The following is a 57671-nucleotide window of genomic DNA, read 5'->3' as shown; positions in this document are numbered from 1 at the left end:
GCCGTATTGATAGACCGGTTCCCGCGCCAGGAGCTGTTCGAACAACTGGCGCCGGCTCCGGAACCGTCCGGCGCCGAGCTCTTTCGGCGGCCGCACCGCGGACGCCGCGTCCTGCGGGTCCACGATCAGGAAGGGACCGTAGTCGGTGCCAAGGAAGCCGGCGGTATGGAAGGCCTTGAGCGTCGCGATCTCGCCGCTGCCCTCGACCGTCTGGCCGATGGCGACGAACGGCGGCATGTCCGGGGCCTTGGGTCCGAGCGTCCTCCCGATGACCGCGCCGATGTGCGGCACGGCCATCGGCTGCGGCGGCACGTAGCCGGTGTGCCAGTGGTACTGGTGCCTCGCGTGCAGGATGAAGCCGAGATCGGCGGCGACGAACGACCGGATCACCGATCCCTTGTCGATGACGCGCGCGAGGTTCTCGAGCCCTTGCGAGAACTTGATGTGATCGACGGCGGTGTCGATCGACGGAAACGTGCTCAGCACGTCCTTGATCGGCACGCCGGGCGAGTACGGCGTGTAGCGCTTGGGATCGAACGTTTCGGTGCTGGCCATGCCGCCCGCCATCCACAGCACGATCACGGCGTCGGCTGTCGCGCGCCGCTTCGGCGTGTCCTGCCGCGGTGCGGCGTCGAGGCGCTCCGCTTCGCCACCGACGAGCGAGGCGAGCGTGGCCGCCGCGGTGACGCCGATGAAACCGCGGCGCGTCAGACACGAATGGATGTGGCGCTCGTCGCTGGTCATCTGGCCCTCAGAAGATCAACTGGAACTCGGGTGTCATCAGCACGGCCCAGAGCAAATCCGCGACGGCATCGGCTGACGGCACCGCGGGGCGCGTCGGATCGGCGATGGCGGCTTCGGCGGCGCCGCGCTCCTGCGGCGACGGCGCCCGGCCGAGCGCGGCGTGGAAGATCCGATCGACGACCGCCCGGATCGTCGTCACGGGCGGCGGCGCGGGCAGCGGCGTGCCCGATGCGGGCGGCAGCAGCCGCTGCATGTTCGGCTCGGCGTCGAAGACGAAGAAGCGCACCGATGGATTGAGCGTCGATCCGATCTCGGCGCGGTCGTTCTCGAGGCCGAAGTTGCCGCGGAACCGCGTCAAGCCGCGGCCGGCGATGTTGTAAATCAGACGCGAGCCGTTCTTCACGGCGACGCGGCCGGACCGCACCGGGCCGCCGGCGCGCAGCCCGGAGCCGTCCACCGGCGTCAACGCCGCCAACGGTACCGTCGTGCCGTCGGACCCGACGAACTCCGCGTCGACGAATTCCGGCAGCACGCGCTCGGGGGCGTTCGATCCTGTGTCGGCGACGACCAGCCAGAGCGTCGCGGCACCCGAGACGTCGGCATCGAAGGCCCGGGCGCTCGCATAGCGGCCGCCGGTGGTGCCGGTGAACCGGCTGCGCGGCTCGGGCGGCAGCTGGCCGGTCATCCGGCGCGCGCCGCGCATCAGCCAGCGCGTCAGTAGTTCTCCGTTCACCAGTTCCAGTGCCTGCAGCGTCGTGAAATCGGTGGCGCGGACGGAGGTCACCTGGTCACGAATCGGACGCCCGAGCGCGCGCGTCAACTGCGTCGAAGAGGCGCGGTACTCGCGGACGTAGGTACCCGAGGTCGGCGAGTCGGACGCCGTGCCTTTTCCGTCGCCGCCGCCGCCAGCGAGCAGGCTCCACTCGCCGGTGATTTCGCCGATCGCGTCGGCGAACTGCTCCGCGCTCAGTCGCCGCAGTTCCGGCCCCGTGAAGACGAAGCCGACGGCCGGCGCGTCCACGGGACGCGACACCGCCGGCAGTTGATACGGGCGCGAGCCGAGAATCGTGGCAATCAGGTGCTTCACGTCGTAGCCGTGGTCGACGAAGTCGGCCGCCAGCCAATCGAGCAGCTCTGGACTCCACGGACGGCCGTCCATCTCGTCGACGTTGAGAACGAGGCCGCGGCCGAGGAGACGCTGCCACAGGCGGTTGACGAGGGTGCGCGCCAGCCGGCCGTTGCGCGGATCGGTAAAGGTCGCGGCGGCCGCGGCACGGCGATCGGCGAGCGAGGCGGACGCCGGCGCGCGCGCGAGCTGCGGATACAGGAACGCCGGTTCGGCGAACTGGTTCTGCGCCACGTCGCAGCGATAGAGCTGCAGGCTGGGAGTAGGGGAGAAGTAGGCCGCCAGCCCGTAGGCGTCCTTCAGCTTCCACTGGCTGATGAAACTGTTGTGGCACGAATTGCACTTCAGGTTGATGCCGAGGAAGACTTGCGCGGTGTTCTGCGACGCCTGCATCCACGGCGTCACCGCGGCGCTGGTCTCGCCGCGCCAGTTGACGCCGATCAGGAACCCTTCCGGTCCGCCATCCGCCGGCGGGTCGAGCAGATCGCGGACGAAGCGGTCGTAGGGCAGGTTCGACCGCAGCGCGCCCCGCAGCCACGTCGTGATGCTCTTGCGCCCGTTCTGCTCCGAGAAGTAGCTGTAGCCGTCCTCGTTGCGCAACAGATCGTTCCAAAATGACATCCAGTGATCGGCGTACAGATCGTTGTCGGCGAGCAGCCGCGCGACGAGCGCCTCGCGCTTGGCGGGTGAGGTGTCGGCGACGAACGCCGCCAGCGCGTCGGGCGGCGGCAGCAGCCCCCAGACGTCGAGATAGACGCGCCGCGCGAACTGCGCGTCGCTGACCGGCGGCGGGGCCACCACGCCGTGATCCTGGAAGTAGGCGGCAGCCAGTCGATCGATCGGCGAGGTCCAACCCGGCGGCGACACGGCGGGAACCGCCGGCGGCGCGAGCTCGAGGGGTGCCTCCCACGGGGGCGGAGCCGGCGCCGCGCTGGGTGTCAGCCGCGCCCCTTCGTCGATCCAGCGCTGCACGACCGCGATCTGCGCCGCCGCCAGCGGATCCGCATCTTTCGGCATCTGCTCGTCGACCTGGCCGAGGAGCCGCCGAATCAGCAGACTGCCGGCACCGTTGCCCGGGCGCACGATCGACCCATCCTTGCCGCCGTCGAGCAGGTCGCCGTAACTGGCGAGCGAGAGGCCGCCTTTGCGCTTCTGCTGATCGTGGCACTCGAGGCAGTTCTTGGCGAGGATCGGACGTACCGCGGTCTCGAAATCGATGCGTCCCGCCGGACTGGCCTGCGGCATGCCCGCGCGCGGCGACGAGGCAAGCATGGCCGCTCCCCAGAGCACCACGGCACTCCCCGTCGACGCCAGCCGCATGAGTTTGGACACGAGGATCACCCGGTGCGCCGCAGTGTAACGCAGGCGATGGCGCGGTAGACTGCCGCGCATGAAGTTCGGCATCAACACGCTGCTGTGGAGCGGCAGCGTCGGAGCGGCGGAGCTCGATCGGTTCGCCGGTCTGAAGGACGCGGGCTTCGACGGCGTCGAAGTCCCGATCTTCGATCCGGCGTCGTTCCCCGCCGTCGAAGTACGGCGCGCCGTCGAGCGCCTCGGCCTGGCCTGCACGGCGGTTTCGATCGTGCCGGCACGCGGCGGACTCGGCGACGAGGATCGGGCCATTCGCGACCAAAGCGAGGCGCACGTGCGTGCGGTGATCGATCGCGCGGCGGAGGCGGGCATCGGGCTCCTGTCGGGGCCGCTGTATTCGGCAGTCGGCTATCTCCCCGGCCGCCGTCGCAGCGACGACGAGTGGAGGCGGGCCGTCGACGGCTGGCAGCGTCTCGCCCCTCACGCCGCCGCGGCCGGGGTGACGATCGGTCTCGAGCCGCTGAACCGGTTCGAAACGTACTTCCTGAACACCGCCGAAGACGGTGCGGCGTTCTGCGACGCGGTCGGTCACCCGTCGGTCGGACTGCTGATCGATACATTTCACGCCAACATCGAAGAGAAGAGCCTCGGCGGCGCGCTGCGCGCCGCGGGCCGCCACCTCAAGCATGTCCACACGTGCGAAAACGATCGCGGCATCCCTGGCTCCGGCCACGTGGCGTGGCGCGAATGCTTCGATACGCTCGCCGCAATCGGCTACGACGGCTGGCTGACGATCGAGAGCTTTGGCTCCGCGCTGGGAGAGATCTCGGCAGCCGCCGCCATCTGGCGCGATCTTGCGCCGACGCCCGACGCGATCGCCATCGACGGGCTGGCTTTCCTGCGCCGGCAGGCGGTGTAATCTGAAGAGACGATGACACGTCTCGTGCTGATCGGCTGCGTGGCGATCGGAGTCGCCGCGTCGCTCCGGCAGGCCGCGCCGTCTCAGGGGCGCGCCTTTACGCCCGAAGAGCTGGCGGTCTATCGGGCGGCTCTTCCCGACGGGGCCGCGCGAGACACCGTGATCCGCGTATGCGGACAGTGCCACGAGCCGAACCGCGCCGCGTCGCTGCGGTTGACGCGCGACGGGTGGGAGGGCGTCATCGAGAAGATGAAAGGTCTCGGCGCGAGCGCCTTCGCGACCGAGGCGGAGATGGCGCAGGTCACCGACTACCTGTCCGAGAACTTCAAGGGAGAGGCACCCAAGCCGATCAACCTGAATACCGCCAGCGCGATCGATCTCGAGGCGGTCGGCGGGCTCCTGCGCAAGGAGGCGGCGATCTGGATCGAATACCGGAAGAAGACGCCGTGCAAGGCCCTCGACGATTTGAAAAAGGTCGACGGCCTGCCGTTCAAAAAAATTGACGACAAGCGCGATCGGCTCGTCTGCTTCTAGTTTCATCCGAGGGGCGTCGCCCTCGGACTCCCCTACACCCGCTCTCGCGCGCCGCGTCGCCGGCGCGCTCCGTTCGCGTGGCTCGCTCGCCGGCGATTGCAATCGGTATTTGTGAGGTACGCTCTGCCCCGGCGGGTCGCAGGAATCACGTTTGCGACTCAGCAGCGCCGCGAAAGAGTCACCGTCGCTCGTCGAGGAATCCGAAGGCGTAGAGCGTGCCGTCGGCGGCGCCGACGTAGACCTGCCCGAACGAGCTCCAGAAACTGCCCGGCGCGGCGGCCGACGTCATCGACGTGCCGCTCGTCCAGAGGGATTTGCCCGACGCCGCGTCGAACGCATGCAGGACGGCCGGCGCACCGCTGCCGCTGGCCGCGCGTCCGCTGGCGAGCGCGAACGCGACGCCATTGACGATGACCGGCGTGGCGGGGGAGGCCAGGGCGTCCGCACTCCAGCCTCGTTCGAGCACGAGCGTGCCGGCGCGCTCGCCCACTCTGAAGGCAGCGACGGCGTTGGCGAGCGGCGCCAGGATCCAGCGCGTGCCGTAAGTGACGATAGGCGGTGCCGCGGGCCCTGGGGGGACTGTGTCCGTGGCGGGCGCGATCCTCATCTCGCGCCAGTTTGCCAGCGACTCACCCGGCGCGATCGAGCCGCCGACCGCGGACGAGGCGAGCGGGGTGGCGTGGTCGGCGCCGCCGAGCGATGCCGCGTCGAGGACCACGAGCCTGCCGTCCTTGGTGGCCGCGGCGACGAGTTCGCGTTCTCCGTCGCTGCCGCGCACGATGGTCGGGCCGGTCGCGAATTCAGTCGACGGGACGCTGAACCAGTCCTTGACCTGCAGAGTCTTCGGGTCGAGCGCGACGATCGCGTTGGGCTTGCCGTCGGCGCCGGCGCCGGGTCCGACCGCGGCGATGACGGTGCCGCCGGTCGTAAAGGCGAGCGTCCCGACGATGGATCCGCCGCTCTTCCACGAGACGACCGGCTTGCCCTCGCTCTGGAGGTCGATAGCCCAGACGGCGTTCGGCGTATTGCCGCACCCCGCGAGCGTCGCGGTGTAGAGCGTGGTGTCCACGGCGATCGCGTCGGACCAGCGCGCGTTGGCCGGCACGAACTCGGCCGGCTTCTGGATGTCCTTGCCGGACGGCAGCCCCATGACGTGCAGCACGCCGTCGCTCGCGATGGTGTAGACAACCCCGGACGCGCGGCCCAGACCGCCGCGGCCCCCGCCCAGTTCCTCAGGCTTCGCGCCAGGAATGGCCGCCAGCGGCGGCGTCGGATTATTGGCGCGTTGCGGCGGCGCAGCCGGTGGCGCGCCCGCCGCCGGTGCCCCCGCCGCCGGTGCCCCCGCCGCCGGCGCCCCCGCCGCCGGCGCCCCCGCCGCCGGCGCAACGGGCGCCCCCCGGGCACCACGCGCACCAGCCCCCGCTCCGCCGCGGACCTCGACCGGCGCCCCTTCGCCAGGCTGGCCGATCACGCTCCGATACGACTGCGCGGCGCGGCCGCCGCCAGGCGGTGGCGCGATCGGCGGCGGCGTCAGACCGACGACACGCGTCGGTGCCGAGGTCATTCCGCCGGCACACGCCGCAGTCGGCGCCGGGATCGGGACGTCGAAGTGGCGCTGCCAGACGACGTAGCCGGTGTCGTTGTCGAGTGCGTAAACGTTGTTGGAGCTGCCGGCCACGACCGTCATCGGGATGAACAGCGTGACGCCGTTGGCGCTCACGCCCTGACCGATTCCCTGCGCCCTCCGCGCCGCGTTGTCGAGGCGGGCCTTCCACTGCAGCTCGAAGCCCGGCTTCGACATCGTGTCGAGCGAGATCTTCGCGTCGGTGCGAATCCACGAGGTGCGCTGCGCATCGCCGCCGGCGGTGAGCCATTCCGATCCGCCGCGTCCGACCTGCGCGCGTGTCGCACCGAACAGCGCAGCGAATCCGAACACTGTTGCCCCCGCGATTGCTCGATTCATTTTCAGCATTTGGTTGCTCGCTGCCAGCTTCCGTCTCCCGTCTACCGTTTCACCCCGAAGCAGTAGAGGGTGCCGTCGTACGTCCCGACATAGGCGCGTCCGTTCGCGACGGTCAGACCGCTGAAGTGGTTCCACGACTCGATCTGCGCGCCGCTCGACCAGAGCTCCTTGCCGGTCTGTCCATCGAGCGCGTAGAGCACGGCGTGCCGGCCGCCGGGCACGCGCCGTTGCGGGCCGGAGTTGAGGCCGCCGCCGTACTTGGCCCCGCCGGGCTCGTTCCAGGCCACGTCAGGAACGACCTGGGTTGCGTCCTCGCCGGCAGCGTAGGCGAAGACGACGCCGTTGGCGATGACCGCCTCCTCGGCGAGGTCCATGTCGCGCGACAGCCAGGCCGGTGCGAGCTTCCACGTGCTGCCGTTCTGCTGCACCTTGAACGCCGCCACGCCGCCGCCTTTCGGTCGGCCGTACTCGATTGGCGCCTTGAACGCCGCGCTCACCGGCCCCCAGAACGGCGCCAGCACCCACTGCGTGCCTGCGGTGTCGCGCCAGGCGCTCAGCGCGCCCCAGATGCCGCGGCCGTCGAAGGCTTGCGCGTCGTTGCAGATGAGCGGCGTCGTGTCGAGTGTGGTCCGGTGGTCCTCACCGCCGAAGCTGTCGCGATCCAGCAGCCAGAGCTGGCAGGCCTTGCTCGTGCCGACGAGGAACTTGCGGTTCTTGTAGTCGAAGAGCACCGGCGTGGTGTTGACGTCGAGGTCGCGGCGCCAGAGCCAGTTGGCGTTGGGCGCGCCGAAGAAGTCCGCAAGCTGCAGCTGCTTGGCGTCGTCGAGCTTCACGGCAACGATGGCGTTGCCGAGACGGCGGGTGCCCGGATCGAACTGCCCGTCGCCCGTGCCGAGGTAGACGGTGCCGTCACTGGCGATCGACGCGCCCCGCCGTCCCCACAGACCGCCGCCGGCGGGAATGAACGCGGAAGCGCGGCGCGTGGCGAGATCGAAGGCGTAGAACGCGTTCGTCAACCCACCGCATCCCTGCGCGGTGGCGGTGTAGACGACCCCCTTGTAGAGATTCAGCGCGTAGGGCTTGCCGCCCCCCGGAACGAATTTGTCGGGCGGCGCCACGTCCTTGCCGTCGGCGGCGTTGATCTGCCGCAGCCGCCCATCCCATGAGACCGCGTAGATGGTGTAGTCGCCGGGCGCGCGCACAGCCATGGTCGGCACGGCCGTCTGACCGGCCGGGCAGAGGGCGTCGAACGACGGGGGCGGCGGATTCGGGCCGCCGTCGAAGTGGACGTGCCACAGTTGCTGGCCGCTGACCACGTCGATGCCGAACAGATCGTCGCTGACTCCCGCGACGACGCCGATCTCCTTCGGGCCCTGCGGCGTCGTGACCTTTTCGGCGATCAGCGGCGCGAACAGGTTGTGCATCGCACGCGGCGTGCTGTCGAGTTTCAGCTTCCAGAGCAGCGTCGAGCTGCCGACGTTCGCGGGGGTGAACACCTTCTCGTTCTGCACCCACCCGGTTCGCGCATTGTCGACGCCTTCCGAGAGAAAATCCGCCGCCGCCGCGGTCATCCCCGCGCAGACGACCAGTACCGTGACGAGCCGCTTGGTCATGACGCCGCACACGATACAGGAAACGCGGCGCCGGTGGAAAGGGCCGGCGCGTTACGCCGGGACTTCCTCCGACTCGGCACTCTGCGTCCAGGAGGCGAGCAGCGTGTAGGTCACGCCGAGGACGACCGGTCCGATGAACAGACCGACGATGCCGAAGGCGAGCAGGCCGCCGATGACGCCGGCAAAGATGATGACGAGCGGCAGATTCGCGCCGCGGCGGATCAGCATCGGCCGCAGGACGTTGTCGATCGTGCCCGCCACGATCGAGAACACGAGCAGCGTCGTCCCCGCGCCCGACTGGCCGGACCAGTACAGCCAGGCGACCACCGGCACGAGGAGCGGAATCGGGCCGAGCTGCGCGAGGCACATGAACAGCATGACGGCCGCAAGCAGTCCCGCGGCGGGAATGCCGGCGATCAGCAGGCCGGCGCCGCCGATGGCGGTCTGGATCAGGGCGGTGCCGACTACGCCGAGCACGACGCCCCGGATCGCGCGCGCGGCAAGCTCCGCCGCGGCCTGCCCCTGCTGCCCGGCCAGCCGCCGCGCGAACCGCAGAATGCCGTCGCGCACGGTCTCGCCGTTGGCGAGCACCAGCCCGGAGATGATCGCCGTCAGCAGCAGCTGCAGGAGCATCGCGCCGATGCTGCCGGCCGTGGCGGCGAACCACTGCAGCGCCCGCTGCACATAGGGGCCTAAGACCGCCGTCCGATCGGCTGGCGCCAGCGCCGCGAAACGCCGCCACTCGTCGGCGAGCCTCCCGCCCACGATAGGCACGGTGGCAACCCAGGACGGTGGCGAAGGCACCGGGAGCGTCTGGAACGAGCCGATGTCCCCGGTGATCCGCTGGGCGTGGCGCACGATGGTGATGAGCGCCAGGGTGACGGGGATGAACACGGCGAGCAGGATCACCGCCGTGACGATCGCGACGGCGAGCTTGCGCCGCCGCCCGAGCGCCGCTTCCAGCCGCAGCAGCGCCGGCCAGACCGCCACGCTGACGATCGTCGCCCAGAGGAATGCCGTGAGGAACGGCCGCAGGACCAGGTAACTGCCCATGAGAAGCAGGACCAGGAACAGCACCGAGAGCGTCGTGTGGGTGATGTCGGAGGTGGCGCGGGGGCGCTCGAGCATCCGTGCAGGTACAGCATCAACTGTGCCCTCGCTATGTCGTTGTCAGCGTCGGAGATGCGCTCCGGGTGCAGCGCCAGACCGTCCGGAATGACGGGGGAGTTACGAAATCCCGGAGCGGACATCCATGACCCGGTCGCGCGGCCAATGCGGCGGAAGCTGCTATTCGAAGACGCGGATCCGGCGGAACGTCAGGTCAACGAACCAGAGGACGAGCGCGAGCGCGACCAGGGCGGGCCAGAGTGGACGGCGCTCGCTACTGCGTTCGCCGGGCTTCGCCGCGAGCGACGCCGGGTCGGGGCGCCAGGTGCCGCCGGTCGCGGTGGCGATGGCGCGCAGCAGGTGCTCGTCGGGAGCCGAGAAGCGGTACTCTGCCGCGGGGTCCGGCGCGAGCGTGCGCGACGGCTTGACCGCGTCGGTCGTGCCGGCGTCGGTCACGGTGGCCACGAGCGGACGGCTGGCGTCGGTCACGATGGTCGCTTCGTAGCGGCCCGGTGCGACCTGGCGCGCCGTGACGTTGCGCGAACCGGCGTCGTTCGACACGCGCAGCACGGGCCGCAGCAGATTCCGGTACTCGCCGGCCGCGTCGCGGGCCTCAACCGTCAGCGTCACTGCCCGCGCGCCGCCGCGGATCGGGCCGGCCTCGAGGCCGAGGGCGAGCGGCGCCGGCCGCTGCCGTTCGATCGCGTGCACGAGGGCCGAGAAGAATGGGCCGTAGCCCTTCCACTTCACCCAGTCGGCCCCCCACCTGTCCTTGACGTCCGATGCGAATACCGCGGCGCGGCCGAGGCCGACCGGCCAGAAGGCGAGGATCGGGTCGTCTTCGGGAGTCGCGATCACCTCGGTCGCGGCTTCCTTCATCACCGTCGACGTCAGGCCGCGCAGCGGCGGCAGGTGTGCCGTGTCCACGTCCTGCAGGAAGGAGGGGCGTTTCACGATCGCCTTGATCGTCTTCTCCTCGAAAGACGGCGTCGCGGCGTTCTTCGCTTCCTTCACGAAGATCTGCGGCAGTTCGTGGGCGTCGGCGACCGTATACATGTTCCCCTTGCCCCACCTGGCGATGTCGCCGAGCAGCTCGCCGTCGGCCGACGGCCCGACCGCGATCGACGACACCGTGATGCGGGCGTCCGTCATCTTCTTGACCAGCCCTTCGTAGTCGTCGGGATAGGTGCGGCCGTCGGAGAGCAGCACGACGTGCTTGGCGCGCGCCTTGACGTTCTTGAGCGCCAGGTACGCCTGCTCTATGGCGGGATAGATGAGGGTGCGACCGGCCGGTTCGATCGCCGCGATCTTCTGCCGCATGAGATCACGATTCTTGCCGACGTTGCGGAGCGTGAACTCCCAGTCGAACTTGTCGTTGAATGTGAGGACGCCGAGCGACTGCTCGCTGGTCATCACGTCGAGCGCAGCGATCGCCGCCGCCTTGCACAGATCGATCGACGTCCCCGCCATGCTCCACGAGCGATCGAGCACGAGAATCAGCGCGACCGACGGCTCGTCCTTGCGCTCGAAGGTCACCGGCGTGACGCGCTCGAGCGTCGTGTTGCGATAGCCGTTCTCGCCGAACACCGCGTCGCCGCCGGCGACGAGCAGGCCGCCGCCCCGCTCGGTCCAGTCGGCGAGCCCGGTCATCGCGTCGTTGGAGATCGCCGAGCGGCTGACGTCGCTGAGCACGACGACGTCGTAGGGATCGAGGTCCGCGGCCGACGCCGGAACCCGCGAGGGCGGGTGCACGGTGACGTCGAAGCCCGAGGCCGCGAGGGCAGTCGACAGGTATCGCGCGCTGTCAGGTTTCCCTTCGACATAGAGCACCCGCACCCGCGAATCGAGCCACACCGGCCGTGCCAACAGGTTGTTGTCGACCAGCGGATCGCCCGGCGCGACGACGCGCGCCGTGAAGGTCGCCGGGCCGGGCTCGTCGATGGTGGCGTCGATCGTGACCCGCGTCAGGCCGCGCGTGAGATGCGTGGTCTTCTGACCGACGCGCTTGTCTGCCGCGCGCAGCTCGATCGTGGCGTCGGTGTCGCGCTGGCTGCCGACCGCGACGGCGACCGGGATGGTCGCGCCGGCGGTGAGCCGCGCCGGCAGGTCGATCCCGTCGATCCAGGTGTCGCCGAGCTCGCGAACCGCCGCCGGTTCGACCGACACCGGCACGTGCGCCGCGGCGAGGCGGGCGACCGCTTCGTCGAGGTCGCCGGCGGTCGCGCGGGCGTCGCTGAAGAGCACGATGCGCGGCACGTAGCCCGCCGCCAGCTCGCTGCGCGCCGCGTCGAGCGCCGCCTCGAGGTCAGTGCCGGATCGGTCGACCGGACTGCCGGCCGCCGCCAGGTCGGCGCGCGCCAGCGTGCGCAGCGCCGCGGTGTTGTCGAGGGCGCGCGCCGTTGCGCCGAAAGCCACGATCCGTGAGTGATCGGGGTGGACGGCGCGGTCGATCTCGTCGATCCGCTTCGCCGCCTCGTCGATCGCGGGCGTCCCGATGCTGTGCGAAACGTCGACCGCATAGACGATCGATTCACGCGACGAGCGGCTCGACACGATCGGACGGGCCAGCGCCACGGCGAGCACCGCCAGCAGCGCCGAGCGCAGCGCCGCCTGCAGCCGCCGCTGGCGCGCGTTGAAGTTCGTCCGCGCCCGCGCGTGCGCCGCCCAGACGAGAGGGACTGCCAACAGCAGCCACAGCGCGGTCGGGGCCGTCCAGGTCATTCCGCCCATCAGACCGTGATCCGCCGCAGCCACGTCCACCACTCGACGAGCGCGGCGGCAAAGGCCAGCACCACGAAGTACATCCACCAGGGCCGCGCCGTCACCCCGGAGGCGACGGCGATCGCGCCGCCGCCGTCCCCGCCGAGCGCGCTGCGGGACAGGTTCGAGACGTCGGGATCGACAACGTTGACCGCGAACTTCGCGGCAGCGCCGCCGCTCGCCTCGGCGCTGTAGATCCCGGGGACGGTCAACCGCGCCGCCGGTTCGCCGTGCAGGTTGAGCAGCGGGATGCTGTCGCCGTTCGGCGCCCTGACGCGGACGATCGAGGCGTTGAACGAGGTGCGGCCGGTGCGGCGGGCGCCGCCGGCGTTGGCGCGCGCCAGCCAGTCGATGGCGTTGCCCATCAGCACCGGGAAGGCTGCCGCTTCCACGAGGTTCGAGTCGTGCGGTCCGAACGACAGCACGACCACCCGCGGCCGATCCTCCGCCGTGCCGACCGAGACGAGCGGCGTGCCGGTGGCCGACTGCGCGATGGCGCGCAGCTGCGGCGACGTCGCCGTCCGCGCCCGCTCGATCGAAAAGGTCAGCGGATCGACGCCGTCGAGCAGCGGATGCGCCTCGGCCGACGTCCACACCGGCTTGACCTCCATCCGGGTGCCAGCCAGGCCCAGGGCCGGCGCGTCGGGCGCGATGTAGAGCGCCGGCTTGGCCGGCGGCGACGCGGGCGCGTAGCGATCGAAGATCACCGCGTCTTCGCGTCCAGGGACATAGCTCTCTGGTGCCGCGAACGTACCGATCACTTCGGAATTGGCGCGGAACCACGGCGCCAGCCAGCCGGTCTGCGCGCCAACCACCACCACGTGAAGCGGGCGCGCATCGGCCATCCACGCGAACGCCTCGTTGTCGAGGGCCAGCGCGTCGTGTGGCGCGTCGATGCGCGCGCGCACGTCGGCGGCGCCGCCGCGCGGCAGCCGGATGACCTGATGGAGCGTCTGGTTCGCCCCCATGTCGACGCGCCGATCGAGAATCGTCGCGGACCCGCGGGTCAGCGTGACGTGGACCTCCTGCGGCGTCGCGAAGTTCGACACCTCGAGGAACGCCTGGTCGTCGCTCGTGCCGTCGAGGGGCGGACGGACGTCGAACGCCGTGATGCCGGCGTTGTCGGCCGCCTCGTACACGGAGTGGACGACGACGCCGGCCGGCACGGGACGCGGCGTGGCGCCGTCGGTGATGAGATGGACGGTGGCGCCGGGAAGCCGCGGCCAGCCGGCGCCCGACCCCGACGGCGACAGACGATCGATCGCCGCGTCGAGCACCGCGAGATCCGAGGTCGGCGCCTCGATCAGCCCGTCGCCGGTCGTCGCGATCGCCACTTCGGCGCCGGGCGCCGCGGTCGCGGCCAAACGGCGCGCCTCGGAGAGCGCCCGCTCCCAGCGCGTCTCGCCGCTGCGCGTCCGCGCCAGCATCGACCACGAGGAATCGAGCGCGACCAGCGTACGGGTTGCGGGACCGCCGCCGCTGGCCGGCGCCGCCGCCCGCGCAGGGCGCAGAAATGCGAGCGCCAGCGCCGCCGCGATCGCCACCGTGACGGCCAGCGACACCGCCCGGCGGATGCGCTCCCAGAGCGTTTGCTCGCGGCGGTCGTCGAGCACCTGCCTCCAGAAGAGCAGCGACGGCACCCGCACGCGCGGCGGACGCACCTTGACCAGGAAGAGCGCCGCCGCGACGCCGCAGACGGCGAGCAGGAGGAGCAACCCCAGCCACGTCGCCATCGCACCCAGGATCATGCGAGGAACCGTCCCTGCCGGAACGCCTTGAGCACGATCTCCTCGAACGGACGATCGACGTCGGCGCGCAGGTAGCCGATGCCGTAGCGGCCGCAGAAACGCTGCAGCTCGAGCGCGTGGCGGTCCCAGGCACGGCCGTAGGCGTCGGCGAGCTTCGGCGTCACTTCGAGCTCCCGCATCTCTCCCGTCTCGGTGTCGACGAACCGCACGTCACCGAGCGCGCCCGGGTCCCGATCCGCCTTCGACGCCACGTGAATGGCAAACACGTCGTGTCCGAGCGTGCGCAGGATTTTCAAGCCGACGTCCGCCCCCGCCGGCTCGAGGAAGTCGGAGAGGATGACCGCGAGCCCAATCTGCCGCGAGCGCGAGGCGAACGCCTTGCACGAGGCGCGCAAATCGGTTTCGCCGCCGGCCTCCAGGGTCTCGAGCTGGCCGAACACACGGAAGATGCGGCCCTTGCCGCGCCCCGGTGAGGTCTCCTGGACGATGCCGCGGGCGAAGGTCAGGATCGACATCCGATCGAGGTGCGCGAGCCCGATGTAGCAGAGCGCCGCGGTGAGCCGCCGCGCCATGTCGAACTTGGCGGGCTCGGCCATCGATCCGCTGACGTCGAGGATCAGGTAGATCGGCAGATCCTGCTCTTCGTCGAACAGCCGCAGCAGCAGCCGGTTCAGGCGCTTGTAGGCCTTCCAGTCGATGTGCCGGAAGTCATCGCCCGGGGCATAGGCGCGATGGTCGGCGAACTCGATGCCGCGGCCGCGCTTCGGGGTGCGCCGATCGGCGCGGTTCTGCCCGGCGAACTCCCGCCGCGAGACGACGTGCAGGTATTCGAGCTTGCGAAGAAAATCGTCCTGGAACCGCAGCGGCATGTTCACCCGAGGGGCGTCGTCCCTCGGACTCCCCGACACGCTCCCTGGCGCGCCGTTCGCGTGGCTCGCTCGCTGCACTCGCTCGCTGTCGCCGTTGCTGGCATTTCAGGCGGTGACTAGGCCGAAACCGTGCGGAGCAGTTCGGCGACGATCGTGTCGGTGCTCACCTCGTCGGCCTCGCCTTCGAAATTGAGCAGGAGCCGGTGCCGCAGCGCCGGCATGGCGACGGCGCGGACGTCGTCGGGGGAGATGAACGCCTGGCCGCGATTGAGGGCCTGGATCTTCGCGGCGAGGACGAGCGTTTGCGCGGCGCGCGGGCTGGCGCCGTAGCGGACGTATCGCTTCACCAGCGGACTGGCGTACGGTGAGTCGGCGTGGGAGCCGAGCGTCAGGCGGATGGCATACGCCTGCACGGGCTTCGCCACGGCGACCGCGCGGGCCGTGTTGCGCATCTCCAGGATCGCGGCCCCCTCCACGATCCGCGAGACCGACGGCGTCTCGTTCTGGGTCGTCCGCTCGAGAATCGTGTGCATCGCCTCTTCCGGCGGGTAGAGGACCTTGAGCTTGAAGAAGAAGCGATCGAGCTGCGCCTCGGGCAGCGGATAGGTGCCTTCCATCTCGAGCGGGTTCTGCGTGGCCATGACGAAGAACGGCTGCTCGAGGCGGTAGGTCGTCTTGCCGACCGAGACGCTGACGTCCTGCATCGCTTCGAGCAGGGCCGACTGCGTCTTGGGCGTGGCCCGGTTGATCTCGTCGGCGAGCACGACGTTGGCGAAGATCGGGCCCGGCTGGAACTCGAAAAAGGCGCCGCCGCCCTGCTGCTGCTCCTGCACGATGTGGGTGCCGACGATGTCGGCCGGCATCAGGTCCGGCGTGAACTGGATGCGCGAGAACGTCAGATGCAGCACGTCGGCCAGCGTGTGGACGAGGCTCGTCTTGCCGACCCCGGGTATGCCCTCGAGCAGCACGTGGCCGCCGGCCAGCAAACTGGTGACGGTCAGGCTCACGATGTCGTCGTTGCCGACGATGCGCTTGCCGATCTCACGGGTGATGTTCTGAAAGCGATCGCGGAACTGCTCGATCGAGGCGGCGACAGCGGTCGTGGTCATTGTTTGCGGATGAAGTAAGACTTGACGGCGGCACGCCGTGACTCGGGCACCGGCGGGGGAGCGGTGGAACTGCCGCGCTCGGCGGGCGGCGCGTCAGCGTGCGTGAAAGCGACGGTCGCGTCGGCGTGCTCGGTCTTGCGCCGCTCTTCGGTCGGGATGTTGTCGCCCTGCAGGTCGGCGCTCGCCTCGATCGTTTCCTTCTTCAGCGCGGCCCCGAGATCCACCAGGTGGCCGCCGCCGCGTCGATCCTGGGCGCCGCCGCCGAGACCGAGGCCGCCGTCGCGGGCGTTCGAGGCGTCCTGGTTGGTCATCATGGTCACGCCGGCGGCGCTGCCGCCGGCGGCCTCCTTGACCTGCTGCACCGAGGCGCCGTCCTGGTTGCCGCTGCCCGACTTTGCCTGCTGCGGCTGCCCGTTGCCCTGATCCGGCTGGACGGCGGCGTCCTGAGCGTCGCGCGAGCTCATCGCGTTGGCGTTCTGCTCGCTGTCGTTGAGCTTGTCGGCGAGATCGGCAAGCATGTCGCGCACCTGCGGTTCGAGCGACGTCGATTCGGCCGCCTTCTTGGCGCGCTGCGCATACGCCTTGAGGTCGGCCGCCGTGGCCGGCGTCTCCTGAGCGTTGGCCGCCTTCGCGCCGGCCAGCTTGCGTGGATCCTGGCGGGCAAGGTCGTCGAGGTGATCGAGGATATCCCGCACGTCGGCGTCGGTGAGATCGCGGCCGCGGCCGCTCTCGACGAGACCGAGCATGTTCTCGAGCTTCTTTCGCAGATCGGGCGGCAGCGCGATGATCGCGCGCGGCGTGCGTGCGGCGGCCGCCGGCGACTTCCTGTCGGCGCTGGCGGCGAGACCGGCGCGCCCGGGAATCAGCACCACGAGGGCAACCGCCGCCGCCAGCACGCCCGTCGCGAGCTTGGCGCGGCCGGCCGCAGGCGGCGGGTAGAGGCCGGCCCAGTCGACCGTACCGACGCGCTCGGCCGCACGGGCCAGGTGGAAGCGAATCCAGTCGTCGCGCTCAGGGGCGAGCGCGAACCAATGCGCACTGCGCAGCTCACCGTGCAACCCCACCTCGTCGTCGATGCGGGATACGTCGCTGTCGGAGACGACGCGATGCCGGCGCGCGACGGCGACGTACGCGGCGAGCGCCACGGGCATGGCGACGAGGACGAGCAGTGTGACGAGCGGCGTCCAGCTCCGAAGACGACCGGCCATCGCGATGGCCAGACACGCGGCGGCCACGAGCGGCGCCGTCTTCCAGAGCGAGACGGACGTGTCGCGCACGCGGCGCGCGCGATCGGCACGGGCGACGGCGTCGTGGAGCTGGGTTTCCGAGGAGGCCGGTTGAGCCATTCGATGCTTCGGCGCCGATCTTACCTTGCGCGCGCCGTTGATGGGCATACGACCGGATCGACCCAACTATTTACGACTGAGATGGGTTTTTCGGCCCTTGCGGGACCGTGATCCACGGCAGCAGGGTCACGCATGGGATGTACGCCGCGACGTGCATCGACGCCACGCCGCACACCGTCGGCAGGTCCCCAATCTCCGGCGCATGGACAAGCGGGAGGAACGAGGCCACTAGCGCACCGAAGGCGATCCACCTGAAGCGCCGTCCCGCGCCATCGTGAAACGCCGCGACAAGAGTGAACACCACGACCGCCAACGAGCACAGGATAACGGTGTCGGCGGTGACGGCCAGGGGACGGAATGCCACCGAACCGGCCCGGACAAACGGCAGCCGAATCACAACCTGCCGAACGGCGTGGACGGCTGCGAGCGACGTGAGGACCGTCAGCGGGCCTGCCCAGACGATCCGCCCGAGCGCGACGCTCGGTGCGGCAGCGACGGGGTCCGGATCGAGCAGCCCCAGGGCAGTCCTCCTGCTTACTTCGACAGCTTCTTCAACCACACGTCCTTGACGAAGAGCTTGCCAGTCGACTCGACCTCGAGGCCGATCTTGCCCGCGCCGTGGAACTTCGATACGTCTTCGTCGACGAGCACCGACAGAACGCGGCCGTTCAGCAGGTGCGTCATCGTCGTGCCGGTCGCGACGATGTGGAGCTCGTTCCAGTCATTCGGCCTGTAGATGGCGTCGATCGACGCGGCGTCGCCGAGCGCGGCGAGCAGCCGAGGGGCCTTGCCCGTCTCGGTGCGCACTACCTGTCCCTTCCACGCGACGATGCCGCGGCCGGTGTTCTGCTCGTAGAACTGGCCGGTGTAGCGATTGCCGGCGTCGAAGTCGTACTGCGCGCCCCACAGGTTCCACTGTTCCTCGGCCTTCTGATCGGGCGGCGTGCCGCGCGGCGCGCCGCTTGGACAGGGCGGCGCCGCCGCCGGCTGCCCGCGGCCAGCTCCCGGCGGAGGCGTCGGGCGCGGCGGATTCGGCGCAATCCAGCCGCGATACTGGATGCCGCTGTTGATCTGGCCGGTGCCCTTCATCCGCAGCTTCAACTCGAAGTCCGAGGTCTCGCCGCCGGTCCACACCAGATAGATCGTGCCCGTCGGCTTCTCGCACGACGACTCGATCGTGATCGCGCCGTCCTCGACCTTCCAGTTGCTGTCACCCGACCACCCGTTGAGAGACTTGCCGTCGAAGAGCTGAGTCCAGCCGTCGTGCTCATCGAAGTCGTATGGATCGGGCTGACGGAATCCACCGCCGCCGCCGCCGGCGCGACCGCGACCCTGGCCTTGCCCCTGAGCCGGTGCTGCCGGCGGTTGTTGCGCGAGACACAGTCCGGCGAGCGCGAGTACGACGAGAGATCGCATATCTAGACCCTCTCCCACTGCCGGCTCTTCGCCGACTTCAGCACCGCGTCGGTCACCTGGTCAGTCGCCAGCGCGTCGCGGAACGACGGCGACACGGACTTGCCCTCAGCCGCCGCGGTGACGAAATCGGCGAACTGGTGCGTGAAGGTGTGCTCGTAGCCGATCTGCAAGCCGGGCACCCACCAGTGCTTCATGTAGGGCTGGTCGCTGTCGGTGATGTGCAGGCTGCGCCAGCCGCGCACGCGCCCTTCGTCGCGATGATCGAAATACTGCAGGCGGTGCAGGTCGTGCAAGTCCCAGGAGCACGACGCGTGCTCGCCGTTGATCTCGAGGGTGTAGAGCGCCTTGTGCCCGCGCGCGTAGCGGGTCGCCTCGAAAGTGGCGAGGGATCCGTTCTCGAACCGGCAGAGAAACGCGCTCGCATCGTCGATGCCGACCGGTTCCACCTGGCCGGTGAGGTTGTGCTTGCGCTCCTTGACGAACGTCTCGGTCATCGCCGTGACTTCGAGGATAGGGCCGTTCAGCCAGAGCGCCGTGTCGATGTTGTGCGCGAGCAGATCGCCGGTGACGCCGCTGCCGGCGACGTTGACGTCGAGCCGCCACAGGCCTTCGCCGCCCTGCGGCAGGTCCTTCGAGATCGTCCAGTCCTGCAGGAACTTCGCGCGGTAATGGAAGATGCGCCCCAGCCTTCCCTCGTCGAGCAGTTGCTTGATCATCGTGACCGCGGGGACGCGGCGGTAGTTGTACCAGACGGTGTTGGGCACGCCGGCCGCTTCGACCGCGGCCACCATCGCTGCGGCTTCCTGCGCCGTCCGGCCGAGCGGCTTCTCGCACATCACCATCTTGCCGGCCTTCGCCGCCGCGACGGCGATGTCGTGATGCACGTCGTTGGGCGCGGCGATGTCGACGAGGTCGATGTCCTTGCGCGCCACCAGCTCGCGCCAGTCGGTGAGGTACGATTCGAAGCCCCAGTTCTCGGCGAACGACTTCACCCGCGCTTCGTTGCGTGCGGCGACCGCCTTGAGCACCGGCCGGCAGGGGAGTTCGAAGAAGTGCGGCGCCTGATGGTAGGCGTTCGAGTGGGTGCGGCCCATGAAGCCGTAACCGACGAGCCCGATGTTCAATGTCTTCATCAGTCCCACCCGTGCGCGTCGCGCACGGCCTTCATCACGCCGAGCACGTCGTTCCACGTCTGCTGCTTGGTCATCACGTCGTTGGGAAACATGCAGCCGTCCCAGCAGACGTGCCGGATCTTCTTCTCGAGGGTGCCCGTCTCGTCGCGCAGCCAGTAGCCCGCGTGTTTGACGATGTCGAGCTTGCCGGCCGGGTCGTGGGGCAGACAGTGGCGGCCCGTCTTGTCGTGCGATCCCGATCCCTTGACGGTGGCGTCGTTCTGCGCCACGTGGAAGTCGAACAGCCAGGGACGCAGCGCGGCGGTCATCTTCTTCAGGGCGTCGTCGAGCGTGGCCTGATCCTGCCAGGCGAACCCTTCGGGTAGGAGGCGGTCGTCGGCGGCGTTGTAGCCCATGGTGAACAACAGCGTGTGCGCCATGTCGGCCTGGAAGCCGACTGTCTTCGGCCGGTTCACCTGCTCGAGGAGCTCGACGTTGCGGCTCACGCTGTGCATGCCGCCCCAGCAGATCTCCCCCTCGGCGGCGAGCTTCTCGCCGATCGACTCGGCGATGTCGGCGGCCTTGCGGAACGTGTCGGCGATCCGTTTCGTGTTGCCGGCGGGATCCTTCGCCCAGTCGGCGGGACTGGAGGCCGAGTCGATGCGGACGATGCCGTAGCGGCGGACGCCGAGATCCTCGAGCTTGCGCCCGATCGTGCACGCCTTACGTACCTGCGTCAGGAACCGCTGCTGCTCCTCGCCGCTGCCCATCGCCGATCCGCCGCCGGTTGGCGGCCACACCGGCGCGACGAGTGAGCCGACCATCAGGCGCTTCGCACGGAGCGTGTCGGCGAGCCGCTTGAGGTCGTCGTTGCTGGCGTCGATGCTGACGTGCGGGTCGCAACAGAAGAGATCGACCCCGTCGAACCTCGTGCCGTCGGGCAACACGGCGTTCGCGGTCAGGTCGAGCATCGTGTCGAGACCGATCGGCGGCTCGGCGCCAGGGCCGCCCTTGCCGACCAGGCCCGGCCACATCGCGTTGTGCATGGCTGGTTTCGGGTGTGCCATCGTGTCAACTCCCATGAGAAACCAATCACCAATTCCCGTTCTTCCGCTCACGCCGCCGTCGAAGGACGCGGCGTGGGAATTGGAATGTCGATGTCGGGAATTATCGTTGTCGGTCTGGCGCGTCCGGATTGCCAGGACCAAAATGCTTCAAGATGACCAACGGCTCCGATTCGCTCCGGTTTTCGACTTTGACGCCCTGACCCGCCGCGCTCGACGAAACGAACAACTCGTCTTCCGTCATCTGTCCGAAGCGGATCATCGCCGGCGTCGACACCTGCAGGCCGCCGAACGTGCCGTAACCCTGGGTCAGAATCAGCCCGTAGGCGGCGGCGTCGGTGATCGTCACGCTGCGCCCGGGCTGCACCGTCAGCTCCTTGGCCGAGTACCATGTGGTGCCGTAGGTGATCCACACCTCGCGATAGCCGTTGGCGTCGGTCTCGGCGAACGGCCTCACTGGCGTCGGCCGATAGTGGTTGCTCTCGCCGAACCGCGGATTCGTGTTCGCGTCCCAGTCGAGCATGTCGACGATGTAGTCGAGATCCTGGTGACGGTCCGGCGGCACGTCCTTGACGAGGAGACTCCACGGCGTGATGCGCCCTTCGACTTCCGACTGGAACATCGCGAAGACGTCGCTGTTTACCTGCGGTTCGTAGGTGAGGAGCGAGCCCGGCGCATGCAGGATACCGGGATCGATCTGCCAGCCGGTGCCGCGCTCGAGACGATAGGCGCGCGAGAGATACGTGATGCCGTTGTCGCCCGTGTTCCAGCGCTCCAGACAGCGTCGGACGTCGTCCTTGGTCGTGCCGGGCTCGAGGCCCATGAAGGTGTGCGGGAAGTTGTTGTCGGCCGGGTTGTACTGCGGCGGAAAGTAATAGGCCTCGGGCTTGCCGCGGCGGCCGACCCGCGCGGCGTCCGCGTCTCTCTGGTGCAGGTGATGGGGGATCGGCCCCATGTTGTCGAAGAACTTGCAGAGCAGGTTCCAGCCTTTCTCGCGCGCCATGACCTCGGCGCCGAGCAGTGCGTCGCCGGCGATCTCGACGGCCGCCTTGAGCAGGAATCGCGCGCCGCTCTTCGTCCGCACGTAGCTCAGGCCCTCGTCGTCGGGTGTGCCGGGGCCGTTGTCGGCGTTGGTGGTCGAGGAGAACCAGCGTTCGTTGATGCCGCCGCGATCGCCGCCGCACGCGTAGAGGTCGTCGGAATGGAGGCGGAGCCGCCGGCCCGGGTGCATGAAGGCGCGGGGGACCCAGCTGGGCTCGAGGCGCAGAATGCCGTTGCCCTCGTCGAGTGCGTCCTGGATCCGTGCACGATCGGTCATGGCCGCTCACGATATAGGACGCGCCGCGGGTCCGCAACTGTGCCGGCCGCGCTTCGAGGCGCATCGCTCGCCTCGCCGGGCTCGCCGCTGCAGGTTCTGAGTTAGGCTCTACAGCACGCTCCATGGCCGCGCGATTCCTGGCGTTCGATCTCGGTGCGGAAAGCGGCCGCGCGATGGCGGGCGAGCTGCGTGCCGGCGCCCTCACGCTCTCCGAGGTGTGCCGCTTTCCGAACGATCCGGTGCGGATGGGCCGATCGCTCCAGTGGGACGCGCCGCGGCTCTGGCTCGAGATGCAGCGCGCGCTGGAGGCCGCCGCCGCCCCCCGCGTCGACTGCATAGGCGTCGATGCCTGGGGCTGCGACTACGCGCTCCTCGGCGAAGGCGGCACGCTCGTCGCCAACCCGTTCCACTATCGCGACCCGCGCACCGACGGCGTGATGGAGGAGGTGCTGACGCGCGTCTCCCGCGCGCGCCTCTACGACATCACCGGCATCCAGTTCCTGCCGTTCAACACGCTCTTTCAGCTCGTCGCCGCCCGGCGCACGACACCGCGGCTGCTCGACGCCGCGACCCACTTCGGCACGATCCCGGATCTGCTGAACTTCTGGCTCACCGGCGAGCTGCGCGCCGAATACACCAATGCGACGACGACGCAGATGATCGACGCGCGGCGGCGGACGTGGGCCGTCGACCTCCTGCGGGAGCTGGATCTGCCGGTGCGGCTGCTGCCGCCGCTCGTCGAACCCGGTTCGGCGATCGGCACGCTGCTGCCGGCCGCCTGCGGCGCGCTCGCCGGTACTCCGGTGGTGGCGCCGGCCTGCCACGACACCGGATCGGCAGTCGCGGCGGTGCCGGCGAACGCCGGCCGCGCGTTCCTCAGCTCGGGGACATGGTCGCTGCTCGGCACCGAAGTGCCCGAGCCGATCATCACCGCCGGCGCGCGCGATCTGAATTTCACCAACGAGGGCGGCGTGTGCGGCACGACGCGCCTGCTCAAGAACATCGGCGGGCTCTGGCTGCTGCAGGCGTGCCGGCGTGACTGGAGCAGGGCAGGACAGCGCTACGAATACGCGGAGCTGGTCGCCGGCGCCGCCGACGAGCGGACGGCGTTCGTCTCGCTGTTCGATCCCGACGATCCAGACTTCCTGCATCCCGACGACATGCCGGGCGCCATTGCCGCCTACTGTCGCCGCACCTCGCAGCCGGCGCCGGAGACGCCGGCCGCGTTCACGCGCGCGATTCTCGAGAGCCTCGCGTTCAAGTACCGCGTCGTGCTCGACGCGCTCGAGGCGCTCACCGGGACGCCGATCACCGAGGTTCAGGTGGTCGGCGGCGGGTCGCGCAACGCCCTCCTCAACCAGTTCACCGCCGACGCGACGGGCCGAACGGTGATCGCCGGGCCGGTCGAGGCGACCGCGCTCGGCAATGTGGCGATGCAGATGGTCGGCACCGGCGCCGTCGGCGACCTCGCCGAGGCGCGCCGCCTCATCGAACACTCGTTTCCGGTGGAGCGGGTGACGCCGGCCGCCGCCGATCACTGGGACGCGCACTACCGGCGGTTCCGGCACTACGTGGACCGGACTGTCTCCAGCCACCGATGACCATGGATCACACGGCATGACGACACCACCATTGACCCGTTTGAAAGACCTCTGGGATGCGCGGACCGCCGAGAGTCTTGCGGGCACTCCGCTCGAGCTGTTGCGCTACCGTTCGAATCTCCTCGGCGAGGACCTTCGCATCACGAACTTCGGCGGCGGCAACACCAGCTCGAAGTTCGAGCTGCCGGATCCACTGACCGGCGCGCCGACGCGGGTGATGGCGGTGAAGGGCAGCGGCGGCGACCTGCGTTCGATCGCCGCGGGCGGCTTCGCCCTCCTCTACATGGAGAAGCTCGAGGCGCTCGCCGCCCGCTATCGCGGCGAGGCGTTCGAAGACGAGATGGTGGGCCTCTATCCGCTGTGCGCCTTCGGCGAGAATCGCGTGGCCGCCTCGATCGATACCGCGCTGCATGCGTTCCTGCCCTTTCCGCACGTCGATCACCTGCACCCCGACTGGGCGATCGCGCTCGCCGCGAGCGCCAACGGCGCGGAGAAGCTCGAGGAGTTCAACCGCCAGTTCGAGCGCCGCATCGCGTGGGTGCCGTGGCAGCGTCCCGGCTTCGAGCTGGCGCTGATGCTGCGCGCGGCGGTGGCGGATCATCCGGGCTGTGACGGCATCGTGCTCGGCGGTCATGGGCTCTTCACGTGGGGCGCGACGCAGTACGAGTGCTATCTGAGCAGCCTGCGCACCATCGATCAGATGGGCGCGTTCATCAGCCAGCACGAGACGCGCGCCGGTCGCCCGCGCTTCGGCGGCGCGGCAGTGACGGCGGCCGTCGCCGACGTCGAGTCGGCGACCGCCGATCTGTTCCCATACCTGCGCGGCGCCGTCTCGTCGAACCGGCGCGTTGTCGGTCACGCCGACGCGTCCGCCGAGGCGATCGAGTTCGCCAACTCGACGTGGGCCGAGGCGCTGTGCGGGCTCGGTACGAGCTGCCCGGATCACTTTCTGCGAACACGTATTTCGCCGATGTTCGTCCCCTGGGATCCGGCCAAGGAGGACGCGGCCGCGCTGCGCGCGCGGATCGGCGAGCGGATCGTGCGCTACCGGGACGACTACGCGGCGTACTACCGGGCGTTCGCCGAGCCGGCGTCACCTGCGCTGCGCGACAGCAACCCGTCGGTCGTGGTCATTCCCGGATTGGGACTCTTCGGTTTCGGCAAGGACAAGCGGGAAGCGCGGATTACGACCGAGTTCTTCGTCAACGCGATTCACGTGATGCAGGGAGCGAACGCGCTCGAAGGGTCCGCCGTGCCGGCGGCGCTGCCGCAGGTACGGCGTCCGGACCAGGCGAAAGAGTTCCGGACGCTCCACAACTACGTCGCCCTGCCGCGGCTGGAGGCCTTCCGGATCGAGTATTGGGCGCTCGAGGAAGCCAAGCTGCAGCGGATGCCCCCCGAGAAAGAGTTCAGCCGCAAAGTGGTCGTGGTCGTCGGCGCCGGCAGCGGCATCGGGCGCGAAGTCGCGCTGCAGATCGCCCGCCGCGGCGGACATGTCTTCGCCGCCGACGCCAACGGGGCGGCGGCGGCCGAGACGGCGCAGCAGGCGGCGGGACTCTCGTCGAAGGAGATGGCGGACGCGGCGCCGCTCGACCTGACGTCGCGCGCCACCGTGGCGGCGGCGATGAGGGCCGCTGTCCTGCGCTTCGGCGGCTTCGACTCGGTGATCAACACCGCGGCGATCTTTCCGACGCCGCCGCTGGGCACGCCGGCGGAGGAGACGTGGGGCGCGGCGATGAGCATCAACGTGACGTCGAACTTCGTGCTGGCGCAGGAAGCGGCGACGATCCTGCGGGCGCAGCAGCTGCCGGCGTCGCTCGTGCTGACCAGCTCTGCCAACGCCGTGGTGGCGAAGGCGGGCAGCGAGGCCTACGACGTCAGCAAGGCCGCGATCAATCACCTGGTGCGCGAACTAGCGGTCGGGCTGGGGCCGCTCGTGCGGGTCAACGCGATCGCGCCAGCGACGGTGGTCGCCGGCTCGGCGATGTTCCCGCGCGACCGGGTGATGGTGTCGCTGCGGAAATACGGCATCGCGTTCGGCGACTCCGAGTCGACCGACGAGCTGCGCGCCCGGCTCGCCGAGTTCTACGCGCAGCGCACGATCACCAAGCGGCCGATCCTGCCGATCGACAACGCCAACGCGATCTGCTGGCTGGCGGGCGACCAGAGCGCGAAGACGACGGGCCACGTGATTCCAGTCGACGGCGGCCTCGCGGAGGCGTTTCTCCGTTAGGAAGGACAGGAAGGAGGTCGAAGGACACGAAGGAACACACGAAGGAACGGGTGGGCGAAATGCTGGGCGTCCGCGGGCTCGCCAAGTCCTATGGCGCGGTGCGGGCGCTGAAGGGCATCTCGTTCGATCTGCGTCCCGGCGAAGTGCATGCGCTGGTCGGCGAGAATGGCGCCGGCAAGTCGACGCTGATCAAGATTGTGACCGGCGCGGTCGCGGCGGACGCGGGCACGATCGAGGTCGGCGGTCGCCCGCTCGCGTCGCTCGACCCGCATGCGGCGCATCTGGCCGGCATCGCGGCGGTCTACCAGCAGCCGGCGCTCTTTCCCCACCTCAGCGTCGCCGAGAACATCGCGCTCGGCCATCGCGCCGCCGGCGGCGGCTGGCGTGTCGACTGGGAGGGACGCCGGCGGCAGGCGCGGGCGCTGCTGGCGCGGATCGGCGCGACCTTCGATCCGGATCGCGCGGTCGAGACGCTGAGCATGCCGGAGCAGCAGCTCGTGGAAATCGCGCGCGCGCTCGGTTCGCAAGCGCGGATCTTCATCCTGGACGAGCCGACGGCGTCGCTCGGCGAACGCGAGGTCGCGGCGCTCCTCGAGACCGTGGTACGCCTCACGGCTGAGGGCGCCGGCGTCATCTACATCTCGCACCGCCTCGACGAGATCTTTGCCGTCGCCGACCGCATCACCGTGCTGCGCGACGGCGCCAGCGTCGGCACGTTTACCGCCAAGGCGATCGGGCGCGACGAGCTCGTCCGCCACATGGTCGGACGGCCGATGACCGACGTCTATCCGCGGCGCGAGTCGACGCGCGGCGCGGCCGTGATCGATCTCGAGGGAGTCGGTCACCGCGCGAGCGGCGTAGACGGCGTGTCGCTGAGCGTGCGCGAAGGCGAGATCGTCGGCCTCGCCGGACTCGTCGGGTCCGGGCGCACCGAGCTGGCCGAAATACTCTTCGGGCTGCGGCCCGCCGACGCGGGGCGCATTCGGCTGCGCGGCACGCCGGTGACGCTGGCGTCGCCCGCCGCCGCGATCGCGCATGGCATCGCCTACGTGCCTGAGGATCGACGGCGGCACGGGGTCATCCTCGACCTGCCGATCGCCGCCAATGTCAGTCTCGCCAGCCTCGCGGCGGTGACGCGGCGCGGCCTGATCGATCGCGCGGCGGAGACGGCGGCGGCGGCGCGTTTCATCGATCGGCTCCACATCAAGGCGCCGTCGCCGGCGGTCGAGGTCCGGACGCTGTCGGGCGGCAATCAGCAGAAGGTGGCGCTGGCACGCTGGCTGGCGACGCGGCCGTCGCTGCTGATCCTCGACGAACCGACGCAGGGCGTCGACGTCGGGGCGAAGGCGGAAATCCACCGGCTGATGGCGGAGCTCGCCGCCGGCGGTCTCGCGGTCCTCATGATCTCGTCGGAGCTGCCGGAGGTGCTCGGGATGAGCGATCGGATCGGGGTCATGCGCAACGGCACCCTCGCGGGCATGCTCGATCGCGCCGACGCGACCCAGGATCGCGTGCTGGCCATGGCGCTCGGGCACCGCGACGGCGATGACGTCGGTCCCGGCGAGGCCGGCAGGTGAACCGACGCCGCGAGCTGAGCCTCGCCGCGGCGATGGCCGCGCTCTGCGTCCCGCTGGCGCTGCTGGCGCCGGGCTTTTTCAGCCGCGAAAACCTCAACGATCTCTTTCTGGGCAATTTCCCCGTGCTGCTGGCGGCGATGGGCGCGACGCTCGTGGTCGTCGCGGGCGAGATCGACATCTCGATCGGATCGATCTTCGCCATCTGCGGCGTGATCGCCGGAACGGCCGCGGTGTCGGGGCTGCCGCTGTCCGTGACGTTCCTGGTGACCTGCGCAGCCGGGGCGCTCCTCGGATCGAGCAACGGTGCGCTGGTGGCGTACGCCGGTCTGCCCTCGATCGTCGTGACGCTCGCGACGATGGTCGCGGGGCGCGAGGCGCTGCGATGGATCACGCAGGGCGCCTGGGTGCAGGGCCTGCCGCCGTCGTTTCAGTGGCTGGGTCTCGGCCAGGCGCGCTTCCCCGCGGTCGCGGCCGTCCTCACGCTGGGGTTGCAGGCGGCGCTCGCCTGGGGCTCGCGCCATCTCGCGGCGTTTCGCGCGGTGTACGCCACCGGCTCTGACGCCGAAGCGGCCCGCCTCGCCGGCATCCACCCGGCGCGGGTCAAGTTCGCGGTGTTCGCGGCGGGCGGCGCTTTCGCCGGTCTGGCGGCGTTCATGAACGCCGTCCGCTTCAATCAGGTGCCGAGCAACGCCGGGATTGGGCTCGAGATGAAAGTGATTGCCGCGGTGGTCGTGGGTGGCGCGGCGATCGGCGGCGGCCGCGGCAGTTTCGGCGGCACCCTGCTCGGCGTGCTGCTGCTGGCGAGCGTCGGACCGGCGCTCGTCTTCCTCGGCGTCAGCAGCTACTGGGAGCGGGCGCTCCACGGCGTCATCATCCTGCTCGCGGTGGGCGTCGAGGCGCTGCATCGCGGGCAAGGGGCGCGGGGCCGAAGGCTGGCCGCGTGAAGCGGAACGAGTGGATCCTCGCCGCCGCGCTGGCCGCTGAAGTGGCCGTGTTCGCGGCGGTGGCGCCGCGCTTTGCGACGGTCACCAATCTGTTCGAGATCCTGCGCGCCAGCGTCGAGCTCGGACTGCTCGCGATCGCGCTGACGCCAGTGATCGTCACCGGCGGCATCGACGTTTCGGTCGGCGCGATGATGGGGCTGGCGGCGGTCGTCTTCGGCGCGGCGATGGTCGACTGGCATGCCAGCGTGCCGGTGGCGCTCGGCGCGGCGCTCGGCGCGGGGGTGTTGGGCGGGGTGCTGAACGCCACCGTCATTGCCGGCCTCGACGTCCCGCCGCTCATCGTCACGCTCGGGTCGATGTCGCTCTTCCGCGGCATCGCGGAGGGAATGACGGGCGCGGCGACCAACTACACCGGCTTTCCGCGTGCGTTCCTGGCCTTCGGTCAGGGCTATGCAGGCGGCGTGATGCCGTGGCAGGTCCCGCTGTTCGCGGCGGTGTTCGCCGGCTATGCGCTCCTGCTGCACCGGATGCCGGCTGGTCGCGCCTACTACGCCGTCGGCTTCGGCGCGGCCGGGGCCCGCTACGCCGGCATCGACGTGCGCCGCCGCCTGTGGTGGCTCTACGTGCTGACCGGCCTGATGGCGAGTGTCGCGGCGATCGTCTACGTCTCCCACCTCGGACAGGCGCGATCCGACGCGGGCAGCGGCTACGAGCTGGACGCGATCGCGGCAGTCGTGCTCGGCGGCACGTCGGTGTTTGGCGGACGCGGCTCGCTCTGGGGTACGCTGCTCGGTCTCGCGGCGATTAGCGTGCTGCGCAACGGCTTCGAGCTCGCCGCGTGGCCGTCGGAGCTGGCGGGCGTGATGACGGGCGGGCTGCTCATCGTCACGATGGCGCTCGATCGCGTCGGCATCGGCATCAGCCCTCGCGCCGAGGTGGGCGCGGCGAGAGAGGAGTTCACGGTGAAGAATGCTCAGGTGGCGGCGCTCTGCGCCGCGGTGATCGCCGCGGGGGGCATCGTTGCCGGCACGAACGCATGGCTGGTGCGTACGATCGGCGGCAGCGGCGCGGCGACGTCAACGCGCACGGCTGCGGCGGCGCCGAGTGGCGATACCGCGGCCGGCCGGCGGCCGGTCGTCGCGATGATGCCGAAGGCGAAAGGCGATCCGTATTTCATCAGCTGCCGCGCCGGCGCCGAAGAGGCGGCGAAGGAGGCCGGCGTCGACCTGATATGGGATGGGCCGACCAGCCTCGACGCCGCGCGCCAGAACGAGCTGGTCGAGAACTGGATCACCCGCAGGGTCGACGCGATCGCGGTGGCGGTGGAGAACCGCGGCGGGATCTCGTCGGTGCTGCGCAAGGCCCGCGAGCACGGCATCAAGGTGCTGACCTGGGATGCCGATGCCGAGCCTGACGCGCGCGATTTTTTTGTCAACCAGGCGACGCCCGAAGGGATCGCCACGACGCTGACCGACGAGGCGGCGCGGCTGCTGAACGGTGAAGGACAGTTTGCGATCGTCACCGGCGCCCTCAGCGCCGCCAACCAGAACGAGTGGATCGCCAACATCCGGGCGCGCCTCGCCGCGAAGTACCCCAAGCTGGCGCTCGCGACGATCCGCCCGAGCGACGACGACCGCGACAAGGCCTTCGCCGAAACCCAGACGATTCTGCGCGTCAACCCGGCGGTGACGCTGGTGATGGCGATCTCGGCGCCGGCGGTGCCGGGCGCCGCCGAGGCGGTCCGTCAGGCCGGACGGAGCGGCGCGGTCAAGGTGATCGGGCTGTCGCTGCCGAACATGAACAAGCCGTACGTCCACAGCGGCGTCGTCCAAGCGGTCATCCTCTGGAACACCCGCGATCTCGGGTACTTGACGGTCGTGTCGGCGTCGCAGCTGGTGCGGCAGACCATCGCTGCGGGCGCGACGAGCCTCGAGGCGGGCCGGCTCGGACGCATCCAGGTGCGCGGCAGTGAGATCATCCTGGGCGCGCCGCTGCTGATGAACAAGAGCAACATCGACCGCTACGATTTCTAGCAGGAGTCGGCAGTTCGCCGCTGCCGCGGAGTGAGGCGCTCATGCCAACGAGAGAGGAACGCGTGCACCGGGCCATGGACGGCTTTCGCATCGAGCTGCCGTCGTGGGGCTTCGCCAATACGGGGACCCGCTTCGGGAAGTTCCTGCAGCCGGCGGCGGCGGCGACGATCGAGGAGAAGTTCAGCGACGCCGGGCAGGTCCATGCGCTGACCGGCGTCTGTCCGACGCTGGCGCTGCACGTGCTCTGGGACCTGCCGGCCGGTAGCGGCGGCGCGGCCGAGATCGCGCGATTGTCGGCCCTCTACGGCGTCCGTGCCGGCTCGATCAATCCCAATCTGTTCCAGGACCAGGAATACAAGCACGGCTCGTTCGCCAATCCCGATTCCGCCGTGCGCCAGCGCGCCCGGCAGCACGTCGTCGACAGCATCGGGATCGCCGGCGCGCTCGGCAGCCGGGACGTCTCGCTGTGGTTCGCTGACGGCTCGAACTACCCTGGCACGGCCAATATCCGCCAGCGCCGCGCCTGGTTCGTCGAACATCTGCAGGCGAGCCACCGCGCGCTCGCGATCGATCAGCGCCTGCTCGTCGAGTACAAGCCGTTCGAGCCGGCGTTCTACCACACCGACATCGCTGACTGGGGCATGGCGCTGCTGCTGGCGCGCGCCGCCGGTCCGCAGGCGCGCGTCCTCGTCGACACCGGCCATCACTACGCGTCGCAGAACATCGAGCAGATCGTCGCCTGGCTGCTCGCCGAGGGGATGCTCGGCGGTTTTCACTTCAACGACCGCCGCTATGGCGATGACGATCTCACGCTCGGCTCGATCGATCCGTACCAGGTGTTCCGCATCTTCCACGAGATTCGTGCCTACGCGCACGAGACCGGCGGCGAGCCCGACATCGCCTACATGATCGACCAGAGCCACAACCTGAAAGGCAAGATCGAGGCGATGATCCAGACCGTGTCGATCGCGCAGGCGCTCTTCGCGAAGGCGGCGCTCGTTGATCACGAGGCGCTGGCGGTCGCGCAGCGCCGGAGCGATCTCGTCGCCGCGGAGGGGATCCTGCAGGACGCGTTTGCCACCGACGTCCGCCCGGCGATTCGCGAGTGGCGGATCACCCGGCACCTGTCGCCCGATCCGCAGGTGGCGTTCCGCGAGAGTGGTTACCTCGAACGGATCACGCGCGCGCGCGGCTCGCGCGAGGGGGGAAGCGCGTCCTATGCGTGATCCGACCCGTGTCGCGAACCGGGCGGCGCGGTCGTCGCGCGGACGACGAGGCGGTGCGGCAGCGTCACCGACGCCGGCGCGACCGAGTCGTCGGCGAGGATCGAGAGCAGCAGCCTGACCGTGCCTTCGCCGATCTCGCGCATCGGCTGCGCGATCGTCGTCAACGCCGGCTGGGTGTAGCGGGCGAAGCGGATGTCGTCGAAGCCGACGACGGAGAGATCGGCCGGTACGCTGAGGGACTGCCGGCGGGCGTAGTCGAGCACGCCCATCGCCATCTCGTCGTTGAAGCAGAAGATCGCCGTCGGCCGCACGCGGCCGGCGAGGAGCCGCGCGGCCGCCGCGACGCCGGACTCGACGGTGAAGTCGCCGCCCGCGATCATCAAGTCGTCACCGCCACGCTGCCCGGCGATCGCCGAAGCGCCGCGAAGGCGGTCGCGCGAGAGCGGGCTGGCGAGCGGGCCGGTGACCACGCCGATGCGGCGGTGTCCGAGATCGTAGAGGTGCGCCATGGCGTCCATCGCCGCGACCGCGTTGTCGATGTGGACGCTCGGCACGCCGACCCGCGGGTTGAACTCGCAGCCGTTGACGACCGGCGCGCAGCGCGGCGCCGCAAACCTGACGCGCGCGTGTGCCGCCTCGGGCAGGCGATGGCCGAGGAAGATCAGGCCGTCGGCCTCCTTGCTGCTCAGCATCGTCGCGTAGCGCTGCTCCCGCTGCTCGTCGTGCTGGGTGTCGCCGAGCAGCACCGCGTACGCCTCCCGCTGCGCCGCGTCCTCGATCCCCTGCAGGATGAGCGAAAAGAACGGGTTGGAGATGTCGGGCACGGTGACGAGCAGCTTGCCGGTGCGCGCGGTTCGCAGGTGCTTGGCCGTCGAATTGGGCGTGTAGCCGAGCAGGTCGACCGCGCGGAGGACCCGGATCCGGGTTTTCGCGGAGACGACCCCTGGCTGGCTGAGCACCCGCGACACGGTGGAGGGGGAGACGCCGGCGCGCTTCGCCACTTCGTAGATATTCGGCACGCTTCGTCCGGCTCGATCCGGCGCGCCATCATATACGCAACCAAGTTGCCGCGCATGCGCAATCCTGTTAGCATTCGCCCGGTCTGCAATCGATTTCCTTCGAGGTATTCATGCGACAGCACGTGGTTCTGGCAGCGGCCGCTGGTGTGCTGCTGTCCAGCATTCTGATACGCGCGCAGGCGCCGCAACCCCCGACGCCGGCGCCGGCCGGGACGCCTGGCGGCGCCGCCGCGCAGGCACCGCAGGCCCCCGGCGGCCGCGGACGCGGCCAGGGACAGGGATTCCCAGCACAGCAGCGCAAGCTCGCCGATGCCGCCGTCATCGAGCGCGGGGGCACGCTGTACGGCATCAACTGCCGCCTCTGCCACGGGGCCGACCTTCGCGGCGGCGACATGGGCGGGGTCAACCTCCTGCGCTCGCCGATCGTGCTCGGCGATCAGGACGGCGAGCTCATCTACCCGGTCGTCCACAACGGCAAGCAGACCGAAGGGCTGCCGCCGATGCCGCCGCTGCCGCTCCCAGAGGCCGACGTGAAGGCGGTCGCGGCCTACGTGCATAGCGTGGCCGCACGCATGGCCGGACAGGGCGGGCCGCCGCCGGGAGAGGCCAAGGAACTGAACATTCTCGTCGGAGACGCGGCCGCGGGTCAGCGGTATTTCGATGCGAACTGCGCGAGTTGTCACGCCGCGGCCGGCGACATGGCCGGCGTGGCGACGCGCTATCCGACGCCGGTCGCGCTGCAGAGCGCCTGGGTCGCGGGCGGCGGCGGCGGCCGCGGCGGACGCGGTGCCGCGCCGGCCGGACGCACGCCGAAGCCGGTGACGGCGGTGGTGACCACCCGAGACGGCCAGCGCGTCGAAGGACGCCTGGACCGCATCGACGACTTCCTGGTGACGGTCACGCTCGCCGACGGCACGCAGAAGACCTTTGCCCGATCGGGCAACTCACCGACCATCGCGATCACCGATCCGCTCGACGGCCATCGGCAGTTGTGGCGGAAGCTGACCGACAAGGACATTCACGACGTGACCGCATATCTGGTGACACTGAAATGACGCGAACAACGCTCGCTGTGCTGGCGGCGACGCTGGTCCTGGGCCGCGGGCTCGGCGCTCAGCAGAAGCCGATCCTCGATGCCGCGGAGGCTCTGAAACCGCTGTCCGACGAGTGGACCACTTACTCGGGCGACTACAGCGGCAAGCGGTATAGCGCTCTGAAGGACATCAATCAGGCGTCGGTCAAGGGCCTGTCGCTCGCCTGGACGGTCCGTCTCACCGGCGGTCTGCCGGCCGCGGGCGGCGGCGGGTTCGGCGGCAGGGGAGGCGGATTCGGCGGACCACCGGCCAATGTCGTGGTCGGCGGGGAAGGGGCCGAGGAGTTCGCGTTCGGCGGCACGCCCGGCGTCAAGGGCGCGATCCTCAAGGTCGGCGACGTCCTCTACGTGACGGCCCCCGACAACGTCTGGGCGCTCGACGCGCTCGACGGCCACCAGTTGTGGCGCTATTTCTGGAAGACGCGCGGCGGCACGCACATCGGCAACCGCGGCGCGGCGCTCTGGAACAACTACCTGTTCTTCGAGACGCCGGACAACTACCTCGTCTCGCTCGACGCACGCACCGGCAAGGAACGCTGGCACGTCGAGATCGCGAGTTTCAACGAACAGTATTTCTCGACGGCAGCGCCGGTCGTCATCGGCAACCACGTGCTGGCCGGCACCGGCAACGACCTCGACATGCCGGGGTTCCTGCAGGCGTTCGATCCCGAGACCGGCAAACTGCAGTGGAAGACCTACATGGTGCCGATGAAGGAAGGGGACCCCGGGCTCGACACCTGGCCGAGCCTCGAAGCGGCGCGGCACGGCGGCGGACAGACCTGGATTCCGGGCGCCTACGATCCCGAGACGAAGCTCTACATCATCGGCACCGGCAATCCGACACCCGGCTACACCGGCCAGGGGCGCAAAGGGGACAATCTCTTCACCTGCGCGCTCGTCGCGATCAACGTCGAGACGGGCAAGATGGCGTGGTACTACCAGACGTCGCCGCACGACACGCACGACTGGGACTCGGCGCAGACGCCGATCCTGATCGACGGCCAGATCGAGGGCCAGACGCGCAAGCTCGTCGCGTCGGCCTCGCGGAACGGCTGGTTCACAGTGGTGGATCGGGTGACCGGCGAGCCGGTGACCAGCCAGCCGTTCGGCACGACCATGAACTGGGTGAAGAACGTCCGCAAGAACGGCCAGCCCGAGCCGGACCCCGGCAAGGAAGCGACCGTCCCAGGATCGCTCGTCTCGCCGGTCGAGGGGGGAGTGACGAACTGGCCGCCTGGCGCGTTCTCACCCGACACCGGATTCTTCTACGTCCACGAGAACAACGGCTTCAACCTGCTGTACCTGACGGAAACGGATCCGCGCGGCTCGATGGGGCTGGCTGGGAAGACCGTCGCGGGCGTCGGCTCGTTCCCGAGCGCGCTGCGCGCGATCGACTACAAGACCGGCAAGGTGGCGTGGCGTCATGAGTTCCCGCAGGGCGGCGGCAGCGGCGGCATCCTCGCGACTGCCGGCCGTCTGCTCTTCACCGGCGACGGCGGCGGCAATTTCGTGGCCTTCGACGCCACCAACGGCACGCCGCTGTGGCATACGCGCATCGGCTCGCCGAGCAACGCGCCGGAGACCTACATGCAGGACGGGCAGCAGTACGTGCTGGTGGCCGTCAACGACGCGCTCTATGCGTTCACACTGAATAAATAGTCCGGGGAGAAACCGATGTCGTACAGCCGTCGTGAATTCGGAAAGCTCGCCCTCGCCGGACTGCCGGCAGCGGCGCTGCTCGGCCGCGGGGACTCTGTGTTGGGCGCGTGGGCCGCGCAGGCGAAACCCGACTCGCTGATCGACGGCGTCCAGATCGGGGCGATCACCTACAGCTATCGCAGCATGCCCGATCAGAGCGCCGAGGCGACGCTCAAGTACCTGCTCGATTCGGGCTTGAGCGGGTGCGAACTGATGGACGGTCCGGCGGAGATGTTTGCCGGCCGCCCACAAGCCGCAGGACGTGGCGCCGGGCCGGGAGGCTTCGGCGGCGGACGCCGCGGGCAGCCGCCGGCGCTCGAGCCGGGGCCAGGGCAGAAGCTGGCCGAATGGAATGGGCAGCAGTGCCTCGTGTCGGCCGACACGGGTCAGCCCGTGCCGCCGGCCGGCTTCGGCGGCGGTGGCCGCGGCCGCGGTCAGCAGACGCCGGAACAGATCGCCGAGCAGCAGGAAGCCGCGAAGAAGCTGAAGGAGTGGCGCACCTCGGTTCCGATGGATCGCTTCAAGCAGCTCCGCGCGATGTACAAGGACGCGGGCGTCACGATCTACGCCTACAAGACCGACGGCATGCAGAAGAACATGCAGACCTCCGACGAGGAGCTTGACTACATGTTCAACGTCGCCGCCGCCGTCGGCGCGACGCACACGACGATGGAGTTGCCGACAGGGGCGGACGCCGAGGCGATGCTGAAGCGCATGTCCTCGTTCGCCGAGAAGCACAAGGTCGCCATCGCCTACCACACGCACCTGCAGGGCAGCATGACCGCCTTCGATCAGGCGTTCGCCATCTCCAAGTGGAACATGTCGAACGTCGACCTCGGCCACTGGGTGGCGGGCGGCAACCAGGGAGGCTCGCCGCTGGACTTTCTGACGAAGTACCACGACCGCACCGCCAGCTTCCATTTGAAGGACCGTACGACACCGCAGCACTGCGGCTTGAACCTGCCGTGGGGCACGGGAGAAACGCCGATCAAGCCGATCCTCCAGCTCGTGAAGAAGAACAAGTGGAAGATGCCGGCGTCGATCGAGCTCGAGTACAACGTCCCCGAGGGGTCCGACGCCGTGCAGGAAGTCAAGAAGTGCGTCGACTTCTGTAGGCAGGCACTGACGACGTAACAGGCGCAGGGCCGGCCGGGTCTGAAGACCCGGTCTACGTGGGACGGTCCCGTCGATAAGCCCGTAGGGCCGGCCGATCACCCCTGGCCCGGTCGAGCAGCTCTCGTCCGGTCGATCAGCTGTAGCCCGGACCTTCAGGTCCGGCAGCCCGTCCCTGCCCCTTTCTTATTTACGCGGCCAGACGTTGTCGCTCGGGTCCCGATCGGGGAAGCGCCCGTCGGGATCGAGCGTGATCGATTCGACGCCTCGGCCGCCGAAATCGAGCGTCGCCTGGAACGTGCGATTGCCGATGAACCACACGTCAACCGGATAGGAGACGATCGCCGTCGTCGCGTCGAGCATCTTCGCGTTCGCCATCGGCTTGACGGCTGGACCCGACGCTGCGAGCGTGACCTTCAGCACCACCGGCGAGGGCATCTGGCCGTCCTGGCGGACAGTGACGATCGTCTTGCCGCCGTTGGGCGTCACGCTGACGATCGAGCCGTCGACCGACTCGGTGGTCCACAGCCAGTAGTACCAGAACCACTGCAGATCGCGGCCGAGCGCCTTGTCCATGAAGAAAATGTAGTCCCACGGCGAAGGGTGCTTGAACGCCCACGCCTTGGCGTATTCACTCTGCGCGCGCTGCACCTCGGCGTCGCCGACGATGCCGCCGAGCATCGAGAGCATCAGCGGCGTTTTGGAATAGGTCTGGAAGCTGTACATCGGCCCGGCGTAGTTGGCCGGCCACATCATCGGCGCTTCTTCCTCGTTGCCGCTCACGCGACCGTAGCTCTGGCCGAGGCCGTCGAGTTTCGGCTCGACGTGCCTGGCGTCGGCGTCGGAAAGGATGTTCATGTACTGGTTGAAGCCCTCGTCCATCCAGCCGTACCACGTCTCATTGTTGCTGACCACCATCGGCCACCACTCATGGCCGGTTTCGTGATCGGCCGGCCCCTGGTTGGAGTTGATCACCATCGGATACTCCATGCCGTTGTCGGGACCGTCCTGCACGGTGAGCTGTGGAAATGCGTACGGCGCCCACAGCTTCGAGTAGAACTCGAGCGCGTGACGGGCGATCGGGCCCGCGTTGGCGTAGCCGCTCTCGTGGTCGGGCTGGAACGCCAAATAGATCGGCACCGGTCCCTTGCCTGGAATCGTCGCGCGCGTCGCCTTCAGCTCGAGGTCGCTCGCCGTGAGCCATGCGAAGTCGTTGACGTTGTCGGCGACGAAGTGCCAGGTCAGGCGATCGCCCGGCTGCGTCGCTTGGCCGGGTCCCTTCTCGTCGGCGCCGACGATAGTGATGACCTGATCGGATTCGAGGACGTGGGTCAGCCGCTCGCGCGCCTTGTCGGTGTAGACCTCCTGCGGGTTCTGCAGCACGCCGGTGCCGGTGACGATCCAGCCGCCCGGCACGTCGATGCGAACGTCGAAGCGGCCGAAGTTGTTGTAGAACTCCGCCGGTCCGAGGTACGGCATCGTGTCCCAGCCGCGCAGATCGTCGTAGACGGCGACGCGCGGATACCACTGCGTCGGCTGATAGAGCATGTGATCCCAGCGCTGCGTCATGCGATGGCCGCGGCCTGGGCCGCCGGGAAGCATCGTGTGCCAATCGATCGTGAGCGTGGAAGTTGTCTTGGCTGCTATCGGCGAGGCGGGGAAGACGTGCGCTACGGTTTGGTCCAGCCCCGACGCCGAGAGCCGGCGGGGCGGTGCGCCGCCGCGTCGGCCGCCGCCGGCCGGCGCCGGCGTGGCCAGATCGACGGGATTGCCGTCGACGACAAGCCGGGTGATCACCATCCCATCGGTGTTCTCGGCCGGCAGTGACGCGCCGCGCTGGACCAGCCCACGAAAGATGTTGTGATCCAGCCGCAGGACGATTTCGTTCAGCTCCTGCGGGCTGTTGTTGTGCAGGGTGATGGTTTCGCTGCCGGTGATCGTATCGGTGGCGGGATCGAGCTTGGCGTCGATCGAGTAGTCGACCTGCTGCTGCCAGTAGTTGGGCCCGGGCTTTCCGGTCAGGTCGCGGGTGCCGGCGTCGAGGGCGCGGCGGATTGCGTTGGTCAACGGCACGTCGCGCCGGATTGCCCGTGGGACGACGGACTTGAGCTGACTGCTGGCCGGCGCGGGCGAGCTCGCCTGCTGCCCCGCCAGCGTGGCGGGCGCAAGCAGGCACAGAACGGCGACGATGCGGGAAATCATCCTCGCACTCTACATCACTGCACCTCGAACGTGGCCCGCGCCTCGACTACGTATGCCCCTGCTGCGAGCGTGAAACTCGCGGTGCCCAGGCACTCGCCGGCCGCGCTGCAGTTGTTGAGCGGAATCGTCACGGTCAGAGGGTTGCCGCCCAGACGCGGCTTGACGGTGACCAGCACGCCGGTGCCGCTTGGTACGCCGCTGGTGGCGACGTCGATGCCGGTGAGCCCCGGCGACGGCAGCAGCAGGTCGATGCTGCCGAAGGTGCCCTGCGGAATCGTGGGCGGCGGCTGGCCGCCCACGCCGGTGATGCGCACACTCGGCGTGATCACGGCGCCGAGCGGCGTCGGGCCGGTGACCCGCGCAGCCGACGGCTGTGTGAGGAACATCGTACCCGCTGTCGTGTCCGTCGCCTCCAGACGGATCCGTCCGTCGGTGCCGGCCGGCGAGTCGAATCCACCGCCGCCGCCGCGCGCGTAGAACTGGCCGTTGCCAGCGTCGACGAACGACCGCGCCACGATTCGGATCGCGCCGCCGCTGCCGCCGCCGCCGCCGTGCGTGCAGGAGCCGTTGCCGACACTGCCGCCGCCGCCCCCGTCGGCGAAGACCTGAAGGTTCTGCACGGTCAGCGTGCCGTTTGCGACGATCAGCAGACCGCCGCCGCCCCCCCCGCCGCCGCCGCCCGTGCAGTTCGTCGCCCCGCTGAAGCCGGTGCCGCCGCCGCCGCCCGACGCGCCGAGCAGGGGTGTCAGCTCCGGCGCGCCGAAGAACGTTCCGCCGCCGGCGACAGCCGATGTCGACGCACCGGCGCCGCCGCCCGGACCGAAACCGGTACCGCCCGTGGTGAAGCCGTTGATCGATTCCGCCGCCGCGTCGCCGCCGCGAAAGCCGCCCGGCCCGCCAAGGCCGCCGACGCCGGCGATACCCGAACCGGACCCCGACGACCCGCTCGAACCGGACACGATGAAGGTCTGACAGCAGCCGTTGGCGCCGCGCAGGAGCACATCGCCCGCGACGAGAATCGTCACGGGGGAGTTGGCGGCGTTGCGCGCAAAATTCAGGTTGAAGCCGCCGTTCACGGTGAAGCTGGTGAAGCGCAGGATGCCGTCCGGCGGCACTTGCAGCGTGATCGTCCCGCCGCTGCAGTTCGCGGCGCAGCCGCTCGTGCCGGCCGGGTAGGTCGAGGGCGTGCCGGCGTCGAACGGCTGCAGCCCCGGCGTGTTGGCGCAGCCGCACAGATCGATGATCTGCTGCGCGGCGAAGCCGACCGGCGTCAGGACGATCGCTGCGGCGGCGACGAACAGGCTCCAGCGCGACCCGAGTGTCCGCTGCGTCTTCTGGCTGAACTTGGTCTCCATATGCTCCTCTTTGCGGCTGCTACGAACCGATACGGATCCCGATCACCGGCGCGGTGATCGCCGGCCGGTCCGAGGCCGGTGGATTCCCGACGACGACAAGGAGTTCCTCGACCGTTCCATCAAAGGCGAACCGAAGGACGGCGGTGCCCACGGCCCCGCTCGTGAACAGATCGACCGGCACCGCGACCGTGCCGGCCGTCAGCGTCGTCGTCGCGCTTGCGCCGGCGCCGAGTCCGACGACAGCCGGATTGCTCGAGGTGATGACCACCGTCGTCGAAGCCGCTTGCGCGGTAGCCAGCAGCTGGACGCCGAGGCGGGCCGCGAGCGGCGCGCCCTGGGCAACCAGCACCCGGCCCACCTGCGCCGACGGAATCACGCTCAATCCGACCGGCGGCGCCATCGTCACCGGCTGCACGTCGGGCGATTGCCCGCCGACCACGACGACGACTTGCCGCTGGGTCGTGCCGGCCGTCAGCGTCAGCGTGGCCGACCCGGCATGTCCGGTCGCGAACGAGAGCTGCAGGACCTGGCTTCCCGCGGCAATCGACGGATTCGAGGCCGTGATCGTGACGATCGTCGGATCGCCGCTCGTCACCGTGACGGACTGCTGCACCGCGGCCGGCGCCTCGAGCAGCACGATGCCGACGGAGACGGAGCCGCCGGCTGCGGCGAACACGCGGCCCGCAACAGGTAGCGCGGGCGATGCGATGCCGACCGGCGAGGCCAGCGCAAGCGGCGTGCGTCCGGGCTCTTGCGCGCCGACGACCACCGTCAAAGAGCGGACCTCGTTACCGACGTGGAGCAGAAGGGTCGCGATGCCGTTCGAGAAGGTGGTGATGGTCAATACCGTCACGGACGACCCGGGTTGCACGGCTGTGGCGGTTGCCGTCGCAATGGCAGCGTTGGAGGAGGTCACGGCGACGGGCACCGCGTTGGCTCCTCCGTTGATCGAGGAGAGCGCTTGCAGGGTGATCGTAGACGTCCGCCCCGTTGCGATCACGACCTGGCCGGCGGACGGAGCGGCCGTCACGCTGAGGCCGACTGGAGCTGCGGTGACAATCGGCCCGCTGCCGGCCGGCGGCGTGCCCACACGCACGACCACCGACCACACCTCGGTGCCGACTCGAATGATGAGCGTTGCCACGCCATCGCGGCCGGCGACGATGGTCAGCAGCGCTACGGACTGTCCGGGCAGCAGATCCGGCGCCGTTGCGGTAGCCACGCTCGGGTCGCTGCTGGAGATGTCGACCGGCACCGGCGCGTTTCCCGACAGCGGTTGTGCCAACACGGTGATGGCCAGCGTGCGCGCGGCTGAACCGCTTGCCAGCAGCACGTCAGCCGCGCGCCGAGGCATCGTGGCGGCGACGCCGACCGGCGAGGCGACCGCGTCGATCGTCTGGCCATGGACCGGATCGCTGACCGAGACGACGACCAGAGCCACGCCGCGCTCGGAAGTTGCCACGATCGACGTGTTTCCGGCGGCGCTGCCGGCGGCGACCGGATCCCACGGACACGCGCTGCAGGCCGTCACCGCGACGGTGGCCGACGTCTGTCCCGCGGGAATCGTCATCGACGGCGCGGCGACTGACACCACGCGCGGGTCGACCGGCGCCAGCGCGATGACGAGATCCTGAGCGGCCGGCTCGTCGAGCTCCAGCCGGATGGCGCCGACGGCGCCGCGCGCGAGGCCCAGGATCGCGGGGACGGGCTGGATGCGCGTGACCACCGTCACCGTCTTCTCGGCGTGCGCGATCTCGACACCTTGCGCGTTTCTTGCGCTGGCGGTGATCGTCAGCGAGCCCGACGCCGTTCGCGCCGGCACGTTGAAGCCGACACTGAAGGGTGACGCCGAAGCCGTGCCGATGTCGGTTCCGCCGACAGTGAAGACGACCTGCGCGACCTGCAGCGACGCGCTGGCGCCGGCGGCGATTTCGATGCGGTCGCCCTCGACGATCTGGGCGCCGCTCGGTGACGTGATTGCGAAGGCGCCGGTCGTGAAGGTCACCTGTACCGGCGCCGGCAGCGGGTCGCCGCCCGGTGTGGCGAGCGCGTTTCCGGCGAGATCGGCGATCCCGGCTGACAGCTGTGCCACGACGGTGGCGTTGAAGGGCAGGGCGGCCGATGGCGTGAACGTGACGATGCGTCCACCGCTCGAGAACGCGAACGTTCCCGTGATCGGGGTCCCGCCGATGGCCACCGCGAACGTCTGCGCTGTGACGCTGTCAGGACTGATCGGCTCGCTGAAGGTAGCGGCGATCGGTGTCGTCGCCGCCACCCCCACGGTGCCGTCAGCCGGGTTGACGCTGTCGAGGAACGGGTGCGTCGTATCCGGTGAGGAGGTATGGAACGTCGACCCGAACGCCGCGAGATGATTGCCGGCGCGGTCCAGGATGGTATCGGCTGCCGAGACGGTGATCGCGGTGTTGACGGGCAGCGAGGCTGCCGGCGCGATGGTGACAGTGCGTCCATCAGCGGTGAGCGACACGGATGCCGCGACGCTGACCCCCGACCGGGCGAGCCGCACCGCGGCCGCCGACACGGTCGAGGCGTCGAGCGGCTCCGAGAACGTCAGCACGATCGACGCAGCCGGGTCGACGCCGGTGGCGCCGTCGGCGGGGACGACCGCTTGTACGGTTGGCGCGACAACGTCGAGGACGGTCAGCGAGACGGCGGCGGCGCTGCCCGTATTGCCGGCGGCGTCTCGGGCGACGGCCGACAGCGTCAGCGCGCCGCCGGTTGCCGGCGGAGTGGGGATCGTCACGCTGAACGTCGCCGTCGTCGAACCGGCCGGCGGTTGCACCGATCGGCTCTCGAGACCGGCGGCGGCGCCCGACCAGGCAAGATCGATCGCGGTCACGGCGACGTTGTCACTCGCCGACACGGAAACCGTCACCGGCGAGCGCGGATCGATGGTCGAGTTCGCCGCGGGCGAGACGATCGATACCACGGGAGCCGCCGTGTCGCGCACCTCCACCGATCGCGTCGCCACGGCACTGCTGATGCCGGCGGCGTCGACCGCCTGGGCCGAAAACACGAACGCGCCCGCGGTCGGTCCGGCGGGAACCGATACCGTGAACTGTGCATCGACCGACGCCGCGGTCGTTACGGTGCGTGTCTCGGACGCCGATACGCTGCCGTTCGTGCTGAAGATCAGCCGGCTGACGCCGGTATCGTCGGTCGCGTGCACCGTAAACGCGACGCTCTGGCCGGGGTTGATCTGAGTGCCGGCTGGCGGCGAGACGATGGCGATGGCCGGCGGCTGCGAATCGCCGACGGTGAGCGTCAGGCTGGCAGGGGCGCTGGCATTGCCGGCCGCATCTCGAGCGGTGACGACCACCGTGATCATTCCCGCGTTGGGCAGCGACGCGGGAATCGGCAAGGCCAGGAGCGCGGTTCCTGACGTCACCGCCGGGGTGACCGGAACAGTGCCCGAAGTGACGAGAGCGCCCGACGACTGGTAGGCGAGCGAGGTGACCCCGATCGCGTCCGACACCGTCGCCCTCAACGTCGCGGTCGATCCCGGAACGACGCGCAGCGAGCCGCTGACCGCGTCGAGCGCAGACAGCAGGGGCGCCACCTGATCGGGCACGAGCAGCGTCCGACTCGTCTCGGTCACGTTGCCGGACGTGTCCGTCGCGCGAATCAGTATGCCGATCGATGGCCCGTCGACAGCCGCCGGCACGTCGAGCGAGAACGTCTGGCGCGTCGCCGGCAGCGCCGGCTGAATCGGTCGAAGCCCGCATCCGGCAAGCGCCGGCGTGCAGATGACGTTGACGCTGGCCACGGCCACGTCGTCGGTGGCATCGACGAGGAGCGCGACCGTCTGCCCCGGCAGGACGACGGCGTTGTTCACCGGAGTGAGGACGGTAAGGACAGGGCGATGGCCATCTCCGACTGTCAGCTGGAGGCGCGCCGTGGCGCTCGCTGTCTCAGCGCTGTCGATGGCCACAGCTTGCACCGTGAAGACACCCCCCGACGGCGCATCGGCCGGAACCGGCACGCTGAAACGGGCCACGAACGACGACACCGGTGCATCCGGCGGTCGCGTTTCGCTATAGGCGGCGACGCCCACCGCCGACAGCACCACGCGAGCGATGCTGTCGTCATCCTGCGCCGTGGCCTCGAACTCTATCGAGCTGCCTGGCAGGATCGCGGCGCTGGGATCGACCGCACGCAGCGTGATGGTCGGCGGAGCGTTGGCGAGCACGTCGACGCGCTCCGTGACGGCCGACGACCGATTGCCGAATTCGTCGATCGCGACAGCCGACACCGTCAAGGATCCGGCCGCCGGCAGCGTCGTGGTGACCGCGAACGGGGCGGTCGTGGCGACGAGCGGGACGGTGCCGGCGAGGTATTCGACTCGCCGGGCATCAGTGCCCGGAATGATGGGCGTGATCGTGAGCTGCGATCCGGCGCGGTGGCTGCCGGTTATCTGCAGGGCGGTGATGATGGGCGCGATGGTGTCGAGCGTGTCGAACGCGATCGTCGCGGAGCCGACGGCGAGCGGATTCCCCGCCACATCGGCGACGCCGCTGAGGGTGGCGACGTAGGTCGTGTTGGCGTGAAGCAGCGCGACCGGCGAGAACGTCACGGCCGTGTTGCCGGCTGTCAGCGCCGTCTGGCCGGCGACGAGCGTTCCCGAACTGTCGCGAATCTGGAGGATCGCGGTCGCCACCGGTTCGGAGAAGCTGACGCGCACGCCCGACTCGAGCGCGACCTGGCGCTCGCCCGCTGCGGGGCTGCTGCCGACGATCGTCGGTGGAATGACATCGCGGGTGGTAAACGTGCTGACGGACGAATCGAGCAGCGGCAAGCCAGCGCCGGCATCCTTTGGCCCGTCCTGGCCGCCTCTTACGATGACGGTGTAACGCGCATCGCTGCGCAGCGGCTGGACGGGCGTCATCGTCACGGTGCGTCCGTCCGCGGAGAAGACCGGGGCTGACATTGCGACAGCCGTCGCGCCGTCCATCAGCGCGAGGTTGCCCGTCGGGCTGGTTGTCACGGTTGCGGCCGCGATCGCCTCGTCGAACGTCACGCTGACCGCGGTGGCGACGGCCACGCCTGATGCTCGGTCCACCGGATTCACCGAGACCACGCGCGGTCCGGCGTTATCGAGCACCAGATCGCCGAGGTCGAGTCGCGCGCCGGGAGTCACGAGCGCGTTCGACACGTTGCGCACCCCGTTGCTGACGACCTCGAAGGCGGACACGGTGAACGGGCCGAGGGGAATGCCGGCGAACGAAAACGTTCCATCGAGCGCGGCGATCGCCTGTGCCACGCCGCTCTGCAGTGTCGACTGTGGTGTGAAGCGGAGCGTCACAATCGCGTGCGCCGCGGGTGTGCTGCCATCGGGCAGCAGCACGCGGCCGCTCACGGCGCCGCTGGCGCCGAGCCTCACCGTTAACGCGGCCGCGCCGCCGGCGGCGGCAAGCGCCCCGTCGGCTCGGCCGGCCAGCGCGGCAGACTCGGCGATTGCTGCCACCGCCCCGACCGGGACGCTCGGGAACGTCACGTCGCCGTTCGCGCCAGTGAACGCAATCGCCGTCGACGCCAGGGGGCTCGGCGCCGAGCCGGCGTCGGCACCGGCGGCGTTCAACGTGACCTTGGCGCTCGCGACGCGGGTGACGCCGTCCGCGGCGACGACCGTCACGCTGATGCTGCCGGCGCCGCGGAACGCGATGACCGACTCCACGGTGGCGCCACGCACCGAGAGTTTCGCGTTGCCATAGCCGCCGTCGCCGGTGTCGGACAGCGATCGTGCCACGACCTGGTAGTCGCCGAGCGGCAGGAGGTCGAAAGTGAACGTCCCGTCGGGGTTGCCCGCCGCGCTCCGCGCGAACGTGCCTCGGCTGACGGCGATCATGGCGTTCGGCACCGGTTCGCCCGCCGCCGACCTGACGATGACGTGCAGCGCGCCGAACGGCGAGAGCGCGACCGTCACGTCGATGCTCTGCCCCTCGCTATCGATGCGGCCCGACGCAGTGCCTTCGAACCCGCCGACCGGGTCACGCGCAGTCATGGTGAAGGTGGCGGCCGGCACGCCCTCGAACTGGAACGTACCGTCGTCGCGCGTCGTCGCCTGAAGATCGGTCGCGACGAAGCTGTTGCTCACGAGACGGACGGTCGCGCCGGCGACCGTCGTCGTGCCATCCGCCTGCACGACCACACCCGTCACCGTGCCGCGCGGGAGCTGCAGGACGGTGACCTCCACGGTCTGCCCTTCGAAGATGATCGCGTCGGTCGCACGCCCGAGACGACCGGTCGCGGGATCTCCGGCCTCCACGGTGAACGCTCCGACCGGAATCGCGAGCAGTTCGAATCGGCCGGAGGCGTCGGTCGTGGCGAACGCCCGAAGCGCGCCGGCGGTCAGCGCGACCTGCGCGAAGGGAATCGGCAGTTGACCATCGGCCGACATGAACCGGCCGGTCACACGTCCGGACGGCGTAATCGTGACCACCGCCGGCAGGTCCGAGTCGCGTACCACGTCGCCGCTGGCGCGTCCCGTCAGGCCGGTGACGGCTTCCTCCGCGCGGATTGCCAACGGTCCTTCCGAGACGTTGGTGAACCGCAGGCTGCCGGCTGCGTCGGTGACGCCGTTCAACTTGTCGAAGGGGAACGTGCCGCGTTCGAGCGTCACGGCGGCGCCGACGACCGGTGCGCCGGTCGTCCGCCGAACCGCAACCGTGACGGTGCCCAGTCCGAGCAACTGCAATTCGACCTGGGCGGTCTGGCCCGCCGCGACGAGCACGCTGGCGCGGCCGCGATAACCCGTGCTGGTCGCAGCGGTGACCTGATACAGGCCAGCCGGGATCGGCAGCGCGCTCACGAACCGGCCGTCGGCATCGGTGAGCACCGTCAGATCGCCAAATCCGATCGCCACCGGCGTTCCGGCCGGCGCCGGCGCGCCGCCGGGCAGGAGCACACGGCCGGCGATGGTGCCGTTCGTTTCCGCAGCGCCTGGGAATTGCACGACCAGATCGGTCATGTTCGGCGCGGTGGTGGTCAGTTGGCCACGGACCTGCGCGATCACGGGGCTGAACGGCTGTGCGGCCTCGACGGTGAAGTCGCCACCGCGAACGCCGGCCGTCTGGAACGTCGTGAGGTCGAAACGCGGGATCTGTGAGAAGTCGAACCGGCCGGTTGCCGGGTCGGTGTTCATCCGCCCGAGCTCGGCGATCGTCGGAAAGCCGGTGAGCGAGACGGCGAGTCCGGTGACGCGGGTGGTCGCGCCGGCGGGGCGCCCGGCCGCGTCGAGCGTCCGACCGCCGACGGCCCCCTGTGCCAGGAATTGCACATCCGAGGCGATGGTGGTCGAATCCTGAAAGAGTTGCACCCGGGTCCAGCCGAAGCCGCCGAGCGGCGCGACGCCGAGCCCCGTCAGCGGGGTGTCGTCGACGGACATGAATGTCTGCACCGCGTGCGTGTAGGCGGCGAGCACCGCGTTGACGTCGCTCGGCGGCGCCGCAACCTGTGGGAGATCCCCTGGCACATCGCCCGACGTGAACGCGCTTTGCGGGTCGAGACCATGGGTCGTCATGAAATCGATCAGCGCATCGCGCGACGGACCGGGCGCCTGGATCAGATAGTCACCCAATGGCAGGTCGGGGAAGGTGTAGACGCCGCTGTCGTTGGCGAACACGAAGGTATAGCCGTCGATCGCCGGAATGCGGACGGTCGCGCGCGGCACCGGGGCGCCGGCGGCATCGAGGACGCGTCCGGTGATCGTCGCTCGCGCTTCGAGCGTGATCGCCGCCCGCACCGTCTGGCCGGGCAGCACCGTGACGTCAACGCTGCCGCGCCGGCGGGTCACGGGATCGCCCGCCTCCAGCGTCCGCCGGCCGCCCGGCACCCCTTCCAGACGGAAGAATCCGTTCACGTCGGTCGTGACGAGCGCGAGCCCGCCGCTGACCAGCGCTCCCGGCTGCGGCAGCCCCGCCGCGTTGAAGACGACGCCTTCGACGGCGCCAACCGCTTCGAGCACGATGCTCACCGAAGTGGTGAGGCGGGCGGTCACGGAGGCGCTCGTGACGCCGAGCTCCTGCGTCCCGGTGTCGAGCGCGACGACGTCATAGTTCCCTTGCGGCAGGCCGCGGCCGAACGCGAACGTCCCGGCGGCGTCGGCGGTCGTCTGGTCGAACGCCTGGACCAATCCGCTGTCGCGGTCGTAGCGCCCGACGTAGACGGCGAAGCCCGCTCCGGGCGTCGCGCCGTCGCCCAGGAAAACTCGACCGACGAGGTGGCCGAGCGTGTCGGAGGGCGCCGAGAGCACGACGTCCTTCACGGCCAGCGCTCCGGCGGTCGGCAGCACGCCGGTCGTCTCTCCCAGGCGGCCGGCTTGATCGGACGCCGTCAACGTGAACACGCCGACTGGCACGCCGGTGAAGACGAACTCGCCGAGCGCATTGGTCTGCGATTGGAAGCCGCCGAGGCCCAGGACGGAGCCAGGCAGGAGCGCGACGGGAGCGTTGGCGATCGGTGTCGCCCCGTCACCTGCGAGGACCCGGCCGCGCACCGAGCCGCGGCCCGTGAACGTGGGATTGAGCAGCAGCTGTTCACCCGGCGCTCTGATCCGGGCGGTCAGCGTCGTCACGTCCAGGGTGACTGGCTGCTGCGCCTGGAGCACGAGATTGCCCAGCCGCGGCACGAAATCAAAATCGAACCCGCCGTTCTGATCGGTCTGGATTGTCGACACGTCGAACGCAGAGGGGCTGACGCTGACGGTCAGCTTGAGCGTACTGGCCGGCACGCCGCTGCCGTCGGCGTTTCGCACCTGCCCGAAGACGTGCGCACCGTCGGTGAGGCGCATCAGGATGGCATGCGATGCGGCTCCGAGCGGATGCCCTCTGAGATCGGTGACGCCGGTCACCGTCAGGTCTCGGGCCACGAGGGAACCGATCGGGCGCTGGAGGTACAAATACACGACACGCTGGCTTGACTGCAGCCGGGCGCCGATCACGGAGTTCGACGCGATCGCGTAGTTGGTCTTGAGCTCCGCCGCGTCGGCGCTGACCGGCTTGTCGAAGAGCACGGCGACCAGCAGTCCGTAGGTCGCCGGGTCGCTCAGGTCGCCACCCGACTCGCGCGCCGCCGACAGGAGCTGCTCTGCCGCAAGCAGCTTGGGGGGCTCCTCGACGATCGAGCTCTGCTCGGCGCCGCGCTGCGCGTCGGCGATGCCGTCGCCGTTGGTGTCGATGGAGAGCACCGGGACGGCGGTGCTCGACAGATCGACGTCGACGCGCGCCACTCCTCCTACCGCAAGGGGCACCGCCGCGAACCGCCACTGCGTCAGCTGGCCGGCCGCGGGCCCTGGGACGACCACCCCCAGGTCGAAGTTGCCGGCGGACCGCGCCGTCATCTCGACCGTGTAGCGGTCGGCTGCCGGGATGCCGTCGACTACGAAGCGCGTGTCGGGGGCAGACGTCGGAAGCGCCAGCGCCGCAGCTGACGCGAGCGTTCGCACCATTCCGCCCGGGCCCTGACCCGCGGCGGTGCCGTCGCTGCGCGAAACCGTGAGCAAGGGCGCCGGTTGCGAAGCCGCAGCCGCGGCGATCGCCGAGAGGTGAGGCGCGCGTCCGGCGGTGGCAATGGCGAACGCCCGCTGATAGTCGAGGGCACCCGGGCGTGATGCATCCGACGCGACCGCGGACGCGATTTCGTCAACGAACCCAGCCCCGGCCTCCGTCGTCCGCAGCAGTTGATCGAATCCGTCGTCGGCCCCGGCATTGCCGAGCCAGTCGAGCAGGAGATCGCGCACGACGGTCGAGAGCGGCTCACCGAAGCCGATCCGCTCGCCCGCCTCGGCGAGCGCGACGGCGCGATCGACGACCGTCTGCCGCTTGACGAAGAGCACGTCTGGCGGCAGGGCGGCGGCGGGAGCGGTCGCGATGCTGAAGGCCTGGCCGAGCACGCGCTGCGCCGCCGCGACGAGGCTGGCCGGCAGGGCGTCCGCGCTGCGCGGCAGCACGATGGCGTTCGGCGCCAGGGGGGCGCCACGTTCGTCGACGCCGGTCGTCAGCTCGATCGCGCCGCCGGCCGATGCGTTGCCGGTAAACGAAGTGAACGTGACGTCGCCGGTCTTCTGGGCGATCAGCGTGAACGTCGCCGTGCGCGCCTCTCCGGGCGCAATCGTGTCGAACGCGACAGTGGCGTCGGACACGAGCTGGGCGCCGGAAATGCCGTTCGGTTCCAGGTTGAGGCGGACGAGGTTGGCGGCGCTTTGCGAGGTGTTCGTCACCGTCGCGAAGAGGTCGTAGCGCTCGCCGGCCCGGATCGTCCGCGGATGCGCGAGCGTCACGGAAAACGTTGGATTGCGGACGAAGACCGCGCCTGCCGCGGCGCCGACGACGTCGATCGGTCCGGAGGGCAGCCCGAAGAGCGTCGCGTGAATGCTGAGGTCGAAGACGTGCGACCCTTCCTGCAGACCCTCGACGAGGAACTCTCCTTCGCCGCTGCGCTGCGGGGTGATCGCGGCGATGTCGTCCGCGGTGCCAGTCTTGCCGTCGGGGCCTGGTTGCACGATAGCCACCGTCGGTTGAACACCGATGCCGTTGACCCGCGCCAGCCGCAACGGATCGTCCCCCGGCTGATCGTAGCTGCCGGCGACGTGGTCGAGGCCCGTCGGCAGGACGATTTGCGCCGTCGCGTCCCGCAGCTCGAGCGGCGTGCCGTCTGGCGCGACGTTGGTGACGACGAGGAGAACCGAGAAGAACTGGTTGAGAAATGCGACGTTTCCCGGTATGACGACGAGCCCCGTCAGAGGCGGAATGTCGAGCGGGGGGACGCCGCCGTCGTCGGGGACGACGGGAAAGAACGGCAGCGCCGCGATCGAGAAGTTGAGCCCCGGCCGATCGAATTGCGGCGGCAGCGACGTCTCGGTGGCGCGCAGCGATTGATTGAGGGCGGTCAGCTGCTGCACGATCGACGCCTGCGTCGGCCGCTGTCGCAGGAATTCGGGCGTCGGCAGCGCGGCCGGCACGCTGATCGTGAACGGCGTGCCGTCGATATTGAAGGCGACCTGAAAACTCACCGCCTTGAAATTGGCCTCGTCGATGACGATCCCCTTGCCGCGAATCTCGTCGAGCGACAGCGGCCGCGAGGTGACACTGGTGACGAAGACTTCGGAAATGACCTTGATCGGGATCGTGCTGACGGCGTGTCCGTCCGTGGCCGTCGCGTCGAGCAGCGGCTGCCCGTCCTTGGTCAACCTGATTCCGTCGAGGAAGTAGTCGCCCGGCAGCGCGAACGGCGGCAGCGGAATCGGTTGTCCCGGCCTCGCCACGATGCGGGTCGGCGTCAAGGATGGCCCCCGCAGCTCGGCTTCGACCAGCGCGCCTTCCGTGAGCGTGTCGATGGCGGCCTTGGTCTCGGCGCCGCTTCCCGGCGGCAGCACCAGCGAGGTGTTGATCTGGGTGGCGATGTTCTTCGGCACGGTGAGCGCGGGCGGATCGACCACGAGACGCACGCCGACGATGTCGAACCGCAGCTGGGCGAGCGCTGGCGCCTGCGCGAAGCAGTCGGCGGACGCCGTCACCAGGGCCGCGGCGACTGCCAGCGATCGCACTGAAAGCCGTGCGGTCGTCATCGCTGCGCCCCCTTGCGCACGGGTTCCTCGGCCGCGGGGGACGGCGGAGCGCGTGCCGGCGCGGGCGCCGGCGGCGTGCCTGCCGGCAGGACGAACCGCAGGTGTGGCACCGGCGCCGACGCCTCGAGGCCAGCGGCCGGCGGCGCCGGGCAATCGCAGACACTGATCTGACCGCTGCCATGGCCCGCTCCCATGCCGTCGATCGTCACGTCGACCGTGACCGCGGTCGACCCGGCGGTGTTCTGGTGGATAACGTGCTGATCGAACGCGGCCGTGTCGCCGAGCCGAAGGATGGCGGTGTCAGCAATGCCGTAGGTGACGGCAACGAATGGGCCGCGATCATTCGGCACGTCGAACTCAATGCGCAGATCGGCGACCGAGACGCCGGTCGCCGTCGGCGTTGCCGTGCCGGAGATGTCGAAGCGGAACACGCCGGATTTCGACACGGCAATTGCCGGTGCGCGGCCGACCGCGAATTCGTCCGGCATGGTCTCCTGAAGGAACGTGGCGGTGTCGGCGAAGCCCGACGGCAGTTGCAGCACGGCCGCCGTCGGCGCGACGAGCGCGCGTGCGCGCAGCGAAGGACCGGGTGTCGGCGCGTCGGTCCGCCGGATCTCGAGAACCGACGGGTCGACACGGACGCTCTCGATCGCCGGCAGACTCCACACCAGGACGCCGTCGCTCCGCCGGCCGAAGCCGCCGAGATCGAGCGTCCCTGTGACGACGGCGAGGCCGGACACGTTGCTGGCGATGCGGCCGCTGAAGAAGCCGCCCTGCTGGACGAAGGCGGTCGGGGTGTCGGAGGTGGCCAGCGCGAGATCGGTGCTGAGGAACGGCGTGTCGGGGCCTTCCAGCAGACCCGTGAGCGCCTGCGCGTTGCGCCACGTCGCCGTCGCGCCGAGCGGTGACAGGTTGTGGCGGATGGCGTCCTGGAACGGCGCCTCAATCGACAGATCGCCCGGCGCGGCGCGCAGGACATCCATCAGATCGCTGAGGTGAATCGTGCCGCCGCCGGCGTACTGCAGCACGACATCGTCGAGATAGATCTGGCCGTCGTCATCGATGAACCGGCTGTCGTGCGGTTCGATGACGAGCGGTGCGTTGGTGCCCTTGCCGAAGGTCAGCACCACTTCATCGCCGAGCGTGTGCTGCTCGGCCGCCGATTCCGCGGCGAGCGGTTCGAGGGCGATCTTCTTGACCGTGAAGCCGGCGAGCACAAGTGTCGGCCGTGAGGTGACGCCATCGTCGGCGGCGGTCAGGACCTCGAGCCCTGGCTGGGTTGCGCTGACGCGCCCGGACGGATCGACGGTGGCGCCAGGAATGATTCCGAAGGGACCGGTTTGCGTCTGTCCCGGTGCCAGCGACGCCGCGAGCTTCTGCTGGATGGCGGCGGCGAGCGCCAGGCCCGGGGCGTGATTGCCAACGAGGTTGTACGAAGCGCTGGTGGTCACGTCGCGATCGGCTGCTCCCGGCTGGTGCAGGGTCGCGCTGATGCGGGCTGTCCCGGGGGCCGTGCCGATCGCCAGGATGACCGGGCCGAGCGTGAGCGTTTCCGGCACGATCGGACCGGTTGGCTGATCGAAGCGAACATCGATCGACGCGCGCGAGACCTCGTCGGTGCCTCTGAACAGCGCGACGACCACCTGATAACGATGACCCTGCTTCGGGCCGTTGGGCGCCGCCGGAAACAGTCCGCCGAACTGCGCCGCCATGGCGTGCGCCTGCAGCTGCTCGGGCGTGAGCGAGCGGCCCTGCGTGTTGATCTCCGTCGGCAGGCCATTGCTGTCGAGCTGATCGAGATCGAGCACCAGCATCTTGAACTCGTCGATCAGCGGGTCGCGCCAGGTCACGTGCACCGGGCTGTCGAGACTGACGTGGGTGCCGCTGCGCGGCGTCTCGAACATTACATATGGCTGGATCGCGACACCTCGCGGTTCGCTGAACCGCGTCGGCGTCGTGCCGTCCTTGTAGCCGAAGACTCGCGTCACGGCGTCGATGGCGCAGCGCGGTTCGGGCTCGTCGGTGCCGGGCTGCATCGAGACGGTGTTGCAGATTGGAATCCGCGAGAAGTACGGACGCGGTCTGCCGTCGTCATCGGACACCGTCGCGTCGATGTGTGCGTCGAGATCGCGGGTGATCGCGGCGTCGTCGATGAAGCTGATGGCGCCGCCGCCACGGTCGAACGAAATCGGCTGTCCGGGTTGGTACGACGTTCCGTCTGGCGCGACGATGGTATTTCCGCCGGCGTAGGTGAACCCGAGCGCCAGCAGGGGTTCACGCGCGTGCACCGGGTCGTTGACGAAATCGGGCACCACCGCGTCGACCTGGGTTGGCAGATCGCGCCCGGCGTGCGTGGCGACCGCGAACCGGCCATTCTGCGCGTAGACCAGCGCCGACGTGAAGAGCAGCGCCTCGTCCGGGCTCGGAACGACCAGGCCCGAGTCGCCCGAGGCGAACGTGCCGCGATCGGGCCATGTGAACGGGCCGATGGGGATCGACGGTGTCACGCCGACCAGCGCCTGGAACAGATTGGCGGGAAGCGCAGCGAACGCCGCGTTCGGCGGCGTCAGCCGGCGGAACTGCCCCTGCGAGAAAAGGTCGAGCACGCCGAAGTTGCCGCTCTGACCGAAGGCGACGAGCGCCCGTGTGTTCGCCAGCGGACCCGATCCGCCGCCCGGGCTCAGCGCCACGGCCATGGGCCGTTTGGCAAACACCTCCGGTTGGGAGAATTGCGTGACGATCAGCCCGGTGTCGGCGTCGGTGACGATGTTCCCAGGCGGGCGGACGTTCCAGCCGACCACCACTTCCGAGGGGAAGAGCCAGCTCTCCTGGCCGCCATTGGCCATGTCGAACGCCGCAGTGAATCCCGGCGCCACGATGAGCCCGACGCCGCCCTGCGCCTGCTGGAGAAATTCGCGAGCCATCGAGTTCGACAGCGTGCTGCCGATGTCGGCGGAGGTATTGATGGCGTTCAGCGTTCCGGCGATGCCGGCGCTCCCCGCGGTCTCGGCCGCGATCCCGAATCCTGCGCCGCCGACCAGTTCTCCGTAGCCCGCGAGGCCGAGGGCCTCGGGGCCGGCTGCCAGCACCTGTTCGTAACCGCCGTTGAACATGTAGACGTAGCGGTTGTCGTGCCCGACCGCGACCGCGAATGGTTCGTCGCCCTGTCCGACGCTCCCGGGGCTCGACATTTCGAGCGTCGCCGAGGACGTCAGATAGGCCGTGAGGTCGGATTGCAGGCCGAAGATGCCGGGCTGTTCGTCCTTGAACAGATCGACACTGACTGGAACGATGCCGCCGGGCTGGTTCCCGCCGCCGCCGCCGGTCATGAACGCGGCATACAGCGTGGTTCCGTCGGGAGACAGCGTCAGCGCGCTGATTTCGGTGCCGGGACGCGCTTTGTTCTGGACGCCGTCCTCGACCGCCTTTTGGACGTCGTGCAGACGGTTGGCCAGCTCGTAGACCGGCCGCGAGTCGGCGCGCTGCCGGAAGGCGGCCGGCAAGTCCATGTAAGTGCGCACCACTTTGGCGTCGATCGTATTGATGACGACGAGGCTGTCGTTGGCGCCGACGTAGAGCAGGTAGCCGTCGCGCGAGACCACCATCGGCGCGTACTTCCGGACCGTTACCGCCCCTGGTGTGAGGGGCGACGGCACTCGTGGGAAGGTGGCGCCGCTCAGTGGAATGAAGTCGATCGCCCGCTCGGACTGAGTGCTGATGATCATGATCCCGTCGCCGAGGTCGTTCGGCGAGAGGGCGCGCACCAGGACGTAGATCTGCTCGCCGGCCGGCGACATCGCGACGCCCAGCGGATTGATCGCCTCCAGCGCGACGCCCTGCTTGGTGAGGGTCAGCGGGATCACCCGATCGGGCACCGCAGGAATCCTCGGCTTTCCCGTCAACGGATCGATCTCGAGCGCCACAACGACACCGCGATCGCGGTCCGCGACATAGACAGCTTCGTGCTGCGTCGTGGGGAGGACGGCTCGGACCGCGCCGAGCGCGTCGATCTGCCCCATCGGTCCGGGCTGCCACTGCAAGCCCAGATCGTCGCTGGTGTTCACCAGCAGGCTCCTCAGGTCCGACGGCGACAGGTCGCTCGTGCCGCGCACCGCCAGCAGCAGTGCGGCGATCGAAGATACGATCGGTGCCGCGGCCGAGGTGCCGCCGACCGTTCCATAGCCGTCTGGGGTGACGACGAACACGTCGCTGCCGGGGGCGGCGATGGTGACGGCGGGCCCGCAGTTGGAGGCTCCCACAAACCCCGTCGTTTCGGTGGTGCCGACGGTCAGAGTGGTCGAGGGATCGCACGTGGTTCCGGCGAACGCGCCGTCGATCGTTTTCGCGCCGCCGAAGATCGAGCGCGAACCAGGGTCGTTGAGCACGGCCGTCGCCCCGACTGTCACCACGTTGTCGAGCTGGAGCGACAGGTTCGCGGGCGCAGCGAACCTCGCGTCGATACCGTGATTGCCCGCGGCTATGACCGCCAGCGTCTTTGGCATCCCCTGCAGATACTGCTTGGAGCTGGCGGCGTCGGCGTCCGCGTCGGCGAGCGTGGCGTGGGCCGCCGAATAGCTCATGTTGATGACGTCGACCTGCCGCCGCCCGGCGTCGAGCAGCGCCGCCAGCTCCGCATCCTGATCGATCCCGTCAGCGCCGGACGCGGCACGGTAGGCGAGCACGCGATAGGGTGGCTCCCCCGGCGCGAACAGGCTGTTCAACGCGCCGCCCGCACCAGGCACGCCGCTGTTCACGGCTGCGATGATGCTGGTGACCTCGGTGCCGTGATCGCCCGCATCGCTGTATGCGGACGTGGATGGCAAAGGGTTCCCGGGAAGGCTCGATCCGCCTTCGGTCGAGATGAAATTGACGACCAGCGCGCCTTGCGCGTCGGTGAACTCGCTGGCGACGAGGTCGTCCGGTGGATGGAAACCGGTATCCAGGACCGCCACCGTCACCGGCCGCAGCGGGTCCGATGCGAGTCCGCTCAGCGAGACGTCGAACGGCGGGGTGCTCCGAATGGCGAGGATCGCGTTGAAGACGAGCGCCATGGAGGCGGCGAGACCGATCGGGTGCTGCTGGCCGTCGGCGTAGGAGGCGTTTCCGGCGGCGTCGAAGGTGATGGGGCCCTGCACCACGGGTCGCAGTACGTCGTAGCTGACGCGATCGACGAGCGCCGCGCCGCGCAGCTGCTGCCGCGTCGCGTCGAGGCTGCGGAGCGAGGTCCGTCCGGCGAACCGGAACACGTACCCGTTGAATTCCGGAAGCACGCCAGACACCGACGCCCCGACCTGCGCAGCGAGCGTGTCGACGTCGGCCCGCGTTGCGGCCGGATCGAAATGGACGATGAGCCGCTCGAGATCGACCTGCACACCAAGGGCGGGGTGCAGGCGATGCTGGCGCGGAGCGGCATCGACGACGATGGGCGGGAGAGGCGTCGCGTTCCCAGCGGCAAATGCCGGACCAGTCGCCTGCAGCGAGCGCACCGCGACGCGGATCGGTCCGTCGATCGCGTTGGCCGGCACCACCACATCCAGCCGGGTGGCGGTCGCCGCCACGATCCGCGCGGCGATGCCGCCGAAGAAGACGAGATTCTGAGTTGCATCCGTGCTGAACCCGCGTCCGGCAATGACCACCGGCGTGCCGGGGCCGCCGTTCAGCGGCGTCACGCCCTGCACGACCACCGGCGCCTGATTAAAGTCGGCCGCAACCGTGTAGGTGACGGACGCGCCGGCGTCAATCTGGACGTAAGTTGCGCCGGCGGTAACCGCCTGGGTCGCGCGCGCCGACGGCGACGTCAGCGCAACGCGCTGCAGCAACGCGCCGTCCGCCGAGAGGAACGACAGGGCGAGCGTGTCCGGCGGCGCGGTAGCGGTCGACACGGTGACCACCGCCGTGCCGTCGGTGGTCGAATCGAGCTCATAGACGTCGCGCACG

31 protein-coding genes (1 of these 31 running past the window's edge) are annotated in these 57671 nt (G+C 69.6%); 11 read left to right on the top strand and 20 right to left on the bottom strand.

All coding sequences use genetic code 11. From position 1 onward, the window contains the following. Nucleotides 1–744, bottom strand: the 5' portion of a protein-coding gene (locus VGI12_01830; GenBank protein ID HEY2431383.1) for a DUF1501 domain-containing protein. It extends 711 nt beyond the left edge of the window; the window shows 744 of its 1455 coding nt (coding positions 1–744); its start codon is at nucleotides 742–744; its stop codon lies off the left edge, out of view. 7 nt (nucleotides 745–751) lie between these two features. Then, nucleotides 752–3202: a DUF1549 domain-containing protein gene (locus VGI12_01825; protein HEY2431382.1), complete on the bottom strand. Its 2451-nt coding sequence runs from the start codon at nucleotides 3200–3202 to the stop codon at nucleotides 752–754. 58 nt (nucleotides 3203–3260) lie between these two features. Between VGI12_01825 and VGI12_01820 the strand changes: the two genes are divergently transcribed. Then, complete coding sequence (locus VGI12_01820; GenBank protein HEY2431381.1) at nucleotides 3261–4100, top strand: sugar phosphate isomerase/epimerase family protein; 840 nt, start codon at nucleotides 3261–3263, stop codon at nucleotides 4098–4100. Nucleotides 4101–4112: 12 nt separating this feature from the next. Continuing rightward, on the top strand, nucleotides 4113–4634 hold the full coding sequence (locus VGI12_01815; GenBank protein ID HEY2431380.1) for a helix-hairpin-helix domain-containing protein: 522 nt from the start codon (nucleotides 4113–4115) through the stop codon (nucleotides 4632–4634). Nucleotides 4635–4812: 178 nt separating this feature from the next. On the opposite strand, the gene VGI12_01810 is transcribed toward VGI12_01815, so the two are convergent. From VGI12_01810 to VGI12_01750, 13 genes are all read right to left on the bottom strand, one after another. Then, nucleotides 4813–6570, bottom strand: a complete 1758-nt coding sequence (locus VGI12_01810) for a hypothetical protein (GenBank protein HEY2431379.1) — start codon at nucleotides 6568–6570, stop codon at nucleotides 4813–4815. Between the two features lie 68 nt (nucleotides 6571–6638). Further along, complete coding sequence (locus VGI12_01805) at nucleotides 6639–8210, bottom strand: PQQ-binding-like beta-propeller repeat protein (protein HEY2431378.1); 1572 nt, start codon at nucleotides 8208–8210, stop codon at nucleotides 6639–6641. A 51-nt stretch (nucleotides 8211–8261) separates the two neighbouring features. Next, a complete protein-coding gene (gene ydiK, locus VGI12_01800) occupies nucleotides 8262–9338 on the bottom strand; it encodes an AI-2E family transporter YdiK (GenBank protein ID HEY2431377.1) in 1077 nt (358 codons plus the stop codon). A 159-nt stretch (nucleotides 9339–9497) separates the two neighbouring features. Beyond that, nucleotides 9498–12038: a VWA domain-containing protein gene (locus VGI12_01795; GenBank protein HEY2431376.1), complete on the bottom strand. Its 2541-nt coding sequence runs from the start codon at nucleotides 12036–12038 to the stop codon at nucleotides 9498–9500. An 8-nt stretch (nucleotides 12039–12046) separates the two neighbouring features. Further along, nucleotides 12047–13825 carry a VWA domain-containing protein gene (locus tag VGI12_01790; protein ID HEY2431375.1) on the bottom strand — a complete coding sequence of 593 codons (1779 nt, stop codon included), beginning with the start codon at nucleotides 13823–13825 and terminating at the stop codon, nucleotides 12047–12049. Beyond that, nucleotides 13822–14694 (bottom strand): DUF58 domain-containing protein, encoded by an 873-nt coding sequence (locus VGI12_01785; GenBank protein HEY2431374.1) that lies wholly within the window; start codon nucleotides 14692–14694, stop codon nucleotides 13822–13824. Before VGI12_01785 ends, VGI12_01790 begins: the two co-directional genes overlap by 4 nt. A gap of 116 nt (nucleotides 14695–14810) precedes the next feature. Then, a complete protein-coding gene (locus VGI12_01780; protein HEY2431373.1) occupies nucleotides 14811–15803 on the bottom strand; it encodes a MoxR family ATPase in 993 nt (330 codons plus the stop codon). Continuing rightward, nucleotides 15800–17149 (bottom strand): hypothetical protein, encoded by a 1350-nt coding sequence (locus VGI12_01775; GenBank protein ID HEY2431372.1) that lies wholly within the window; start codon nucleotides 17147–17149, stop codon nucleotides 15800–15802. The genes VGI12_01780 and VGI12_01775 overlap by 4 nt, the downstream gene beginning before the upstream one ends. A 70-nt stretch (nucleotides 17150–17219) precedes the next feature. Further along, nucleotides 17220–17708 carry a hypothetical protein gene (locus VGI12_01770; GenBank protein HEY2431371.1) on the bottom strand — a complete coding sequence of 163 codons (489 nt, stop codon included), beginning with the start codon at nucleotides 17706–17708 and terminating at the stop codon, nucleotides 17220–17222. Further along, the gene (locus VGI12_01765) at nucleotides 17684–18565 is read right to left on the bottom strand and encodes a DUF1080 domain-containing protein (protein HEY2431370.1); all 882 of its coding nucleotides are present in this window, start codon (nucleotides 18563–18565) and stop codon (nucleotides 17684–17686) included. Before VGI12_01765 ends, VGI12_01770 begins: the two co-directional genes overlap by 25 nt. A 2-nt stretch (nucleotides 18566–18567) precedes the next feature. Then, a complete protein-coding gene (locus tag VGI12_01760; GenBank protein HEY2431369.1) occupies nucleotides 18568–19698 on the bottom strand; it encodes a Gfo/Idh/MocA family oxidoreductase in 1131 nt (376 codons plus the stop codon). Next, nucleotides 19698–20744, bottom strand: a complete 1047-nt coding sequence (locus VGI12_01755) for a TIM barrel protein (GenBank protein HEY2431368.1) — start codon at nucleotides 20742–20744, stop codon at nucleotides 19698–19700. The genes VGI12_01760 and VGI12_01755 overlap by 1 nt, the downstream gene beginning before the upstream one ends. A gap of 100 nt (nucleotides 20745–20844) precedes the next feature. Next, nucleotides 20845–22059 carry a hypothetical protein gene (locus VGI12_01750; GenBank protein ID HEY2431367.1) on the bottom strand — a complete coding sequence of 405 codons (1215 nt, stop codon included), beginning with the start codon at nucleotides 22057–22059 and terminating at the stop codon, nucleotides 20845–20847. A gap of 122 nt (nucleotides 22060–22181) precedes the next feature. Here VGI12_01750 and VGI12_01745 point away from each other — a divergent pair, with 122 nt between their 5' ends. From VGI12_01745 to VGI12_01720, 6 genes are read left to right on the top strand one after another with little or no spacing between them, the layout of a single operon-like run. Then, nucleotides 22182–23660, top strand: a complete 1479-nt coding sequence (locus tag VGI12_01745; GenBank protein ID HEY2431366.1) for a rhamnulokinase family protein — start codon at nucleotides 22182–22184, stop codon at nucleotides 23658–23660. Nucleotides 23661–23676: 16 nt separating this feature from the next. After that, on the top strand, nucleotides 23677–25893 hold the full coding sequence (locus VGI12_01740) for a bifunctional rhamnulose-1-phosphate aldolase/short-chain dehydrogenase (protein ID HEY2431365.1): 2217 nt from the start codon (nucleotides 23677–23679) through the stop codon (nucleotides 25891–25893). 59 nt (nucleotides 25894–25952) lie between these two features. After that, complete coding sequence (locus tag VGI12_01735) at nucleotides 25953–27470, top strand: sugar ABC transporter ATP-binding protein (GenBank protein HEY2431364.1); 1518 nt, start codon at nucleotides 25953–25955, stop codon at nucleotides 27468–27470. Continuing rightward, entirely contained in the window at nucleotides 27467–28414 is a 948-nt protein-coding gene (locus VGI12_01730; GenBank protein ID HEY2431363.1) for an ABC transporter permease, read from the top strand. Before VGI12_01735 ends, VGI12_01730 begins: the two co-directional genes overlap by 4 nt. Beyond that, the gene (locus tag VGI12_01725; protein HEY2431362.1) at nucleotides 28411–30447 is read left to right on the top strand and encodes a substrate-binding domain-containing protein; all 2037 of its coding nucleotides are present in this window, start codon (nucleotides 28411–28413) and stop codon (nucleotides 30445–30447) included. Before VGI12_01730 ends, VGI12_01725 begins: the two co-directional genes overlap by 4 nt. Nucleotides 30448–30488: 41 nt before the next feature. Next, complete coding sequence (locus VGI12_01720; protein HEY2431361.1) at nucleotides 30489–31673, top strand: TIM barrel protein; 1185 nt, start codon at nucleotides 30489–30491, stop codon at nucleotides 31671–31673. On the opposite strand, the gene VGI12_01715 is transcribed toward VGI12_01720, so the two are convergent. After that, the gene (locus VGI12_01715) at nucleotides 31664–32692 is read right to left on the bottom strand and encodes a LacI family DNA-binding transcriptional regulator (protein ID HEY2431360.1); all 1029 of its coding nucleotides are present in this window, start codon (nucleotides 32690–32692) and stop codon (nucleotides 31664–31666) included. The genes VGI12_01720 and VGI12_01715 overlap by 10 nt on opposite strands. A gap of 110 nt (nucleotides 32693–32802) precedes the next feature. Between VGI12_01715 and VGI12_01710 the strand changes: the two genes are divergently transcribed. The 3 genes from VGI12_01710 to VGI12_01700 are packed head-to-tail and all read left to right on the top strand — an operon-like array spanning nucleotide 32803 to nucleotide 36617. Then, nucleotides 32803–33747, top strand: a complete 945-nt coding sequence (locus VGI12_01710; GenBank protein ID HEY2431359.1) for a c-type cytochrome — start codon at nucleotides 32803–32805, stop codon at nucleotides 33745–33747. After that, entirely contained in the window at nucleotides 33744–35444 is a 1701-nt protein-coding gene (locus tag VGI12_01705; GenBank protein ID HEY2431358.1) for an acido-empty-quinoprotein group A, read from the top strand. The genes VGI12_01710 and VGI12_01705 overlap by 4 nt, the downstream gene beginning before the upstream one ends. Before the next feature lie 15 nt (nucleotides 35445–35459). Continuing rightward, nucleotides 35460–36617 (top strand): sugar phosphate isomerase/epimerase, encoded by a 1158-nt coding sequence (locus VGI12_01700; protein HEY2431357.1) that lies wholly within the window; start codon nucleotides 35460–35462, stop codon nucleotides 36615–36617. 165 nt (nucleotides 36618–36782) lie between these two features. Here the strand turns inward: VGI12_01700 and VGI12_01695 are convergent, their stop codons facing one another. The 4 genes from VGI12_01695 to VGI12_01680 form a co-directional block, all read right to left on the bottom strand. Further along, entirely contained in the window at nucleotides 36783–38798 is a 2016-nt protein-coding gene (locus VGI12_01695; GenBank protein HEY2431356.1) for a M1 family metallopeptidase, read from the bottom strand. Nucleotides 38799–38812: 14 nt separating this feature from the next. Further along, nucleotides 38813–40153 carry a hypothetical protein gene (locus VGI12_01690; GenBank protein ID HEY2431355.1) on the bottom strand — a complete coding sequence of 447 codons (1341 nt, stop codon included), beginning with the start codon at nucleotides 40151–40153 and terminating at the stop codon, nucleotides 38813–38815. A 19-nt stretch (nucleotides 40154–40172) separates the two neighbouring features. Continuing rightward, the gene (locus VGI12_01685) at nucleotides 40173–51734 is read right to left on the bottom strand and encodes an Ig-like domain-containing protein (protein ID HEY2431354.1); all 11562 of its coding nucleotides are present in this window, start codon (nucleotides 51732–51734) and stop codon (nucleotides 40173–40175) included. Continuing rightward, nucleotides 51731–57671, bottom strand: a 5941-nt coding sequence (locus tag VGI12_01680) for a S8 family serine peptidase (GenBank protein ID HEY2431353.1), incomplete at its 5' end; no start/stop codon positions are given. The genes VGI12_01680 and VGI12_01685, both read right to left, overlap by 4 nt.

The organism is Vicinamibacterales bacterium, from assembly GCA_036496585.1.
GTDB lineage: Bacteria > Acidobacteriota > Vicinamibacteria > Vicinamibacterales > 2-12-FULL-66-21 > JAICSD01.
This window is presented reverse-complemented; position numbering and strand designations above follow the sequence as displayed.

What these genes read in the sequence shown, in the direction of transcription:
- VGI12_01820 (HEY2431381.1), top strand. Translation starts at nt 3,261, where the DNA reads ATGAAGTTCGGCATCAACACGCTGCTGTGGAGCGGCAGCGTCGGAGCG.
- VGI12_01815 (HEY2431380.1), top strand. Translation starts at nt 4,113, where the DNA reads ATGACACGTCTCGTGCTGATCGGCTGCGTGGCGATCGGAGTCGCCGCG.
- VGI12_01805 (HEY2431378.1), bottom strand. Translation starts at nt 8,210, where the DNA reads ATGACCAAGCGGCTCGTCACGGTACTGGTCGTCTGCGCGGGGATGACC.
- ydiK (HEY2431377.1), bottom strand. Translation starts at nt 9,338, where the DNA reads ATGCTCGAGCGCCCCCGCGCCACCTCCGACATCACCCACACGACGCTC.
- VGI12_01795 (HEY2431376.1), bottom strand. Translation starts at nt 12,038, where the DNA reads ATGACCTGGACGGCCCCGACCGCGCTGTGGCTGCTGTTGGCAGTCCCT.
- VGI12_01790 (HEY2431375.1), bottom strand. Translation starts at nt 13,825, where the DNA reads ATGATCCTGGGTGCGATGGCGACGTGGCTGGGGTTGCTCCTCCTGCTC.
- VGI12_01785 (HEY2431374.1), bottom strand. Translation starts at nt 14,694, where the DNA reads ATGCCGCTGCGGTTCCAGGACGATTTTCTTCGCAAGCTCGAATACCTG.
- VGI12_01780 (HEY2431373.1), bottom strand. Translation starts at nt 15,803, where the DNA reads ATGACCACGACCGCTGTCGCCGCCTCGATCGAGCAGTTCCGCGATCGC.
- VGI12_01775 (HEY2431372.1), bottom strand. Translation starts at nt 17,149, where the DNA reads ATGGCTCAACCGGCCTCCTCGGAAACCCAGCTCCACGACGCCGTCGCC.
- VGI12_01765 (HEY2431370.1), bottom strand. Translation starts at nt 18,565, where the DNA reads ATGCGATCTCTCGTCGTACTCGCGCTCGCCGGACTGTGTCTCGCGCAA.
- VGI12_01760 (HEY2431369.1), bottom strand. Translation starts at nt 19,698, where the DNA reads ATGAAGACATTGAACATCGGGCTCGTCGGTTACGGCTTCATGGGCCGC.
- VGI12_01755 (HEY2431368.1), bottom strand. Translation starts at nt 20,744, where the DNA reads ATGGCACACCCGAAACCAGCCATGCACAACGCGATGTGGCCGGGCCTG.
- VGI12_01750 (HEY2431367.1), bottom strand. Translation starts at nt 22,059, where the DNA reads ATGACCGATCGTGCACGGATCCAGGACGCACTCGACGAGGGCAACGGC.
- VGI12_01745 (HEY2431366.1), top strand. Translation starts at nt 22,182, where the DNA reads ATGGCCGCGCGATTCCTGGCGTTCGATCTCGGTGCGGAAAGCGGCCGC.
- VGI12_01740 (HEY2431365.1), top strand. Translation starts at nt 23,677, where the DNA reads ATGACGACACCACCATTGACCCGTTTGAAAGACCTCTGGGATGCGCGG.
- VGI12_01735 (HEY2431364.1), top strand. Translation starts at nt 25,953, where the DNA reads ATGCTGGGCGTCCGCGGGCTCGCCAAGTCCTATGGCGCGGTGCGGGCG.
- VGI12_01720 (HEY2431361.1), top strand. Translation starts at nt 30,489, where the DNA reads ATGCCAACGAGAGAGGAACGCGTGCACCGGGCCATGGACGGCTTTCGC.
- VGI12_01710 (HEY2431359.1), top strand. Translation starts at nt 32,803, where the DNA reads ATGCGACAGCACGTGGTTCTGGCAGCGGCCGCTGGTGTGCTGCTGTCC.
- VGI12_01705 (HEY2431358.1), top strand. Translation starts at nt 33,744, where the DNA reads ATGACGCGAACAACGCTCGCTGTGCTGGCGGCGACGCTGGTCCTGGGC.
- VGI12_01700 (HEY2431357.1), top strand. Translation starts at nt 35,460, where the DNA reads ATGTCGTACAGCCGTCGTGAATTCGGAAAGCTCGCCCTCGCCGGACTG.
- VGI12_01695 (HEY2431356.1), bottom strand. Translation starts at nt 38,798, where the DNA reads ATGATTTCCCGCATCGTCGCCGTTCTGTGCCTGCTTGCGCCCGCCACG.
- VGI12_01690 (HEY2431355.1), bottom strand. Translation starts at nt 40,153, where the DNA reads ATGGAGACCAAGTTCAGCCAGAAGACGCAGCGGACACTCGGGTCGCGC.
- VGI12_01685 (HEY2431354.1), bottom strand. Translation starts at nt 51,734, where the DNA reads ATGACGACCGCACGGCTTTCAGTGCGATCGCTGGCAGTCGCCGCGGCC.